The sequence below is a fragment of the Brucella rhizosphaerae genome (genome assembly GCF_002252475.1).
GTDB lineage: Bacteria > Pseudomonadota > Alphaproteobacteria > Rhizobiales > Rhizobiaceae > Brucella > Brucella rhizosphaerae.
Map to the genome: position 1 here is coordinate 57,672 of NZ_NNRK01000011.1, position 57,671 is coordinate 115,342.

Consider the following 57,671-nt stretch of genomic DNA (forward strand, 5'->3'; position numbering starts at 1 on the left):
CGTATGTTTTGACGGACACAGGAAGTGCGCTGAGGATGCCGGAATCGCTCTCCTCAAAAACGGCACCAATTGGCGGGCTTTCGAGGAAATGGCGAAATGTTTTTGCATCGTCTGCACTGACCGCCATTGGTACATGTCCGAAGAATGGATTGTTTTCCTGTTTCTCGCGCCTGCAGTTTTCCTACGGGCAGGGCGTTCCATTAAGTTTCAGGGAGCGCATTTGTTTTGGCAAGGTAGTAATCTCTACCACTAATTGCGTAGATATCTGAGCTTTTACTAAACCATATTTCCCACAACTGCTTAATCTAGGTTAATGACACTGTGATAAAAATGGGGCAATCTTCTAATCAATAAAAACAAGAATAAGAATTGATTACGGGGTTAGAAATATATCTCACTGAAATCAAAAAATAGGCGGCCGTTGCGCTTCAGTCATCGTGACATGAAAACGGTAGAATTGCGCGCATAATTCGGTTTTGAGGGCGAAAAAATGAACGTTTCTCCGCATTTTAATAGCGTAAACAGTGAAATAAGAAATAATAGTCACATTGTGACAAAAGATGCATCAAACAAGTCAGAAGATTCTTTCGACAGTTTGCTGCCGTTACTTGTCATTATCGACAACCGTGCGTTGGACCGAGAATGTCTGGCACATGGGTTGACCAACCACAGTATCGAAATGTCCATCGCGACATTCAGTTCCTTTGAACAATGGCAGCATCAACGTCGTGGACGTACAGTAAGCGCCGTGCTCTTTAATATAGGTGGTCAGAAAGTATCGGATCCCGCTGTAGGGAACTATCTCAACCGCATCGTCAGCGATTGTGCGCCTGCCCCGGTTATCATTCTGGCGGACAAAGAGGAAATCTCGCAAGTTCTCAAAGCACTTGATTATGGTGTTAGGGGATATATTCCAACATCTGTCAATGTAAACGTGTGTGTAGAAGCTTTGCGGCTAGCTATGGCTGGTGGAACCTTTGTTCCCGCAAGTAGTGTGCTTGCACTTCGTCACGCGACAGATCCCAATTCTCACCGGCTCCAGCCGTTGGGGGGCATGTTCACCCAACGCCAGGCTGAGGTAGTCAACGCATTGCGCCGGGGCAAGGCAAACAAGATTATTGCCTATGAACACAAACTTCGGGAAAGCACCGTTAAAGTTCATATTCGCAACATCATGAAGAAACTGAAGGCGTCTAATCGCACAGAAGTTGCCTGCATTATCAACGAGCTATTCCCATCGGAAACATCTTTTTCCGATATTCATTAAAGCCCTGTTGGGTTTGGAAAATAGCATCGTCACAACGCAGAGCCTTTTCTCATGAAGGAGACTTTTTGTGATTATCTCCGACGTTTCATCAGGAAACGCACGGCAGCCACTGGCTGACCTGTTCGAAACCATAAAACGCAGAAAAACGTTGCTTATTGTACCAGTGGTTGCGGGGGCCTGCATTGGATTTATAGGCTATCTCACCGCACCGGTCAGCTACGTTTCAGAATCCGTTCTGGTACTCGATATGCGTCGTGTGCAGGCGCTTCCTAACGAAAGTGCTATCACCCCCTTACCTCAGGATAGCCCGGTTCTGCGTTCTGAACTGGATATCATCAGTTCGCGCATGATGGCGCGTAAGGTCATAGATATTCTGCAAGCCGAGAATATTGTCGTACCGACCGGTTTCCGATCGCGAACCGTGCTTTCTTCTGCATCGGACAGTGGTATGCAGGAGCGTGAGGCACGCGATGTCGACCCGGCAGCCCGTGAACGTCAGCGGATCGACCTTTTGCTCTCGCGACTACGCGTCAGTAACGATGGTCGATCATATACAATCTTCATTTCATATCGGGCATCCGATCCCGTTTATGCGGCAAAAGTCGCCAATGCATTTGTAACAGCGTATCTTGATCATCAGATCGATGTGCAGCAGTCGGCTGCGCGTCGTATCAGCGAGTGGCTTGGTGAAAAGCTCGTTACGCTGCGTAGTAACCTTGAAGACGCTGAGCGTGCAGCGGAGGATTTCAGACAGAAATCGCGTCTTGCTGGAGATCCGGGACAGATTAGTTTCCAAGCTCAGCGTGTTGCGGCATTAAATACTGAGATTGTCGCGGCAACTGGTGCGGTATCGCTTGCGGAAGCACGGCTTCGCACTGCGGAATCTCTCAAAACAAACAATGAAGCGCCGGCCATGACAGAAGTGCTGGCCTCACCCGCGATCCAGTCGCTGCGCAATGAACAGGCGCGGGTCGAGCGCCAGCTTGATGAGTTGAGATCAAACGGTGCGTTGAAAAGTGCAGAAATTCCCGTCCTCACAGCGGAACGGGAGGCTCTCCAGCAGCAGATTTCCGCACAGGTTGATGAAATAACAAAGAGTCTCAGCAATGAAATCCAGATTGCCCGACAACGGCGCGTGGGACTTGAAGAGGCACTCAAAGTTGCGGAAACTGAACTTGGAGACGCTAACCAGGCGCAAGTCAAAGCTGTACAACTCGACCGCGAAGCCAATGCAAGCCGAACCGTCTATGAGAGTTATCTGACACGCTATAAGCAGCTCATTGAACAGGACGGGATTGCCGTACCTGAAGCTCAGATGATCTCTGCTGCTGAACCGGCAATGGCCAAGGCAGGCCCCAACCTCGCAAACTGGCTGTTACTTGGTTTGGGATTGGGCGGCATGGTAGCGCTTCTGGGCACAGTTTTGAGGGAAACCTTCGATAAAATTCGTCCTGCTCAGACAGCGTCGTTTATACTACCGGGAATTCCTGCCGCTACGCTGCTTCCTTTGACGCGTCAGTTGACTGTGCCAATGCTTGTCAATCGTGGGCTTGACCCAACCAGCGCTTTCGGGCGGGCGATCAAGTCTGTTCATGATCGTCTGCGGTTGCTGACGCGCGGGCGCGATTCACTTGCTCTTTCGGTCGTGTCTCTGACTGATAACGAAGGGAAAACGCTTCTTATTACCGCATTGGCACAACAGTTCGCTGCATCAGGAGTGGCTGTCGCTGTCATTGATGCGACAAACCGTCATTCGAGGCTTTCAGAAGCATTTGGGCTTCCTGAAAATGAATATGGCATTACGTCATTTGGTCGGGTTCTTCCGGGAGCAACTCTCATACACGATCACAGTTCGGGAATTGATATCATAACTCCTGGCAAGCAATTGCAGGAGGGCGAATGGCTCGCAGATCTGATCACTCAACTTCGCACTGATCATAAGATTATACTGGTGGACTTGCCGGCAGTGATGGAGGACAAGCGCTCGCTTCTATTATCCCGAGCCACAGATACTGCACTTCTGGTGGTCCAACCGGATCGTAAGGATCAGCATGCGAACCTCGCATTGATACAAACAATGGCGTCTCTGGGAAGGAAACCGGCACTTGCAGTCGTCAACCAGGTTTCAGCCTCTTACCGCAACTGGTTAAGTATTGCCGTGGGCTATTGTCGTCCGGGCGCAAGAAAAGCCGGTCAGTTTTTGCGGTCAGTAACGACGCGACGCAATCGTGTTGATGCTGACAAAATGCAAGATCAGGCGTGAGGCAATAAAATGGTTTACGGGCTTATTCACTTTCGAATGCAGGCACACTTTAAAGCGGCACTCTTGTCTGGATTTATCGCTATTGGGTTGAGTAACTGGACCTATGCGCAAGGTCAGTCCTATCTCGTTAGTCCCAATGATGTTTTGCAGGTAACTGTTTATGGCCAGCCCTCTCTGACGGGCCTTTATCCGGTCGATGTTGACGGCAATATTGGCTATCCGGTGGTTGGCAACATCAATGTCATAGGTCTGTCTACACCACAAATCAGTGAAAAGATTGCCAGTTCTCTGTCCGAACATATACCGGGACTGACTGTGACTGCCGCGATCAATCAATATGCGCCGGTGTTTGTTGTTGGCGATGTAAAGGCACCGGGTAAATATGAGTTTCGCCCGGGAATGGTTGCGCTGGAGCTTATGGCCCTGGGCGGAGGAGCGGGAAAAGGTGAAGCGCCGGCGGTTACTGCCGGTATGCAGCTGATCTCTGCACAACAAGAATATGCTGATCTGCAAATGCAGATTACAACGACGAATATTCGTAGGGGACGTCTCCAAGCTGAACTTAATGGGACAGAGTTCAAATATGAGCTGCCGGATTCCACACCGGCAAACAAGCAGGCTGCGGCGCTTAGCCAGCATATGCTCGAGGGCGAAAAGACGCTTTTCAATGTTCGCCGTAATAATCTCGCGGCCGAACGTCAGGCATTAGAAGCGCAATCGGCAAGTTATGGAGATGAGATCCAGACACTCCAGCAGAGCATCAAACTTCACGATGCCGAAATTCAGCTTCTGCAGGAAAATGTTGATTCAAGTAAATCTCTCGTTGACCGCGGTCTTGCTGCAAAATCCAATCTTCGTGACATGGAACGTGATCTTTCTGCAACCCGGCGCGATGCGCTGGAGTTAGGATCGTTTTTGGCGCGGGCAAGACAAAATCAACTCGCAGTACAGCAGCGGATTGCCAATCTTGAGGAAGTTCGAAAAAGCGAAGCGGCTGGCAGTATGCAGGAGCTGGATCTCAATATCGCTCGTATGGAATTGCGCAGCAATGCACAGCTCCAGACTATGGCCGAGATTGCCAAATCTTCGGGCAATATTTCTTCATCGGACATGCGCCAGAAACTGGTCTTTACGATCAGTCGAAACGTAAACGGTACATTTGAGGATATTGTCGGTAGCGAACGCACCGAGATCAAACCCGGAGATATTCTGCGTATCGAGTTGGATATGAGCAAACTGACGGGGTCACCTTCGTAACTATCGTCTAACAACAAGACACAATAAAAAGGGCGTCGCATGGAATGAGGCGCCCATAATTATTTCATATTCCAGAGAGCATTCAATAAGGCTATTTGGCGGCGCCGTTAGCAGGCAAGATGATTGCTTATGCTGCAACCGGCGTGGTAGCGTTTTGAACCCAGTTCCGATAAACGTCCCTGATACCGTCCTGAAGACGAATACGCGGCTTCCAGCCAATTGCATGCATCACAGACGTGTCGAGGAGCTTGCGCGGGGTTCCATCTGGCTTAGTAAGGTCATGTTCGAGCTTGCCTTCAAATCCGACCACATTCGCGATTGTCAGAGCAAGTTCTTTAATCGAAATCTCTTCACCAGTACCGATATTTACAGGCTCAACGCTGTCGCTGAACCTCAATAGGTGAACACAGGCATCGGCAAGATCATCGACATGTAAGAACTCGCGCAATGGCGTACCGCTGCCCCAAAGCGTGATATGATCACTACCGTTGATTTTTGCTTCGTGAACGCGGCGCATGAGGGCTGGCAGCACGTGCGATGTATGAGGATCAAAGTTGTCGTTTGGCCCATAGAGGTTTGTCGGCATTGCAGTCATGAATTGATTGCCAAACTGACGTGCACAGGCCTGAGCATATTTTAAAGCCGCAATTTTTGCGATCGCATAGGCTTCATTGGTGGGTTCTAATGAACCAGTCAGTAAAGCGTGTTCGTGCAAGGGTTGAGGAGCATCGCGGGGATATATACAGCTCGACCCCAGCCAAAGCAGACGCTCGACATTTGATAGATGGGCTGCACGAATAATATTCATGCCAATGGCGAGATTATCATAGAGATAGTCCGCCGGGTATTGTGAGTTGGCCAGAATTCCGCCAACGCGGGCAGCAGCTACGATAATGACATCGGGTTTATGATGCGCGACATATTGCTCTGTCGGACTTTGTCGTGTGAGATCAAGATCGCTATGGGAGACACTGATGACTTCACAGTCCACGGATTGAAGCCTTCGCAGCAGTGCTGATCCCACCATGCCAGTGTGACCGGCAACGAAAACTTTTTTTCCTGAAAGCGAATAGACGGGTCGAGGCGGTTTATCAGCCGTAGAAATCATTGCGTCCAGCCTCCCGCATAATATTGCGCATGTCCCAATCGACCATTTCGGTGACAAGATTTCCAAATCTCGTCGTATGTTCCCAGCCAAGACGGTTCTTCGCTTTGGATGCGTCACCCAACAGGAAATCAACCTCATTGGGACGAAAATAACGGGGATCTATCTCAATCAGACATTTGCCTGATTTCCGGTCGACACCAACTTCGTTGACCCCATCACCATCCCATTCGATTTGTTTGTCGACGGCGTTAAATGCGAGCTCGACAAACTCACGCACAGTGTGTGTTTCCCCTGTAGCAAGAACGTAGTCGTCGGCTGCATCTTCTTGCAAAATCCGCCACATTCCCTCGACGTAGTCGCGTGCATGGCCCCAGTCACGGCGGGCGTTAAGATTGCCTAACCGCAGCTTCTCCTGAAGTCCTCTTTCGATTGCTGCAACTGCCCGCGTGATCTTGCGCGTCACAAAGGTTTCACCGCGCAGCGGACTTTCGTGATTGAACAAAATGCCATTGGATGCGTGAAAGCCATAAGCCTGGCGATAGTTGACTGTTGTCCAGTAAGCGTAGAGCTTGGCCGTTGCATAGGGACTGCGAGGGGCGAATGGTGTTTGCTCACTCTGCGCGTGGGGTGAGCTGTTGCCAAATAGTTCTGATGTTGACGCCTGATAAAAGCGACATGTATTGCCAAGCCCCAGAATGCGCATGGATTCAAGCAGTCTCAATGTGCCTAACGCATCAGCATTCGCGGTATATTCAGGTGTTTCGAAACTAACCTGAACGTGGCTTTGTGCACCGAGATTATAGATCTCGTCGGGACGGACTTCCTGAATAACCCGGCAGAGATTGGTGGCGTCTGTCAAGTCACCAAAATGCAGGCGAAAGCGGATATCCTCTTCATGTGGGTCTTGATAAAGATGGTCGATGCGTGCGGTGTTGAACGACGAAGACCGTCGTTTGAGCCCATGCACTCGATATCCTTTGTTGAGCAGTAGCTCGCTTAAATAGGCGCCATCTTGTCCCGTGACGCCAATGATGAGAGCTGTCTTTTCCTGCAAGGTCTTCCCTCCGGCCAGAATTTGATACAGCCATGATAGCGATTTGGATGTCCAACTAAACGGCTTCAAAACGGTAATACAGCCGCCTGACATCCCACTAAGGATGAGCGTCGAGCCGCGCGGAGCGTCGCCTGTTTCCACCAAAGAGGTAGGCCTCTCGCCCGCTGTCTGTGTTCCCTATGCCATTGGGCTCCTTGCGACATTGGAGAGGGAGTTGCCATCTTGGTTCAAACGCGATCAAGCAGTGGGAAGTAACAGTCATGCGTGTCGTGCTAGCGAACAGGTATTTTTATCCCGATCAATCCGCGACGAGCCGGATGGTGACAAGCCTGGCTCATGAACTGGTGCGCGAGGGTGTTAAGACCACCGTAGTTGCGAGCCGCAACTATCATGAAAATGGCAAGCCTGCGCTTGCCCCTCGCGAGACGATCGGCGGCGTCGATGTACACCGAATATGGACGTCTGGTTTTGGTCGCAAGAAGCTGGTGGGACGAGCAATTGACTATGCAACGTTTCACCTCTCGGCGGCAGCATGGTTTGCTGCAAACGCAAAAAAGGATGATATTTGCGTGGTCTGCACAGACCCACCACTTCTCTCGGTTTCCGCTGCGTTGCCAGTCCGCTTCCGTCAGGCCCATCTCGTAAACTGGGTCATGGATTTGTTCCCCGAAACAGCCATCGAACTTGGGTTGATGAAACACCAGAACGTGTCGGGTAGACTGGCTGTCGCGTTACGCAACTGGTCGATGCGCCAATCAGCACTTACGATTTGCCCGATAGACAAGATGGCACGTTATCTGTCTGCAAATGGCATACCATCAGAAAATCTTGCAGTAGTGCATCACTGGGCAGACAAGAATGAGATTTTGCCCGTTGATCGTGAAGAAAACGCGCTGCGCCGCTTATGGGGTTTGGGCGAAAAATTTGTAATTGGCTACTCTGGTAATTTTGGTCGGGCGCACGAGTTCAGCACAGTGCTCGATGCTGCCGAGCAGCTTCAAACAAATTCAGATATCGTCTTTCTGATGATCGGCGAGGGACAACAGCACGCCTATGTAGAACAGGAAGTAAAGCGACGCCGGTTAAACAATGTCGTCATGATGCCTTTCCAGCCGGTGGAACAGCTTTCGGAAAGCCTGGGTGCTGCCGATGTGCATTTGGTATCACTGAAGCCTGAGCTTGAACACTGCATTGTGCCCAGCAAATTCTATGGTGTTCTTGCAGCTGCCCGCCCAACAATTTTCATTGGTGATCCCGATGGGGAGATAGCAACCGTGGTCCGCGACTTCCATTGTGGCTTGTCATTATGTCCCGGAGAGGTCGAGATGCTGATAAGCTCGATCTTACTCTTGCGCAACTCGCAGCTTAACCGCAGCACAATGGGAAATAACGCTCGCTATCTCATGGAAACCGCGTATTCGCGCGAATTTGGAGCCGCGGTCTGGCAATCGGCAGTTGGGCGAATAGTATCAAAGGGTCAGTTCTCAGCAATGCCGGTTCTTGACCGGCAGTTTCATGCGGAGAAAATGTGATGGAAGGCTCTTTCATCGTGAGCCAATTAGGCGCGCGAATGCATTATGCGGTGCCTCGTATATTTGCAGAGCATCAGAAGCTCGCACATTTTTATACCGATATCTGTGCTCTGCAAGGATGGCCACGACTGCTCAACTGGCTACCGTCAACGATGTTGCCGGCTTCGGTTCGACGACTGGTGGGACGTACTCCGCAGGATATTCCCAGCGAACGAATGACGACTTTTCCTGCGTTTGGCCTTCATTCGGCGGTGCGAAGACTGGCCAACCAGACAGGACCGCAGTCCACCGCGAACGCGATATGGGCAGGTGAGACTTTCGGCAAACTGGTTGCAGCACAGGGATTTCACGGTGCACGCGGTGTCTATACATTTAGTGGAGAAGCACTCGAACTTCTGAGCGCGGCAAAAAAACAGGGTCTCTGGACCGCAGTTGAGCAGATGATCGCACCCCGCACATTTGTCGAAGAGATAGCTTGTGAAGAGGAAATTCTTAATCCTGGCTGGCAACTATCTTCTGCTGAAGATGTGAACGCCGCGCTGTTTGCAGCAAGAGAACAAGCGGAGTGGGAGATCGCAGATGCTGTGATATGCCCATCAGATTTTGTGGCGCAACACGTTATTGAAGCGGGCTGTGCTATCGAAAAAGTGGTCGTAGTGCCTTATGGTGTGGATGATCGTTTTTTAATTGGCCGAGCCGCGCGTAAGCCGGGACCGCTGCGGGTTCTCACAGTCGGTGCTGTCGGCCTTAGAAAAGGCTCACCATATGTGGGTGAAGTGGCGCGAAGGCTGAAAGGCCAGGTAGAGTTCCGTATGGTTGGACCGATTGACATCCAGTCAGAAGTACGGGACCAGCTCGCAAAGAGTGTCGAGCTGACAGGTCCAATACCGCGCGGTGAAATGCGTGCCCAATTTGAGTGGGCAGATGTTTTCTACTTGCCTTCGTTGTGCGAAGGATCGGCAACAGCTTGCTATGAGGCGCTTGCCGCCGGCCTACCGGTTATCTGCACTGAAAACACGGGGAGCGTCGTTCGCCATGGAATAGATGGATATATTGTTTCTATCCGTGACATCGAAGATACCGTCGAAATCCTTCGCCATTTTTCGGGTAGCCCGGCGATGCTACTCAGAATGAGCGATAATGCTCGCGAAAGAGCGAGCGATTATACCGTTCAGCGCTACGGCGAGCGCCTGCTCAAAGCCTTATCAGAACTTTCGATGGGTGAAGCTTTATGAAAATCATTCACGTTATCGGATCTTTCGATCCGGCTAAAGGCGGGCCGCAAGCCGTTGTAGTGCGTCTTGCCGCAGCGCAGGCGTCACTTGGACATGAAGTGACTATCATTAGCTATAGTGACGACGAGATCAATCATCGCGCCGTTAAAGCCACCGCAGAAATACCCGATTTTGGTAAGGTCCGGACAGTCTTGCTCGCAATGCCAAATATGCGCGAGAAATTCCTGGCTAGTCGTGCAGCAAAAGTAATGGCTTCTCTCATACGCTCAGCAGATTTTGTACACATGCATGGTGTGTGGGAAACCAACTTGCTGAGAGCAGCAATGCTCTGTCGCCGCTATCATATTGCTTACTGCATATGCTGTTGCGGCATGCTCGATGTTTGGAGCATGCAACAAAAAGGATGGAAAAAGAAGCTCGCGTTAAAGCTCGGATTCCGCAGAATGCTTGACGGGGCAGCGTTTATTCAAGCGCTTAATCAAGACGAGATTGAGCTGATGCGACCGCTGGGCCTGAAGCCCCCATCTGTCATTATTCCAAACGGAATATTCCTCAATGAAATAGAGGGAAGCGATAGCAACAACGATGGATTGCCGGAACGTCCTTATGTACTTTTCTTGTCTCGCCTGCATTATAAAAAGGGCCTCGACATTCTGGCTGATGCGTTTCGTCAGATTGCACCGCACTTCCCGGAAATAGATCTCGTAGTTGCAGGCCCTGATGGCGGTGCAGAGGCAGATTTTCGTGAAAGTATTCGCGGGGCGGGTCTTGAAGAACGTGTGCACATGACAGGCGGACTATATGGTGCGGCCAAGATTGCAGCATTGAAGAACGCTGCCTGTTTCTGTCTTCCCAGCCGTCAGGAGGGCTTCAGTGTGGCAATTACTGAAGCGCTCGCCTGTGGTGTTCCGGTTGTCATTACGGACGCCTGTCATTTTCCTGAAGTCGCTGATGCCGATGCGGGTGTAGTATGTGCCTTGTCCCCAGAAGCGGTGGCTGCTGGCCTGGTGCATGTACTCGAAAATCCGCAGCGCGCCGTTCAGATGGGCGATGCCGGGCGCCGTTTGGTGCGTGAGAATTATACCTGGCCACGGATTGCACTTCAGACTGTTCATGCCTATCAGACGTGGCGTAGTCCCAAGCTTGGGATAATGTCTGGTCAGAGTGTGCCGGCAATGAGGACTTCTACGTAAGATCTATTTGTTCTTAAGATGATTTCCGTCTTGGGCGTATAGGTGCTGCCGGATTGCCAGCATAAACCATCCATGTTTCCATATTGCGGAAACTAACGGCTCTTGCTCCCAACACGGCACCTTCGCCAACATTTACCCCTGGCCCGACAAACGCTTCTGCTGCTATCCACGCACAAGGTCCGATGACTATGGGGGCTGCAGTGAGCGGAAAGTCATGCTGATCAATATTGTGACCTGCGGTACAAAGATGAGCGCGTTGCGAGACGATGGCATAAGGAGCGAGTGTCACTGGTGCAACATTATAACAAAGCACACCGGGTCCGAGTGAAGAATGGGCATCCATGACGAGATTTCCCGGCCACCATATCCGGGTGCTACCACGTATAATGGCGGTCTTGTGAATTTTGGCGCCGAATGTGCGCAGTATCATCCCTCGCCAGCGCCACAGGAAGGAAGGCGTCCATGCTGCCAGAGAAAGCCAGGTCAGCTGCCACAAAAGACGTTGAAGGCGATGCTTTAATGTGAAGGTTGCTCCACCCTCCATTGGATGAGAGGTTTCTTTCCGGCCATTTATGGTGAGGTGAGACTCTGATCGCGATGCAATGGACATTGTTCTCATCCTTTACATAAACTGCCGGACATGGGGGTTGCGTTGCAGCGGTGTTGGCAAGCCGACTGACTGGTTGCGTATGCGGCAAAGCGCTAAAACGGGTATCAAAAAAATGGCCATATGAATCCAGACTGGTATAACCCAGTCAGTCTGATGTGAAATTGCGTGCATTGCAGGCACGATCGACAGCATGTAGACGAGCTGCCCCAGCATTTCTCCAGCCATTGCAGTTTCCCAAAGCCTGCGCATTACCCATGCCAACAGCAGGAACTTGAAAGCGCCGAAGTACCAGAATGAGGCAAATGCATCGACCAGTCCGGTTTCAGTTGTGCCTGTAGAAGGGTTATAGTCACGGCTTGGTTTTGGCGTGTCGAATTGGAGTGAATCCTTCAGCTTCGAACCAACGAGTTGTGCAGGGACGAAAGTGAAGACCACACGGTTCCAGTGAAATTTGCCATAGTCGAATTCCAGTCGCCTGTCGATTTCATCGATGCGCTGCACGGCATTGCGCATTTCGAGGCCACCGCGTTCCAAGGTTTCGTTGAAGTTTTCTGCATAATCGATCTGCATGATGTCATCGAGAACAAAGCCTGATGCTGCGCGCGTGATCTGGCGATAGTCGCCCATGCTGGTCATCAAAAACGTTCCCGCAAGAATACCAAGTGACATCAGAATGCGCGGTACCACGAGGCGACGATAAAACCAGAATGCAAGCAATATCATGAGCACAAGCTGAATTGCCTCTGCGCGCTTGCCTGTCACAAGAATGCGGTCAAGATAGAAAACGAGATCAAATGAGATAATTGCCAATGCGGTCCATGACGGGCGGCGCGCAAAGCATAAAAGAGCAATTGCGAGACCATAGGGCATGAGTTGCGCAAAGAATAGATAGACAACAGGAATGCCTGTCATTTGCATTCCGATTGAAACATCACCGGGCAGGCGGCTTAAAAGGAAATAGAAGACTGCACCAAATGCTGATAACCCTGCTGAAGCCCAGATGAGGCGACGTTCACTAAAGCTCATGCTGAGAAAGCCGATAGGTTTTTTGGCTATACGCCAACCAAATGCCAGCATTGCAAGCGACAGAATACCCATAAACATTGTTTTGGTGTAAGCGCCTGATGGCAGGAACTGGTCATGCACCAAAGCTGGAATCTGTGGCAACAGGAAGCCAAATGTCATTACGCCTGCCAGAAATGGGAACTGGTACATCCGCTCTGCGCGAAACAGCAATCCGCCCGCCAGAAAGCAACCCACAAGACCGACAAAAATCCAGGTTAGGGATACATTCATAGGCCACTCCCATGGAGCGAGCAAACATTGGAAAGGGATGGGGAAGAATTGTCCGGAACCAGATCCCGTAGAAAAATACGACCAGAGGCCAGATACCAGCCAAGTTTCACATATTCTTTTGCCACAAGCTCGATATCCGCTGAAGTTGCTGGAAAGCCGGACTGTCTGTTATCGCCCCCAATGGGCGAAGAGCTGAAATGCATTTGAGGGCAAACCGCACGAAAGCTCGCTATTGCACGGCGTGAATGATACCAGTTGGTAACAATCAGCGCTTTTCTTGCCTGAATTTCGCGCATGACGGGTGCGGAGTAATACGCATTTTGCCAGGTGCTGCCTGATTGGCATTCTACGAGAATTGCAGATGGCTTTACGCCATCGCGCACCATTATCTGCTTATTGAAAAGGCAGTCCCCATCCCCGGTAATCAGAATGAGCGGCGAACGGCCTTCTTTCCAGAGGCGTGCCGCTTGTGCTGCGCGTGGTGGGCCATCGCCGCCCGGCACAACAATGACATCAGCTTTACTGCCATCATCCTGCAACGTCAGAACAGGTTCTGAATAAAACATTGCAGCGAGCCCGAAAAGAACGGCACAGGGCAGGAAAATCAGTAACATCATACCATGCGCCGTTCTGGTTCTGTGCCCTCCATATCATGGCGAACCGTTGTATTGCCCAGATTAATGGTTTGATGCCGACGCTGCTCTTCCATCTTGATAACGATCATGAATTCATAAGCGGCGAGAAGCCGGCAATAAAGATAACCGGGCTTTCCATCGAGGAAGCCTCGGCGCACCAGATACATGTAGAGAAAGCGTAACGATGGCCTGAATGGCATATGATAGGAGAGGGATTTTAGCGCCCGTCTGCGTCTTTCAGGAGTGGTTGATAGCATGCCGCCCCAGTCAATCTTTCGTTCAAGCAAGCGATTTGAGGAAAGATCGGCCTCAGCTGAAGAATAGCGATTGTGCTTGTCGTACCAGGCTTCAAGGCCTTTGTTAAAGCTGTAGTGAATGAAATGCGCTTGCAAAGCACCTTCTGGACCACCGCTTGCCCGCGAATGTACAGAGCGTTCAAAATGCACACGGTCCGGGCGCACCAGTCGGGTAATCCATGTGGGATAAAGGCTCGCATGTTTGATCCAGCGTCCCATGAACATGTTCTTGTAACGTGCTTTAAAGAACACTTCAGGCCGCTTCGGGTCCGCTGCTATCGCCAACATTTCATCACGCAAATCTGTAGGCGTTATTTCGTCGGCATCAGGCGTATAGACCCAGTCATGTTTAAAACTGATTTCGGTCAGCCCGTACATTCGCTGACGGTCTTCAGTGTCGTAGGTACGCTGAAACACACGTGCGCCTGCCGCTTTTGCGAGTTCAACTGTGCGATCGTCACTGAATGAATCGAGTATGACAACATCGTCGCACCAATCAAGCGAGGCCAGACAGGCTGGCAAATTGATCTCTTCATTCAATGTCATAATGAGAACTGAAATGCTCATGAAGTTGCCCCTGGTAAAGTCACATTTGCCTTTGATGTTTGTGCCGGCTCTCCAGCGGGTGCTGCCACGATAGGGCGCAAACCTCTGTTCGTGTGCAACACGAAGAGCGTGTGTGCAATCACTGGTATGATCAGCGCTATAAGCATGGGCCAGGCAGGTATTTCCATACGAATGGCTAGATAGGCTATAGCACCTGCCAAGAAGTTGAGTGCCATGACAGCGATGGCCGTCTGGCCGTGGGATAATCCGGCATCAATGAGCAGATGGTGTAAATGTTGTCGATCAGGAGAAAAAGGGCTTCTGCGGGCTGAAAGACGGCGCACGATGAGACTGAGCGTATCGATCACAGGCACGACGACGACCCACAGCACAATCGGAAAGGCGACTGCAGCATGTGCATTTGTGAGCATCAGGATGATCCCTGAAAGCGTCGCACCGAGAAAAGTGCTGCCGCCGTCGCCGAGAAAGAGACTGGCTTTTGCACGCCAGCGATGCCTCATGTTAAAGAACAGAAAACCAGTACAGGCTGCTGAAAGAGCTATCGTCTGTAAACCGAGACGGTTCTCATCGATCCAAAAGCAGATGGCTGCCAGCCAGAAAAAGGCCGCAGCGCTCGCTGAGCCCGCAAGACCATCAACACCGTCACTCATATTGACTGCGTTCACGAGACCTACCACGAAAGCCAGTGCGATAAGGAGGAACAGAGGCCCTTCCAAAATTGCGCCTGTAATTTCTGTTGCTGGGAGAGGTGTGCCTTGCGTGATACCTGTAACGAGGCCAAGATGGACTTGTGTTATTCCAGCAACCCCGATGATCAGGAACGCAGCAATCAACTGCATTGCAAGGCGTGGCGCGACGGGTAAGTTAAACCTATCGTCCATAACGCCGGTAACAAGGATCAGAAACAAGCCTGGCAGCAAAGCGATTGCATTCGCTGAACCCGCCAAAGATGGTGTCAGAAAAGCTGCCACAAAGAACGACAGAAAAACTGCTATTCCACCACAAAGCGGCACATTCCCGTCATGCCTTTTCCGTGCATCGGGGATGTCGATAAGATACCACTCGCGAGCAAGTCCGCGAAATCCCAAGCAGAATGCGACCGATAAGGTAAAAGCAAGAAGCGTGATGCAGAAAAGACTGATCATGTCTCCTCCCAGGCGCGGGTAAAAATTAAGACTGCGTAAATTTTTACTGGCTCATACGGGCGCCGACGACTTGGCTATAGAGCGTGCACCATACTCCTTTCAGGGCAGGACCTAACACCAACGGTGACATTTCCTGTTGGCTGCAAACCGTTATCCTCACCAGTCAGGGCAAAAGGCGGCCGTGGCCGTTCTTTTCAGTATGTCCGGGGGTAAATAATCTTGAGAAACACCATCGGTTTAAAAGCAGGCTCCCAAAGAGGAGCAGATGATGAGCGGTAGCCGACGAGCCATTCTCATGGCCGCGCTGGAGCAATATGCTGGCCTGTTGTTTAACTTTATGACAGTCATCGCAGTCTCACGTTTTCTAGGTCCTGCTGAAACCGGAGCGGGTGTAGTGGGACTGAGTATTGGCGCAATTGTTTTTTCCTTGCGTGAATTCGCTAGCCCAGAATTCCTGATCCGGATCGAAAAGGTTCAGGATCACGACATCAGAACTTCGATGACCTTTCTCATGATTGTCACACTGTTGCTCTCGGTGGGTCTTTATCTGGCGCGGGAATATTTTGCCGCTTCCTATCATGATCCGTCACTTTTGATGTTTCTCGATATAACCATCTTAGCGGCAATCGTCGAAAGCCTGTCATTGCCGGTAGTGGCGCTACTGCGACGTGAAATGGCATTCGGAATTCTTGCCCGAGTTCGCACCGCCGGGTCCGGTTTTGGAGCGTCCGTAACGATCGCAATGGCAATTTCTGGCTTCGGACATATGTGTTTTGCTTTCGGGTTGCTGGCCAGCGCATTGATGACAACAGGGTTGGCGATGGCAATCTATCCGCTTGGGCGCTTGTTACGCCCTTCATTTGCCAGCATTGATGTGGCCTGGAGATTTGGCATTTATCTTGGCGGTAACGCGGGTCTGAACAAGATATGCGAAACTTTCCCTCAATTGATGCTTGGACGCTTCATGCCAATAGCATCTGTCGGCATATATAATCGGGCCAATACTGTTAGCGGATTACCGGACCGGGTTTTCCTTTCTGCGGTCTTCACTGTGGCGTTTCCGATGCTATCGGCTCACGTTCGCGCAGGCGGTGATATCAGTCGGGCTTATGTTCGCGCTCTATCATATATTTCAGTTGTTTATTGGCCGGCGCAGGCGTTGCTGGCACTGTTAGCCTATCCTGCAGTGCATATAATTCTGGGTCCTGGATGGACTGAAGCGGCTTTAATTGTCGCTATCACGAGTCTCGCAAGCCTGTTCTGGTTTCCGGTCATTCTGACTTATCCTCTCCTCATGGCGCTTGGTGCAAACCGCGAGGCATTCGTCTCCAATTTCATTTCAAGGTCGGTCGCCACAGTTATCCTGTGTCTTGCCGCATTTCACGGATTGCTTGCAGTTGCGTTGAGCCAGTTCATCAGTCTGCCATTTCAAATGATTGTTGCCATCGTTTATGTGCGCAAGCACGTGAACTTTTCCTATCGGGTATTGGCCACAGAACTTATGAAAAGTGCACTTGTCACGACGCTTGCGCTTGCGGTCCCGCTTATAATCGTTGGAGCAGATGGGTTTAATCTGGATATGCACTGGACGCGGGCAGTTGTCGTAGGGTTGGTGGCGATCGTTAGTTGGCTGTTGGCGTTGTTTGTCACCCGCCATCCGTTCACTGAAGAACTGATCCCTGTTCTCAGATGGGTTTTTGGAAATTTCGCGCGCCGTTTCAAGTGGTTGAGACTCCGGCGTCAGAACGTATCCGAGCCGGCAGAATGAGGCCTGTTATGCAGACGTATGTCACAGACCAGCCAACAATCGACGTGGTGATACCAAACTATAATTATGGCCACTACCTGCTTGAATGCGCAGATAGTGTTCTATCGCAATCGGGTATCAATGTTCGATTACTCATCATTGACAACGCATCTGAAGACAATAGTGCATCTGTAGCCCGTGATCTTGCAGCACATGACAAGCGTGTCGAATTGTTGTTACGATCAAAAAATGCGGGGCCGCATGCCTCCTTCAACGCAGGGGTTGATTGGGCGCGATCAGAATATTTTCTAATTCTGTGCGCTGATGACCTGCTTGCGCATGGAGCATTATCGCGAGCCCTACATCTGCTTGAGCAGTGCCCCGATGTTCATCTCGCTTACGGGGCGATCCAGCAAATCTCAAAAGACGAAAAGCGGCCCCAAAGACCCACAATTGTAGGTGGAGGGCAATGGAATATCAGCTCTGGCACTGATTTTATTGGTCTGGCATGCAGACATGCTTTCAATCCTGTTTCGGGGCCAACAGCCGTCGTGCGAACATCAGTTCAAAAACAGGCTGGTTATTATCGTAAAACCCTTCCGCATACCGACGATCTTGAGATGTGGTTGCGTCTGGCGTTGTTCGGGAATGTTGCATCCACTGATAGCGTGCAAGCTTACGCGCGGGTTCATTCGAACAACCAGTCAGCAACGGTTGCAGGAATTATGCACTGGAATCGAGAGTTTGAAGCTGGGTTTCGCTCATTCTTTGAGAATGAAGGCCGCGATATGCCGCAAGCAAAAGACTATCTCGACGCAGCGTGTGATTGTCTTACTAAGCGCGCTTACTGGTCGGCATGGTCAAATCTCGTCAGGCGCGAAGAGGGATCTGCATCCCTGATGGCGTTTGCGCTCAAAAGGCATCCGCTGATGGCCTTGATACCGCCTTTCGATTATTTATTTCAGCGTCGCCAGCGAGTTTTCCGGTAAAGGGTTGGCGGGGTGTGGTATCATCTAATCTTCTGAAGCAGACTGTTGCGTAGTACCTCTTCTTGTTCCGCGAGCCGGTTGCGATAAACCCTGACACCATCTTCGACAGTTTTGATGAGTTCTTCTCTGCGAGAAAACATACTATCGATCTGAGCGAGCAAAGTTTTCGGGTCAAAACTCTCAATGTGATGACAAAAATCACTCAAGCCTGTGTCATGTAAAAGCGCATCGTTTTTACGCGCATAACCAATTGAAATCGCGGGTCTACCCATTGAGAGGGAGCAGACGATATTGTGATATCGGCTGGCAACAACGATATCCGTTTTTGCAATCTGCTGCATAAGCTCATAGAGGCATGTAACCGGTTCGAAAATGACATTTCTCACATTTGGCGTGCGAATACGTTTTTGCAGATCATAAACGGCCTCAAGATCCCCCTTGTCACCGGTAAGCAAGCGCACCTGCCGTCCATCCAGCAACAATTCGTCAATCAGTTCGGTCATCTTATCGAGATAATTGTCGTAAATCGCAGCGCCATCTGCTGTCTGCTTTTTCCAGCCCTTATATGTCATAATGCCCAGACCAACGCGTTGATCCCCGGTGTTCCGCAATTCGTCTTCGGCAGTGGTAAGCGCGAAGGCGATGTCGGCACTGACACTGTCTTTCGCAACATCTATGTTTAAAGACTTCATGAATTCGTAGGAAACCTGGTCGCGGTAGGAACGGTACGCAGCCATCATCGACGCTTTGCGCACGAAGAAGCGACTTAGAGGATGTGTGACAGGCCCCGCACCTATGGAAATGAAGGCGAAACGTGCACCCGCCAGTCTCGCAGCAACAGACCAACGCAAAACCGCGAACGGCCAGCCAAAAGGGTCCTCGTTGAAATCATCAAGAATACCGGTGCCGGGAACTATGATAAGATCGATACCTTGAGCGAGCGACAAGGCACCCAGAAAGCCGGAAATACGGCGTGGAAATTGCAAAAGAAGTTTATTCAGAAGCCTGATGAATGAATTGTCCGATGCTGGCTGACCCACTGGAACAGAATCTATGCCGAACTTCTCGCTGATGATTTCAGGTCTGGAACATATACAGATAAGCTGAGCACCAGGACATATGCGTTTCAACATTTGCAGCATCGCGTCAAGCGACCCGTCATTGCCGGTATTGCCAGAACCGAACTGACCGAAAAGACCTATTCTCATACAAGTGTCTCCAGCTGCTTTTACAAGCTAAGCCGGTATGCGGTTTTGTGAAAACTGGCAGAAGGGTGAACACCATCCTCTTATGTATGAAGCGATATACCCCTCATAGACAAAATGCGCTGCCCTGTAATTTCGCTACACTGTTCTGCGGTATATCAAACGCCCCCCGATATACCGGAGTAAGGCTTCGAGGGATTCTTCCCTCGAAGTCTTGGTCTCTGGGCAGCAGGGTTGTGATCATGAAATGTGCTTATTTCGTCCGTCCACATATTGGTGGGACCTACTCTGTATTTACGCGCCTGTGTTCGTCGCTTCGACAGTCGGGCATTGAATTACGATGGCTGGCCGCTGGGGCTGCAGGAGAAACGATCAGTTTTCCTCCTGTAGGTCAGGGATTGAGCGATGCATTGCGTAAAGGAGATGCAATCGACCAGATGGGTGTTCTGGACGAGGAAACCCGTGCCAGACGGATGATTGCTTTTTTACGCGAGCACAAATTCGAAGCGGTATTCGTGAACGTACTGTCCAGCCGCTTTGAAACCAATCTGGTGCGGTATCTGCCTGATGATATTTTACGCATCATGATCGTGCACAACATCACGCCGGGTACGTATGCAGCCGCCCGCGCTATCCGCGATCACGTTCATGCAACAGTAGGCGTCTCCAGACGCTGTAGGGACGATCTGGTCAACCATCATGGCTTCGATGCTGCGCGAACACTGGTTATTCCACATGGCCTGAATAAGGACATTCATACCCCGCAGACGATTGCGCAACGGGATGAAAATGCGCCTTTAAGGCTGCTTTATCTTGGGCGCATTGAGGATAACTCAAAGGGCGTGTTCTGGCTGCCCAATATTCTGCGTGGTCTGAAATGCGATTACCATTTAACCGTTGCAGGCGATGGCTCGGATTTGGCCGAGTTGCGTCATCGACTTGAAAGTTTCCATGAGAGGGTAAGTTTTACGAGCTGGGTCGCTCCATCAGATGTCCCGTGGCTCGTCAGTCAGCATGATGTTATGGTTATGCCATCCCGCTTTGAAGGGTTTGGCCTCACTTTGATTGAAGCGATGAGCCAGGGTTGTCCTGCAGTTGTTTCGAGAATTGCGGGTGTGACTGATCTGATCGTTACTCATGGTGAAGATGGTCTTTTGTTCCCTGTCGGAGATTTCAGACAGGCGGCTCGCCATATAGATTTTCTTGCAGATAATAAGCAGTTGAGGGCGGAAATGGCTCGGGCCGCTGTCCTTAAAGTTGCGGTGGCCTTCAACAATGATCAGGTGGGTCAGGCTTATGCCGGACTTCTTGAAAATCTTAAGACGAACCGACCAGCTATTGCACCGCCTTTAGCACTCTCGCAATGGACAATGCCGAACGCTTTACATTCAAGTTTGCGAAGCCGGTTGCCCAAACCTGTCAAGAACTGGCTTCGGCAGCTGAGAGAGCGCCTCAACACAGCCTGGTCCACAGTATGAGCGTTAAAACTGATATCTAGCAAAGGGACGAGGTCATGAACCTTTTCACATCCCGGTTTCGTAACTCGCAACTGCTCAGAAGCAAAGCACATACCCTTATACCGGGCGGATGCCACACCTATGCAAAAGGTGATGATCAGTATCCGGTACTGGCACCAGGTTTCATACAGCGTGGCTCCGGCTCGCATGTCTTCGATGTCGATGGAAACCAGTATATTGAGTATGGAATGGGAAATCGCGCCGTTGGGCTTGGACACGCCTACCCTCCGGTGCTGCATGCCGTGCGCGATGCGTTGCAGGATGGTTGCAACTTTACGCGACCCAGCGCGATTGAAATTGAATGCGCAGAAAGTTTCCTTGAATTAATCGAGGGAGCCGAAATGGTGAAATTCTGCAAGGACGGATCGGATGCCACATCTGCGGCTGTGCGTCTGGCGCGTGCCTATACCGGTCGCGATATGATCGCGTGTTGTGCCGATCATCCATTTTTCTCAACTGACGACTGGTTCATTGGAACGACAAAAATGAATGCAGGTATTCCTGCATCGGTGTCGGCTTTGACCACTAGTTTTCGCTATAACGACATTTCGAGCGTAAAGGCATTGTTCGAAAACTATCCGGGTATGATTGCAGCATTAATCCTTGAGCCGGCGCGTATGGAGGAACCTCAGGATAATTTTCTGCACGAAGCGAAACGGATTGCTCATGAAAATGGTGCCCTATTTATTCTTGATGAAATGATAACGGGTTTCCGCTGGCATATGCGCGGGGCTCAGAAGCTTTATGACATACAGCCCGATCTTTCATGCTTTGGGAAAGCTCTGGGCAATGGTTTTGCAATCTCTGCACTGGCGGGAAAAGCTGAGTATATGCAGCTTGGCGGACTAACTCAAACCGACTATGCCCGTGTATTCTTGCTTTCGACCACTCATGGAGCCGAAACTCACGCTATGGCAGCTGCAATCGCCACCATGAAGGTCTATCGGGACGAGCCGGTGATCGAAAGGCTTTATGAGCAGGGCAGTAGGCTTGAAGAAGGGGTCAATGCAGCGATTTCAACCCATGGACTTAAGAACCATGTTCGTTTGGTTGGGCGGCCTTGCTGTCTGGCATATGCTACTCTCGATGAGAATGGACAGTCCTCTCAGGCTCTTCGAACCCTTTTCCTGCAGGAGACTATCAGACGGGGCATTCTGATGCCGTCTCTGGTCGTAAGCTACACACATAGTGACACGGATATTGCACGCACAGTGGACGCAATTGATGGAGCGCTCGGCGTGTATGTTCGCGCCCTCAATGATGGTGTTGAGAATTATCTTACGGGGCGGCCGTCACAAGTTGTCTATCGCCGATTTAACGATGCACCATCATATCCGCCTGCAACGCGATGAGAGATTTTCGAGTAGGTTTCATTTTGGGTTGCCTGCTCCTTTTTACTGGTGCGACCCAAGCCGAAAGCGTGTTGCCGATCAGAGTGAGCCCGGATAATCGTACTTTTGAAGATGCTGCCGGCAGGTCGTTTTTGCTGCAAGGCGATACGGCATGGTCGTTAATCGCAGAATTGAAGCGAGACGACATCGATATTTATCTGGCAGATCGACGCAAGCATGGGTTTAATGCCATTCTGGTCAATCTGATCGAACATCAGTTTTCAAGCACCCCGCCAAGGAATGCGTATGGCGAATTGCCTTTCGCCAACGATGCTTTTGGAGCACTTAATCCAAAATATTTTGATCATGCCGGATGGGTAGTTGAACGGGCGGAAGCGCTGGGGCTGGTTGTTTTTCTCGCCCCTGCTTATCTCGGTGTAAATGGCGGTGATCAGGGCTGGTTCGCTGAAGCTGAGGTCGCTGGGCCTGATAAAATGGAAGCTTATGGTGAAGCCATTGCGCGGCGGTTCTCCAAATTCTCCAACATCGTTTGGGTGCTGGGTGGTGATTTTGATGCTCCAAACAGAGAGCTGGTGTCAAAGCTTGCAGAAGGGATTGCAACGATTTCTCCCCACGCGCTTCAGACGGTCCATTCGGGGCGCGATACAAATACGCGTGAGGTCTGGAAAGATCAGAGCTGGTTGGCGATCGATACGGTCTATACATATAATGATGTTCACAAAGCGCTTCTGGATCGAAGTAAATCCGGCAGCATGCCAGTAATATTTCTTGAGGGTGCCTACGAGTACGAGCGTGAAACAACCGCTCGTATGATACGTCGCAACACGTATGGTGCACTGTTGGGTGGCGCGGCAGGGCAATTCTTCGGGAACAACCCTATCTGGCATTTTACGGGTCCCGGTGTCTTTACATCGGACCAGAGCTGGCAAGCGGCATTGAATAGCCCCGGCGCACGCTCCATGGCGGTCATGAAAGCTCTGTTTGATAAGATACCGTGGTCGCAACTGCAGCCCGATCGCGATAACAGCATTTCGACGATTGATGAAAGCTATGCTGTAGCTCTTCCCGATCACGGTTTGATCATGATTTATGGTGATGCCAACAGCTTTAAAGTGAAGCGAAATGCTATGACCAATGGTCAGACGGCAATATGGGTCGATCCGACTTCTGGGAAATTCATATCTTCAACACCACCGGAAATTGATGGTGAGCTTAATATCTACACGGCACCGCAAGATCGCAAGAATGTAAATAACAGCGACTGGATTTTGTTGATCGGTAGTCCTGAACGGCTGGGGAGCATCCAAAAGAGGTAGCCTCCACGATCTTTCGTGTCTTATTTCAACGCTTGTCCGAAGCAAACATGCCTTCGGTCAACTCGTCGCTTCCGTTGCAGCCCGTTACCTTAGACGCATCGTTCAGCTGAGGAGCCGGATATGAAGGTACTTGTAACAGGGCATCAGGGTTATATCGGATCGGTTATGGTGCCGACATTGATCAATTCGGGACATGATGTTTCGGGCTATGACATAGGCCTATATCAGCATTGCCTTTTTGAAGAAGGAGGCTCAGTTATTGATGTGCCGACAATCCGCAAGGATGTCCGCGATGTGTCGCCACGCGATCTGGAAGGCTTCGACGCTGTTATTCATCTGGCAGCGCTGTCCAACGATCCGCTTGGCAATCTCAATGAAGAACTCACCTATGAAATCAATCATCATGCCAGTGTGGCGATGGCAAAGGCCGCAAAAGCAGCTGGCGTTGCCAGGTTTTTGTTTGCTTCATCATGCAGCAATTACGGTATCAGTGACGCAGATTTGATTGATGAAACCGGAGAGCTCAAACCGGTCACTGCTTATGGCCGTTCCAAAGTCAGAGCTGAGCAAGAAATACGCGGATTGGCAGATTCCAGTTTCTGCCCGGTATATCTCCGACCGGCAACTGCGTATGGTGTCTCGCCGTTTCTGCGTTTCGACATTGTGCTGAATAATCTGGTCGCATGGGCAGTTACCAAGGGGCTTATCTATCTTAAATCCGATGGAACACCCTGGCGACCGATAGTTCATATCAGGGATATCTCGCGCGCGTTCAATGCGGCAATGGAAGCTCCACGGGAGAAGGTTTTTAATGAATCCTTCAACGTAGGATCGACCGGGCATAATTATCGTATTCGCGATATCGCCAGCATTGTAGCTGAAAACATTCCTGATTGCCGGATCGAATACGCAGATGATGCCGGCCCGGACACCCGTTCTTATAGAGTCAGTTTTGAAAAGCTGGTGCGTGTTTTGCCGGACGCTAAGCCTCAATGGGATGCGGTTGCAGGGGCACGGGAGCTTCTTGCAGCTTATAGCCGTTCCTCCCTGACACTGGAAGAATTCGAAGGGCCGCGTTTTCAGCGCATTGCCCATATTCGAAAATTGATTGCTCAAGGTGTGCTTGATGCAAATCTGCGTCGAGCAGATGAGAAGACACAACTGCTTCGGGCAACGGCATAATGGATACTCGTATTGGCAATAGGCAAGTTGATGGTACTGAGATGCATTCTTCACATGGGGAATGCATCTATGAGCTTGCTGCGCGGCTTTTCCCAATTTGCCGTAGTCTCACTGGTGACGGTGTGCGCGAAACGCTCGCACTTATCAGTGAGTATTTGCCTTTGAATATTCATGAAATCCCTACCGGCACGCAGCTTTTTGATTGGCAGGCGCCGCAAGAGTGGATGATCCGGGATGCCTATATTATGGACCCCGAGGGATGTCGAATTGTTGATTTCGGTCAGCACAATCTACATGTAGTAAACTTCAGTATTCCTGTGCATACGAAGCTTACGCTAGGCGAGTTGAAAGACCACATACATACTCTACCTGACCAGCCCGATCTGATACCTTATCGTACGTGTTATCACACGGAATCCTGGGGCTTCTGCATGACATACAATGCCCTTATGCAGATGAAAGACCAAGTTTACGAGGTGGTGATTGATGCCGAGCGGCGCGATGGGTCTCTGATTTTCGGAGAGTTCATCCATCGAGGTGCAACTGATGAAACATTCCTGCTTTCTACACATCTTTGCCATCCATCACTTGCCAATGATAATTGTTCTGGAATAGCGCTGCTTGCCCGCCTTGGAGAAGCATTGAAATCGCGCAAAACACGTTTCACATACCGGCTTTTATTCGGCCCTGCGACTTTCGGGGCTCTTGCCTGGTTAAATCAGAATGAAGACATTCTGGATCGTGTGAAGCATGGAATGGTCCTGTCATGCGTTGGTGACGGCGGTGGCCCCAATTACAAGCGTAGCCGTCGCGGCAATTCGGAGATTGACCGCATTATGACGCAAATTTTGGAAGGGTCAGGCCTTCCGGAGGCGAAGGCGCATGATTTCTGGCCATACGGATATGATGAGCGTCAGTTTTGCTCGCCGGGGTTCAATTTGCCTGTTGGCCTGTTTCAACGAAGTCTTTATGGCGCTTTCCCGGAATATCATACCTCCGCCGATAATCTTGACTTCATTAAGCCGGAATATCTGGAGCAGTCTTATAATTTCATCATACAGGCGATTGAGATTGCCGAGCGTAACTGGACGCCGCTCAATCTGTCGCCAAAGGGTGAGCCCCAACTTGGGCGTCGGGGTCTTTACAGCAATACCGGAGGGGATCGCAATGCGGCCGAGAAAGCAATGACTTTGTTGTGGGTACTCAATCTGGCTGATGGGTATCATTCGATACTTGATATGTCTGAGCGTTCCCGTTTGCCTTTCACATATCTCGCAGATGCTGCGGATCGGCTCCGTGAAGTCGGTCTGCTGGCCGCATCCCAAACGCTAACATGCGCAAAGGCGCATAGCGATTTGGCATGAGATACTGTTCAATCTGGGGAAGAGGACTGCGAGGAGGTTCTGGTTGCGCGGACGCGTTTTAGAGTAGCGGCCAGCCCCGGTCTTTTTCGGACATGACGCTTGGCTTATCCGGCCACGGTATCCCAAGAGATGGGTCATCATACCGCAATCCTGTTGCGAAATCAGGGGCGTAGGGACGAGAGATCATGTAACGCAGAAGCACATCGTCTGTCAGTGTCTGGAAGCCGTGTGCGCAGCCCTCAGGAATATACAGCTGCACCCCATTTTCAAATGATAGCTCCAGTCCCGTCCATCGCCGATAGGTTGGCGAATTCGGTCGTAAATCGACCAGAACATCCCAGATTACACCGCGCAAGCACGTCACAAGTTTGGTCTCGGAGTGCGGTTCATTCTGATAGTGGAGCCCACGTAGAGTGCCTTTTTCCCTGGAGAAAGACAGACTGTGCTGAGGGAAATTCGTTTCCATTCCGCGTTCTGCAAATGCGTTGTCACAATAGACACGCGCGAACCACCCCCGCTCATCTTCGAGCTTCTCTGGTTCAACGGACCAAGCGCCATCGATATTAAGCGGGGTAAATCGCATTGTTTGCCTCGGACTGCCGCAATGGCTCATTCTGACAGCCCCATTCTGACAGCTTGATGTCTGGCGAATAGTATTATTTTCGGGTCAGCGGAGTGGCCCTAAGGATAAGGTCCAGTTACCTGATAGGCGTAGTTGTGTACCCCTTCATAGACATTGGTTGAAGTTAGGGGGATTGTCAGGGATCAATCGACGGGTGATGGACGCGCCCTATCGTATGTGCGGCTCGCCCCTCATTACAGTCTCGGAAATACCGAGGAAACTCAGTAATTTTGATTGTCCGGCATTGAACGGAATTCCAACCCACATACCCACAAGGGTCCGGGCAGGGCGAGGTATATCGTATGACCATCCAAACGCCGGGCATATCGCGGAGTGCAAGCATGGCTCGAGAGCAGACTGGTTGCCGCTTGTGCGGGACGCTTCTCAAGCACACATTTGTGGACCTTGGGATGTCTCCGCCGTGTGAGAGCTTTCTCACCGCAGATCAACTTGATCACATGGAGCCGTTTTATCCTCTGTATTCTTTCGTGTGCGACCACTGCTATTTGGTGCAGTTGAAAGAATATTTCAGTCCGGCTGATATTTTTACTGAATATGCCTATTTTTCTTCTTATGCGACCAGCTGGGTCGATCATGCCCGGGTTTATTGCGAGGAAATAACTGAAAAGCTGGGTCTTAATGACAATAGCTTTGTCGTCGAAATCGCAAGCAACGATGGCTATCTGCTCCAGCATTTTTTACCTAAGGGTATCCCAATCCTGGGAATTGAACCCGCTGCAAACGTGGCTAAAGCGGCGATTTCCAAAGGAGTGCCTACCCGTGTCGATTTCTTTGGTTCAGCACTTGCCGCGCAGATGGTGAGTGAGGGCGGAAAAGCAGATCTGATCATCGGAAACAATGTCCTGGCACAAGTGCCGGATCTCAATGACTTTGTTCGTGGCTTGCAACTGCTGTTAAAACCCGAAGGGGTTATTACTCTTGAGTTTCCACACCTGGCAAACCTGATCGAGCAAAACCAGTTCGATACGATTTATCATGAGCATTTTTCGTATTTCTCACTTCTTACAGTCCGTTACATGGCTCATCGGCATCATCTCAAAGTGATTGATGTCGAAGAATTGCCGACCCATGGCGGTTCGCTCCGTGTTTATCTCGCTCACAATGCCAGCAAGCGAAAGGCCGGGCCGCGTGTTGCAGCGCTCTTGAAACGTGAACAGACATTCGGGCTCAACGATATTGCCACATATGAACAGTTTTCCGAAAAGACACGTCGCACAAAACGTGATCTTCTTTCGTTTCTGATCGCCGCAAAAAATGCAGGTAAGCGTATTTGTGGTTACGGAGCACCCGGAAAAGGCAATACTTTGCTCAACTACTGTGGAATAGGAACCGATTTTCTCGATTTCACTGTCGACCGCAACCCCTACAAACACGGGCGGTTCACTCCGGGAATGCATATTCCGATCTGTGATACTTCAATGATCGACAGTTATAAGCCTGATTACATTCTGATCCTGCCGTGGAACTTCAAAGATGAAATTATTCGTCAGATGCAGCATGTGGTCGAATGGGGCGGCAAATTCATCATACCGATTCCGCATGTGACACTGATAGATCCGGCATTAATCACAGAGGAGCGCTAAGTTATGAAAGTCGTTCTTTTCTGCGGTGGTCTTGGCACCCGAATCAGGGAATATTCAGAGAATGTTCCCAAGCCGATGATCCCGCTCGGGCATCAGCCAATTCTCCATCACGTCATGGAGTATTATTCCGACTATGGTCACAACGACTTCATTTTGTGCCTCGGGTATAAGGCGAATGTGGTCAAGGACTTTTTCCTGAACATAAGACCACAAACATTTGCGGACTGTGTCGTATCTGATGGCGGGCGAAATGTTCGTTTGCTTGAAGAAGTGGATCGCGACTGGAGTGTGACTTTACTCGATACGGGCATTTGGCGAAACATCGGCGAAAGATTATGGAGTGCCCGGTCTCATGTTGAGGGCGAGGATATGTTTCTCGCAAACTACAGCGATGGTCTCAGTGATGTCGACCTTGACGATATGACTGATCGTTTTCAACAGAGCGGCAAGCTCGCATGTTTCCTGGCTGTACGTCCGCCTTTGACCTATCATCTGGCTGATATTGCAGATTGTGGCGATGTGCGCGCTTTCAGAACCTCCAATACCTCAGATATCTGGATAAATGGCGGGTACTTTCTGTTTCGCAAGGAGATTTTCGATTACATGCGCGAAGGCGAGGAACTTGTGCTGGAGCCCTTTACCCGCCTGATCGCCGATAATCAGCTTATGGCCTACAAATATGAAGGCTTCTGGCGTTCCATGGACACATTGCGAGACTGGCAGACACTCGAAGATATGGTCGAGAAAGGGGATATGCCCTGGAAAAAGCACAAGACAGAACTTAGAGCAGCCAACATCGCGATCGCACTATGATTGATCTGTTTTCCCTCACGCAGCTTAGCAGGCCGCTCAGACTGCTTTGCATAGGTGCGCATTCAGACGATATCGAAATCGGATGCGGGGGAACAATTCTGAGTCTTATCGAAGTGGGAATTCCTTTGGAGGTTGATTGGTGCGTTTTGTCAGGTGGAGGAGATCGGCGCGTGGAAGCAGAAGCTTCGGCGCGCGACTTTCTTTGTGGAGTGCAAAGTAATAAAATTCATGTACTCGATTTCGAGGACAGTTATTTCCCCGCTCAGAGCCGGGCCATCAAAGAATGGCTGATAGGACAGCGGAGCCGAAGCCAGCCGGATCTTGTCTTTACGCATAGTCGCGGTGATGCCCATCAGGATCACCGCACTATTCAAGAGCTCACATGGAATATCTTCCGCGATCAGTTAATTCTGGAATACGAAATTCCCAAGTGGGATGGCGATTTAGGGCGTCCGAACGCTTACGTAGCTCTACCAGTCGGAGTGTTGGAGAAGAAGATAGAGTTACTGATGAGAAATTTCAGCTCCCAACGATCCAAAGACTGGTTTGATAAGGAGACTTTTCGCGGCCTTGCGCGTTTGCGAGGCATGGAATGTCGCGCACCTGAAACATATGCTGAAGCATTTTACGCCTCCAAGATGAGAATCTTCTGAAATTCTGAAGATCGAACCAGCGCTTCTGTTAAAATGGCTAATGCTTCGATATTTCTAATCCTGCCCAGTCTTTAAACGTTGCAATATCAGTTCTCCGATAGGGATGGCTGATGTCGCGGCCGGCGAGGGTGCATTGCACACATGCAAGGCTCGCTTCGTTTGTAAAAACTTGAAGTCGTGAATAAGATTTCCGGTGTTAGAGACCGCCTGCGCCCTTATTCCTGCCCTGTAAGGGAGGAGGTCCTGCGCTTGAAGCGAGGGGCAGTATTTTCGACATTAATCAAGATAGCTGGATTTAAATACACTGTCCTTTACTTCCTGAATGCCGGATCGAAGGTTTTGCGAAATAACTTTCCAAAACCCGGGGAACCGAGCGTAAGTGACGATATCATTCAGATTGGTGGAAAATTTAGCATAACCTTCGCGCGAAAGCCCGAGTACAGCATTAGGTCCCACGGTCACGGTTCCGTCCATCATCGGCGTGAGATGAATCCCAAGAAATGGCATTGACGGATCTGGCACGGGATAGATCATCCGTTTAACCAGATTGTTCAGCTCCGGTTTGAGTGCGTAGTATTCGCCCCGAAACGGTACAATTTGAAAGTCGACCGGCAAACCGGAGCGCTGCGCCAGGCGGTCCGCCTGAAGTCCAGCGCATGCAACGACATAGCGGCTCTCCCAAACACCTTTATTGGTGTGAACGCGAATGCAATCGTTGCGCTCTTCGATGGAATTAACGTCTGCTCCCAGAATAATTGTAGCTCCGCGCGCCTTAATCAGTTCGCCCATTGCTCTTGAAATGGCCCGATAGTCAACGATCCCGCTGTGCTCAACGAGTAAGGCTTTTAGCCCCGTTATGGCAGGCTCCATTTCGATCAGCTCTGATTGATTGATCAGTCTGCAACTGATCTGATTGGCTCCGGCATTTGCCTCAAGCGCACTGAGGCGTTGCAACTCATTGTCATTGGTCGCGACAACCAATTTTCCGGGCGTGCGATATGGAATATCGTGTGTTTCGCAAAAGTGCTTTGTTGCTCGTTCTCCAGCGCGACATAGTTGGGCCTTCAGACTGCCGGGTTGGTAATAGATGCCGGCATGAATGACACCGCTATTATGTCCGGTTTGGTGAGCGGCAAGCGAGTCCTCTTTTTCAAGCAGAAGAATGCGCGCGTCTGGATCGCTCTTGGTTATTGCCAGAGCGGTTGCCAGACCAACAATCCCACCTCCAACAATACAGTAATCGAACATATTCAAGCTCAATATCGGTCACATGAAAACTACGTTATTAGTCACACACCCGATCCCAAGCGTCAACTTGACTTGGGTTTTCAATAATCCAGTCCGTGCCCGCTTTTGCAATTGCTTCAATGCTGGGCGCACGAATTCCGTTCGCAAGCTAAAAGTGCCTATCGCTCTTTCTCAGTTTCATCGGTAAGATTCAGGTTCTCCTGACGCTTGCGCCACTTAAAAACAGTTTCCATGCTTGATCGAAGTAGCGTTGTTGCTCGTCAAACGACGAGAATGTGCTTTCTCCCAACATCGTTGAAATCAGCGGCTTTATTGACGTTGCGTAAAGCAACTGGTCGGCTGTAAACAGAGGGTCCTCTTCGCTCAGCAAGCCGTCAGACTGGGCCTGTGCAACCAATGTTGTAAATCGTTTCATTATAGGATCTTGCGCGGAGGGAGTGGGTTTGATTGCCCCGGCAACGACTGCTTCGCTTAACGCTACACGATTAAGAGCGATCATTTGCGGTCTTAGGTTGATGGCCAATAATGCGAATGCGTAACGCCGCAGCCGTTCGAGCGACGTATCGGTAATCGCGAGCAGTCCATCCAGTTCGTTTATGACCTCAGATTGCAACCCTTGTATGAGATCTGCAAAGAGTGCGGCTTTGGAAGGATAACGGCGATAGATCGTATCCTTACCTGCACCACAGGATGCAGCGATCTGTTCCATTGACGTCGCGGCGAAGCCCTGCGCTGCGAATAGTCCGGCAGCGGTTTCAAGAATACGCCGATTAAGTTCTTCAACCGCTTGTTTGGATGGTCTTCCACCTCTGGATTTACCGATGTTGTCGCCGGCTTTCCCTTTCAGGGAGTTCGACGAAACAGATGCTTTTTCTAAAGCGCGCTGATGCTGGGCCATCATCCTGCCTTTTAAGGGTTGGTGATCTGCCTTACGGGCTAATCCATTGGAATACTTTATATCCATTGAAAAACCAAACGCAACCGTACCGTTGCTGCGGCGCAACAGGAACTTTAATATGAGTATAATAATCATAAATTATAACTGGACGATATCGTCCCGTTTTGATAGTTGGTGTTTGCACCTGCTAAACATGGGACTGGATTACGGGCGATGGCAACTAAGATACGGCACGTCTTTCTTTTGACGACAACCAGTTTTCTGGCTCTGTCGAGCTGGTCTCTGGCACAGGAGCCAGCGATCAAACTGGAAACAGTTGTTGTCGAGAGGGAGATCAACTCTCCAGACAGCGGCGAGCGTATCTTCGATCCAAAATCGCAGTCTGCGACAAAAACCAGCACTCCGGTTCTTGAAACTCCACAATCGGTGACGACGGTCACGCGCAAGCAGCTGGACGAGCAGAACCCGCAAACAGTTAGTGAGGCACTGCGTTATACAGCCGGTGTACTTTCTGACCGGGATTCCAATACGCGTTATGACTCGATCTTTCTGCGCGGATTTGGAGCTTTTGGCACAGCTACCAACTACGTCAACTATCTCGACGGACTGAAACTTCCGCGTGGTCAGGCCTTTGCCCAGACATCCATTGATCCTTATTTGCTTGATCGAGTTGATGTTATCAAGGGACCTTCGGCTTTGCTTTACGGTCAGATAAGCCCAGGTGGATTGGTCAATCAGGTCAGCCGGAAACCATCAGCAGAGCCATTCAACGAAGTTCGTATACAGGGTGGTACGAATAGTCGGATTCAAAGCGGGTTGACTTCGCGTGGACCTCTGACACAGGATGGCGCTTTGCAATATGGCATCAGCATGATTGGTCGCCACTCTGGAACAGCATATGATGATGTAGACGAAGAACGCTTCGGCATAGCACCTTCTTTAAACTGGCAACCCGATGCAGATACCACGTTCACAATTTCGGGATACTACCAGAAAGACCCGAAGGGTGGATATTTCAACTCGCTCTATCCGCGCTTTCTGGCACCCATCGCTTATCAAAATTATCTTGATCGTCACCTCAATATTGGTGATCCCGATTTCGATTCTTTTGAGCGTGAGCAATATGGTATTGGTTATAGTCTGGAGCATCGTTTCAATGATACGCTGACGGTAAGATCAAACCTGAGATACTCGCATGTAGAGACAGATTTTCGATCACTGCAAATGTCGGCACCTATCGATGCCAATGGTTTAATATCTCGACACGCCCTTCGTTCAATTGAAAGCGCAGGGGGTCTTTCTTTTGATAATCAAGCACAGTTTGATTTTAAGACTGGAGCTATTGAACACAAGCTTCTAACAGGAATCAATTATCAGAATTCCAAAAGCGACTGGGAATATCAGTTTGGATCAGCCCCACCGCTTGATGTTACAAATCCTGTGTATGGCTTGCCTATTGGACCACTTACTCCAATTATCAATAGCGGCCAGAAACTGCGACAAACCGGCATTTATGCGCAGGACCAGTTAAGCTTCGGTGGGTTCAGGGCTGTATTGGGCGTTCGCCATGACTGGACCGAGCAGAACACAGACAATCGCCTGGCGGCGACGACATCAGACCAGTCAAGTGAAGCTACGAGCTACAGAGCGGGCTTACTTTATTTGTTCGATAATGGCTTGGCACCTTATGCGAGTTACTCGACTTCATTTGAGCCGAATGTTGGTGTGGATTCGGGTGGAAATCCTTTTGTGCCGAGTAAGGCGCAGCAGTATGAGATTGGTTTGAAATATCAGCCTACAGGCTTCGACGCTCTTTTCACTGTTTCTGCATTTGATATCCGTCAGCAGGATGCTCTGGTGCCTGATACACTCGGCTTCAACGTGCAGGAAGGCGAGATCAGATCCCGTGGGTTGGAACTTGAAGCGCGAGGGAATTTGACGCCAGCTTTTGAGGTAGTTGGCGCTTTTACATTGCTCGATACAAAAGTCACAGAAACCATTGTTGCCGCCAATATAGACAAGCGACCACAAGCGGTGCCTGACTATTTTGGATCGGTATGGGGGAATTACACGTTTCTGGGTGGCGCACTTGAAGGATTGACTCTTGGTGGTGGCGTACGGTTTGTTGGCGCCAGTTATGCCGACAATGCCAATACAGTCAAAGCAGATGCATACACTCTCGTTGACGCCGCTTTACGATACGATTTCGGTGTAAAAACACCAAGTCTGAAAGGACTTGAAGGCACCCTCAACGTTACGAACTTGTTTGATAAGGATTACTATTCAAGTTGCAGTTCTAACTTCTATTGCCAGTTTGGCAATGGTCGACAGGTTTTGGCCGGGCTGAACTATAAATGGTAAAACCGACACGTATAGACAGGCGCACCTTTTGTGGTGCGCTTCTTTTGGGAGGGCTGATAGCCAGCTCGCCGACCTCGGCTACTATACAGCGGACCGTCACGGATATGGCTGGTCGCAAAGTGCAGCTATCCGGGGTTCCGAAGCGAATTATTCTGCTGGAAGCAAGAGACATTGTCAGCATGGCACTCATCCATCCTGATCCTGCATCGTTGGTTGTGGGATGGGCAGCTGTCGATCGTATCGATAGTGGTGCCTTGCAGCAGAGCTTTGAAAAAGGCAGACGGATCGAAATCGTGGGTAAACAGACCCCGGATACGATTTCAATTGAAGGCCTGATCAGCTTGTCCCCTGATCTTGTGGTTGCCACGTCGTTTATGGCACCTTTGGTGGATGATGATCTGCTGGTGCAACGTCTGGAACGTGCAGGGATACCCGTCATATTCAGTGATCTTTCCAGCAATACGACAACTGATAAGAACGCAAAGACCGACACAATTCTCGACATGCACAGACAAATGACGATGTGGGGAGAGGTGCTCAACGCAAACGAGAGAGTTTCAGCTTTTATAAGCTTCTTTGATGCACACCTGAAGGATGTCCTTAGGCGTTTAAACGGTGCTCAGTCGGTAACCACATATCTTGAAGTTCAGTCTACTGTTGATGATTGTTGCTGGGCGGCGGGAACAAAAATTTGGGGCGAGCTTTTAAAGCTTGCGGGTGGAAAGACTTTGCCTGACGTCACAGCACCCTGGTTTCAGAAACTTCAGCTCGAATACCTGCTATCTACACCCAATGACGTTTATATTGCTTCAGGTGGTGGCTGGGATGCTGGTGGGCGTCCGGCAATCGGGCCGGGCCTTGATAGTGCCAAGGGTCGTGAAGGTTTGCGTCGGCTCACCGAAAGAACGGGATTTGATCAGATTCCAAGCGTCAGGAATGGAAAGGTTCACGGCATCTGGACTGGTCTCATAGCCATATCACCGCTTAATATAGTCTTCATCGAGGTGGTTGCAAAGTGGCTGCATCCCGAACTCTGCGGAGACTTGGATCCTGCGGCCACGTTAGCCGAAATCAATCATAATTTTCTGAGCACTCCAATCGATGGGCCGCTTTGGGTCTCGTTGCAGGAGTGACAGATGATGCCCCAAAAGCCAACGAAGCGTACCTACTCGGCAGTTGCCGAAATCGATTTTCCAAAGATTGAGCAGTTTCTGACGCCGATCCTAACGTCGATTGCTACACATGATATGAATGTGGTTCCAGAGGCACAGGGCTACAAAGTGTCGTCGCCGTTTGGAAATGCGCGACTTTTTGTGGAGGATGGTCGTCTTAAGCTCGCTGTTGAGACCGAAACTTCGCAGGCGCTTAATCGACTGAAGCATGCTCTTGTCGGACCTATTTCATTTATCGCGGCCAGTGAAAGGCTTAAAATTGAATGGGTTGGAGATGAAACCGGTTACACTTTACTGGAAGACTTGCGTATTCTGCGAGTGAAAAGTGTCAGGCATCTGAACCCGAAAATGCTGCGAATTGTTTTTACTGGTGAGGGTCTGGAGCATTTTGATCGCAACGACCAAATTCACTGCAGGTTGATATTTCAACCGAAAGATGTCGTCTTGCCGGAATGGCCCGTACTAGATGATCGGGGCCATATCATCTGGCCTCAACAGCGGAAGCTGACCACACGCGTTTATACCATTCGTGCGATCGACAGCGTGCATGGTGAAATCACGATCGACTTCGCACTACATTGCAATGCAGGTCCTGCAACCCAATGGGCCATCGATGCTTCTGAGGGTGATATGGTGGGTATCGTGGGTCCCGCCGCCGATGGCTTCAAGTGGGCGCGATTTTATGTTCTGATGGGGGATGAAACGGGATTACCCGGCATCGCACGTATCCTTGAAACATTGGATGAGCATGCAACAGGTATAGGTTTTATTGAAATGGATGGGCCTTCCGGGATTCAGACATTAAAGAAGCCGTCTGGCTTTGAAGTGAATTGGCTTTTTCGCGGGGAGGCAGCGGCTGGGACAACAACACTCCTCCCTAAAGCATTGGCATCAGTCAATTGGCCAGCTGATCTCGATGAAGTGTTTTTCTGGGGTGGCTGTGAACACAGCGCCTTTCGAGCGATACATCAGTATTTACGCTATGAGTTGAAACTTCCCCGCGCTAATCAGGTGCTATACTCACACTGGCATCGTTCGCTGAACGAAGAACAGATCGTAGAAATTGGTGGCGAGGCATATCTTCCAGAGTGAGCACACCTTTTTGTATCCATTCGCCTCTGAGGGCGAATGGATATGTGTTTAGCCAAATCGATGCTTTGCTCTTACTTGTGCGCAGAAACGACGATCTCAATAAGTGTGTCACCCCCGAGATCAGCGACGCCAACCGTTGCACGGGTTGGGAGAGCTTCCGGACCAACCCATGCCTTCCAGACGGCGTCCATTTCGGGCTTCTTTTCGAGGTTTGTAACGAATACGGTCGCGGTCAAAAGTCTGGTTTTATCTGTCCCTGCTTCCGCCAGATATTGATCGATCTTTGTCAGTATCTCCCGGGTCTGCCCAGCCATATCGAGACTTTCGTCATCGCAGGTGGTGCCACCAACATAAACAATGCCATTGTGCTCGACAACGCGATGCATAATTGGTGTGCGTAGATAACGTTCAGTCATTTCCAGGTCCTTTCGTTGGAAGTTACAGTTCGCCCGGATTTTCACCGGTGACGGCAAAAATGGCGTCCTTGGTATGAGGAAGTGCAGCGATCTCATGCAGAGGCACAGGTTTGACCGGCATACGCAGGCGATATGTACCCACGGCCTCAGGAGCGCGCTGCTGAGTATCAGCCAGTATTTCAGTGATGGTTGAGGAACACATGCGGCCCTGACATGGCCCCATGCCGCACCGCAACATTGTTTTGAGCTGGTTGGGTCCGACGACATTAAGCGCTGCGGCATCACGAACTTGGCCTGCGGTTATTTCTTCGCAGCGGCAAACTACGGTAGCGCGGTTCGTCGGTGCCCGAAATGAAAGGCTCGGTTGATAAAGTGTATCAATGAAACTCCGCCCGCGCGTAAGCTTCCGTCGGTGGCGCTGTAGTGCGGAGAGGGTGAGGTCAATTTCTGCAGTTTTGTCAGTCAGAAGCTCACGACAAATGGTGAGAGCCGCAATGCGTCCCGAAACTTCAGCTACAAGTGCGCCTCCGATACCACTGCCATCACCCGCCACAAAAACTGCTTGAAGAGAAGAGCGGCCATACTGATCGATTTGGGGTTGAAAACATCTCTGCTGCTCATTCCATATCAGTTCACATCCGGTCGCATTGCTGAGATTGTTATTGGGAATGACGCCCTGATGGAGAAAGATGCTGTCGATATCGATCTCTTGTGTTGAACCTTTGGTGGTAAACCGAACAGTTCTCGCTTTATCGACACCCAGTATCTCAATTGTCTCTACACTCGAATGAATAGGGACGGAGCGTCGAACCTTGTTGAGCAGCGACAGACCCTTGATGGCATATGCTGACATCAGGAACGAAGGCAGATGAGAAATTGCCTTCATCCAGTTTGCACGCGGGGTGGTGTCGAGGATGGCCGCAATGGTCCCGCCAGCTTCAAGCACCTGAGCGGCGAAAAGATAAAGCAGGGGTCCTGTACCCGCTAAAACGACCCTGCCGTCAGGCACAAGTCCTGACGATTTTAGTGCAATCTGTGCAGCACCAATTGTCATAACGCCGGGGAGCGTCCATCCGGCAACAGGCATCGGACGTTCAATCGCGCCCGTAGCGAAGATCACGCGCCCGGCTCGGATAACACGACTTTTACCGGCCTTGGAGATGCGTAGTTCCACTGGTGCGGTCTTGTCTTGTTCCTGCTGTTCTACACTCCACACCAAGGCTTGCCCGACATAAGATGCATCGCTTGCCAGAAAGGCATTCAGAATGTCTGTGCCGTGCCAATAATCTTCGCCCAGAAATGCACGTTTTGAAGGTGTGTTTGTCTCAATCCCACGGTAGATCTGCCCACCTGCCGCAGGATTTTCGTCAAAGAGAATTGTTCGAACACCTCGAGCGGACGCTTCTGTAGCCGCTGCCATGCCCGCAGGTCCGGCGCCCACAATAGCCACATCGTAGAACGGATCAGTACCGTATATATCGGCAATTTTGTTGAGCGCCATCTTCAGAAGCCCTCATCAGTTTTGCGCGCGCCCGTCTGTGACGAGATACGCATGCCGTCACGGACCACAGTCATGCAGGCCTGTCGGTTTTCAACGCCGTCAACTTTCACCAAACACTCGAAACAGACGCCCATCAAGCAGTAGGGCGCCCGGGCCTGATTACCCACCACGCTTTTACGCAGGGTGTTAATTCCTTCTGCCAGAAGTGCCGCTGCTACCGTCTGTCCCGCACCGACCTCATAAGGCAATCCATCAAATATGATAGCAACTGTATCGACTGGCTTCTCAGTTTGTCTGAACATGAAACCTCCTCGCTGAAAAAGCATTGTCAGCCAGATTGCCTTTTTGAGCTGCGATTTGATCGGCAATGATGAGGGCATGGTTTGACGCAAGCGTCACGCCTGAGTGACACATGGAGACATAAGCACCAGGAAATTTTTCTGATTGTTGGTAGATAGGCAAACCATCGGGTGTCTTCACACGAAATCCTGCCCAACTCCGGATGACATTAACACTGCCAAGACATGGGAAAGTTCGTATCGCGCGGTCAGCCAGCACGGCGCTGATGTCCTGATTTGTTGTTATACTGTCAGTGTGGGTTTCCTGACTGTCGCCAATCATCACTCCTCCTTCGTCGGCCTGGCGGAGTGTGGCAGACGTATAAGGAAAGAATGGCGCACATTTTTCTGTAACGAGAATCTGGCCTTTGCTGCGGGTGGTTGGCGCGTTAATGCCGACCATTTGTGCGAGCCTGCTATTGCCTGTTCCGGCTGCCAGTATCGTACGTTGCGCGAATACTTCTCCCCAGGCACCTTTGATCAGAAAGCCGCTCGACTGCGGGATGATTTCAGTCACCTCACAATGTGGTTCATAAAGCGCACCCAGATTGATCATTCCGGTATGAAGGGCGCGCAACAGCCGAAGTGAATTCACATCACCATCTAACGGTGAATAGACGGAGCCGACCACTGCGCGTCCGATTGCGGGCACCATTTTTGCGGTTTCGCTGTGGCCTAACACGCTATGCGTTGCTGCATCCTTGCCCAATTCGTGCGCGACCGTCTCCGTGTCGGCTTTTGCATTTTCCAACTCGGTATCAGTAAGCGCAAATGTAAATGCACCACGCTGTCTCAGAGCTACATCAATGCCTGATGTTTCTTTGAGCTCTGCTGCAAACTGTGGCCAGAGCCGCGCGGCCTTCATCGTCCAGCGCGCGTAATGCGGTGCTCCAAGTCCTTTGCCCTGAACCCAGATCAACGCGAAATTGGCGCGAGAGGCACGCAGTGAGAGATCTTCGCCATCAAGTAACAACGGGCGTTGGCCTGAGCGAGCCAAACCCCATGCGAGAGCCGAGCCGACAAGGCCAGCTCCAATAATGACAAGATCCTGATCGGGGAGTCTGCGCATGTTTTCAGTCCATATGCCTGCAGATTGGCCCTTCCGGAACGGGGAAGGGCCAGATTGTAAAACTATTCCTGAGGGCTGACGTCGACCTTGAACCAGTTCTCGGAAAGCTTTTTCACGGTTCCATCAGCGACTGCTGCGTGAATGGCTTCATCGAAGCGCGCTTTAAGTTTGGTATCTTCTTTGCGTAAGCCGACGCCAATCATGCCAAATACTTTGCCTGAAAAGAGCGGACCGGCGAGCTTCGCACCCTTCATGTCTTCCTTTTCAAGGGCCGCTGCGAGTACAGTTGCATTGGCGAGCACAGCATCAAGTCGACCACTGGTCAGATCGAAATTGTGTTCTTCAGTGGTCTTGTACTCACGCACATCCACGCCTTTTGGAAAATACTGTTCCATGAATGCGGAAGCGGTCGTCGAGCCCTGTACGCCGACGGTCTTGCCCTCGATTTTTTTGGCAATTTCTTCGAGCACTGGCTTTGCTGCTTCAGAATCAACCGAAAGCGGTTTGCCAGTATCGGGCAGATCATCAAGACCGCTATCGCCCATGACGGTGAAGGAATTGATCGCCGCAGCATAAGGAGCAGAGAATGCGATCACTTCTTCACGTTTTGGCGTGATGCTCATCGCGGCCATGATAGCATCATACTTGCCCGCCGTGAGCGAAGGAATGATGCCGTCCCAGTTCTGCGCTACGATCTCGCATTTGGCTTTCATGCGCTCACAGAGTTCCTTGACGAGATCGACCTCGAAACCCTCCAGAACATTGTTTGGGCCGGAGAAGTTCCAGGGAGCGTAAGCACCCTCGGTTGCGATGCGAATGGTGTCCTCGGCATGCGTCATTTGGACAGATGCGAGAAGACCTGCGGCACATAGGATGGTTTTGAATTTCATGTGTTCACCTCTTTTGATTTTGATGTTTATTTTCAGTTTTGTTGTCGGGAAATAAACTGGCGGAACCGCTCGCTTTTTGGGTTCGTGAAAACCTCTTCCGGTTGCCCGTCCTCCTCAATCAGCCCCTGATGCAGAAACAGAATGCGGTTGGAGACATCACGAGCGAAGTCCATCTCATGCGTGACTACCAGCATTGTTCGGCCTTCGGCTGCCAGATCGCGCATGACTTTAAGAACCTCGGCGACAAGTTCTGGATCGAGCGCTGAAGTGGGTTCGTCGAAAAGCATGATTTTGGGTTTCATCGCGAGTGCACGTGCGATAGCTGCGCGCTGTTGCTGTCCACCTGACAGATGAGCCGGATAAAAGTTTCGCTTTTCAGCTATGCCCACGCGTTCAAGGAGTGCCTCTGCTTCAGCGACACATTCACGTCGATCACGCTTTTGCACATGGACTGGCGCTTCGATCAGATTTTCGAGGACTGTAAGATGAGACCAGAGGTTAAACGACTGGAAGACCATCGTTGCTTGTGAACGCAATTTCTGCAGCTGCTTCTGATCAGCTATACGGGAAGGTCCATTGGTTTGGTGGATCAACCGGTATGTTTCGCCGTGAATTGAAACGTCGCCAGCTTCGGGGACCTCAAGCATGTTGATGCAACGAAGCAAGGTCGACTTTCCTGACCCGGAAGCGCCGAGAATGGAAATAACTTCGCCTTGATGAGCCTTAAAGGAGATGGAATGCAGAACCTTGTGAGCCCCATAACTCTTCTCAAGCCCACTAATTTCCACGGCCGGTGCGGCAGAATTTTTGGTCATGCTTTTGCTCCTGCCGCGCGTAACGATTGCGGCTGACGTTGCGCGGCGGAAAGGCGGTATTCCATCAGCTTGAAAAGGCGACTGACGATAAAATTGAGCAGGAGATAAATGGCGCCAGCGGCAATAAACACTTCGACAGGCCGATAGGTGGACGAGATGAGTTTTGCTGCCAATCCTGTCACTTCCATCATCGTAATGGTTGAGGCAAGCGCCGTTGATTTGACCATCAGAATGATTTCGTTGGAATAAGCAGGGAGCATCTGCCGCAATGCCTGAGGTGCAACAACGCGCCGGATCAGCGTGAAACCATGCATTCCATAAGCACGCGCCGCCTCAACCTGCCCCGCCGCAACGGACAGAACACCACCACGGATGATCTCGGCACTGTAAGCGGCGGTGTTCAGTGCGAGCGCAAAGACCGCGCACCAATATGGTTCACGCAGAAATGGCCAGAGGAAGCTTCTGCGCAATTCAGGGAATTGGCTCAGGCCATAATAGATGATGTAAAGCTGGACGAGGAGCGGCGTGCCACGGAAAACAAAGATGTAGAAGCGCGCTATGATGTCGGGCAAGAACCAACCTGAAAGGCGCATGGCAGCAAGCGCTGTTGCCAGAATTGCTCCTGTGAGAACAGATAGGCCTGTGAGCTGTAAGGTCAGTGGTATTCCGCTGCATAGGCTCAGAAATGCGTCATATATGAACAAGAAATCGATCACGTCATACCGCCCTTCTGATGCCGCGCATCGCGCGTTTTTCAGCCAGCCGGAAAACATGCCCTGAGACAAAGCTGATCAGCAGATAGAAAACGGCGGCGGTCAGGAAAAAGGTAAAAGGCTGGCGGGTTGAACCGGCTCCGATCTGCGCCTGACGCATGAGTTCAATCAGTCCTACGACCGAAATGAGTGCGGATTCTTTGAGCACCAGTTGCCAGACATTACCAACGCCTGGAATGGCAAAGCGGGCGGCTTGTGGGAGAATGATGCGCCGAAACATCAGATGTGGGGGCATGCCGTAAGCTCGTGCAGCCTCAAGTTCCCCTTTCGACAAGGCTAAAACTGCGCCACGGTAGACCTCGGCCTGATACGCGCCTGAAACCACACCGATCGCAAGCGCTCCAATCAGGAAAACGGGGGCGCTGACAAAGCCCGTTGCCCCAAACATGGCCGAAAGCTTGCTCAGTACGGCACTGCTGCCAAAATAGAACAGATATATGATGAGGAGATCCGGAATGCCGCGAAGCAATGTGGTGTAGCCATCCGAAAGCCCACGCAGGACCCGCAAAGACGAGAAGGACGCGGCGGCCGCCAGACAGCCAAACACTGAACCGATAGCAAAACCACTCAACGCGACGGTGACTGTCACAAGCGTGGCTTTGAGCATGTCTTTGCCCCAGCCGCCATCTGTGAATCCCATCAGATCAAGATATGCGTTGACCGCACTCACCAGACTGTTCCCTTCCGTGCTTTTTGCTGAAACCAATCAGCGCACAGCTTATTTTTCTTAGGGTTTGACAGTCTGCTTCAATACAGTCAAATTCGAAAAACAGGGTCGAGAATAACTAAATGTTATGAGGAACGATGAACCTACGTCAGGTTGAAGCATTTCGGACTGTTATGTTGACAGGGAAGATGACTGCGGCTGCGGAACTTATGGCGATTACCCAACCAGCAGTCAGTCGGCTCATTCGTGATTTTGAATTCTCTACGAAACTCAAACTGTTTGACAGGCGGGGCAACCAACTCACGCCGACCCAGGAAGCCCTTACCCTGATGCAGGAAGTCGAGCGTGCCTTCATAGGTCTCTCGCGCATCAAAGCGTTTGCGGAAGAAGTGCGTCGTCAGAATGCTGGTATGTTGCGTATCGCGGCGATGCCAGCGCTCGCTAATGGGATTATGCCTCGCTTCCTCGCGCATTTTCTGCGAGATCATCCAAATATCCACGCGTCTTTAAATGGTATCTCATCGTCGCAGGTGATTGAAGCTGTGGCGTCGGGCAGTGTCGATATAGGTTTTGCGGATGGTCCTTTAGATCGACCGGGTTTCATAATCGAAACCCGTCCGGTCGCAGCTGTTGTCGCTATCCCGGAGGGGCACAGGCTCACAAATATTGATCAGGTTACGCCATCAGACCTTGTGAATGAGCGGATGATTACGCTGGAGCCCGGCACAGTCTTCGCCATGCGCGTTGAAGTGGCTTTGGCGGATATTGCGCGCTCTTCAACGATTGAAACGCGCCTTTCTCACACGGCTTTGACACTGGTTTCTGAAGGTGTTGGCATTGCTATCATTGATCCGTCATCCGCGACCGAGTTTCGTGGACGTGGTGTGATAATCAAGCCATTCAGCATGTTTCTGGATGCGGGTTTTCTTGCAATACAGCGTGGCAGTGGCGCCCCTAACGAGCTTGCGCGTCGCTACATTGAAGAGTTCTGGATCTATCATGCCGCTCTTTTAGAGAACCAATCTAATCCTTCATACTGAGAGTGAAATATAAGGTATTTCCAGATGGCAACGAACAGGAATGATCTTTCCGACCTCTCAGTTTTCCTTCTGATTGTTCGATATCGGAGCTTCCGTAAAGCTGCAGATCAACTGGATTTATCTGTGTCTGCTCTCAGCCATCGAATGAAGGCGCTTGAAACGCGTCTTGGAGTTCGTTTGCTTAATCGAACCAGCCGAAGTGTCGCTCCGACTGCGGCAGGTGCGGCGCTGGCCGACAAAGTTGCCGCCGGCCTTGATATCATAAACGGTGGTATTGAGGAATTGCAGGGACAATTCAACGGTATAGCCGGAAGTGTGCGTATCAATGTGCTTAAGGACGCGGTTCCATTGTTGCTTCAAGCTGTGCTGCCAGTTTTCCGCGAGCGTTATCCAAATATCGAGTTGGAAATCGCGGCTGATGACAACTTTCTTGATGTCACTGCGGAGGGTTTTGATGCCGGGCTCAGATATGCAGGTTCTATTCCCGAGGACATGATTGCGGTGGCTATCAGTGAACCGCTGAATTGGGTTGCAGTCGCTTCGCCCGCGTATTTAACGCGTGCTGGACATCCCAAACATCCAGCTGACCTGATGAGCCATAACTGTATCAGAATAAGGACAGGACGCGGTCAGCTTTTCCATTGGGAGTTTGATCGCGGGGATGAGCATTTGCAAATTGATGTTCCCGGCTCACTGATTTCCGGGTCGACAGATGTTTCGATGGCCGCTGCCCTATCCGGTACCGGTATTGCTTACTGTCTGGAGAAACTGGCGGAGCCGTATGTGAAAGCCGGGCAATTGCAAATTATTCTCCCGGAATGGGCGTCTCTCGGACCTCCGCTGGCATTCTACTATTCAAGTCGCCGTCAATTGCCTTATGGCCTTCAGATGCTGATCAAAACGATCCGGGAATTACGCCCCATTGATCGTTGAGCTGTTCTAAATGATCCATTGAATTGAAGCCAATTGATTCAACTATCAACAACCCGTACTTATGGTCACGGAAGACGGGCAGGTAAGCCCATATGAATTCCTATGGAGACGACATGTATATTCCAAATGCCGACCGATATGAAGGTGTCGACTATCGCCGCACGGGCCGTTCGGGCCTGAAGTTACCACCGATCTCACTTGGTCTGTGGCAAAATTTCGGTGGTGCCGATGTGTTTGAAACTGGTCGCGCCATCATTCGCAAGGCATTTGATCGCGGTGTAACGCATTTTGACCTCGCCAATAATTATGGCCCTCCTTATGGATCAGCAGAAGAGAACTTCGGCACAGTGCTGAAGAAAGATTTCCGCGATCACCGCGACGAGCTGGTTATTTCGACGAAAGCTGGTTGGGACATGTGGTCCGGGCCTTATGGCCTGGGTGGTTCGCGCAAACATGTGCTGGCTTCTCTTGATCAGAGCCTTCAGCGCATGGGGCTGGATTACGTCGATGTCTTCTATTCGCACCGCCCAACCAACGATGTGCCACTTGAAGAAACCGTCAGTGCACTTGTCCAGATGGTTCGTCAGGGCAAAGCGCTTTACATTGGCGTTTCCTCTTATAATCCGCAACGCACCCGCGAGACTGAAGCTCTCCTGAGAGCCGAGGGCATTCCGCTGTTGATCCATCAACCGTCCTATTCGATGCTCAATCGCTGGATTGAGGACGAACTTCTGGGAACGCTGGATGCAATAGGTACGGGTTGTATAGCATTCTCACCGTTGGCGCAGGGTCTTCTGACTTCGAAATATCTCGGTGGCGTGCCAAATGATGCGCGTGTAGCCAGAGGCGGTTCTTTCAACGAGCGACTGCTCAGCGAAGATAACCTTGCTCGCGTTCGTGCGCTGGATGCGATTGCAAAGAAGCGTGGGCAGTCATTGGCACAGATGGCGATCGCCTGGGTCTTGCGTGATCCTCGTGTGACGTCAGCACTCATCGGTGCACGCACAGTTGAGCAGCTTGACGATTCTCTGGATGCTCTCAAGAACCTGAGCTTCAGCAAAGAAGAACTCAAGGATATCGACACCCATGCAGGCGAAGGCAGTGTTGACCTCTGGCGCAATGTGATGCAGCAGAATTAAAGATCATCCCGAAAAAGCGCCGGTCCGGTTGAACTGGATCGGTGCTCTGCTTTCTTGCCTCCTTGATCAGATCAAAGAGGCATTTTTCAGTGCTTGCCGAAGTCGGTGTAGATATCGGCGCGTGTTTGCGGCACCGCCGAAATGCCACGTCTGCGCTTGGATGCGAGAGTCTGATTGATCTGAACGGTCCCACGTTCAAACGCAAGTGCACAACCTGCAAGATAAAGCACCCAAAGACGTGCCTTTGGATAGCCAATTTCCTCGATAGCCTTGTCGAAATTTGCGTAGAGCCGCTCACACCATAACCGACATGTGCGGCCATAGTGCTCGCGCAGGTTTTCCACGTCATGAACTTCAAAGCCGTGGCCTTCGAGATTTTCCACGGTCATGCCAAGATGATCCAGTTCTCCGCCTGGAAAAATATACTTCACCAAGGCAAGATGTTCCGCGCTTTTGCGGTTGAAAGCCTTCTTGTTCTTTTTCATGCGACGGGTGATTGCGTGATGCATGTAAAGGCCGCCCGGACGCAAAAGCCGGTTCACAGCACTGAAATAACTGTCGTAATTTTCAATGCCAACATGTTCGAACATACCCACAGACGATATCTTATCAAACTGACCGTCCAGCTCAGCGTAGGATTTAATATGAATTGTGATCTTATCTTCAAGACCCGCTGCCTTGATCCGCTCTCGCGCAAGCGCGGTCTGCGCTTCGGACAGTGAAACGCCCGTGCCGGTGATGCCAAAGTTCTTTGCAGCATAGATCAGCAGCGCTCCCCAGCCGCATCCGATATCTAAGAGACGATCTCCCGGTTGAAGGCGAAGCTTGCGACAGATCAATTCAAGCTTGTCTTGCTGGGCCTGATCGATGTCATTTGCCCAGTCTGTGAAATAGCCGCATGTGTAAACCATGCGCTCATCAAGAAACAGTTTGTAGAATTCGTTCGACACATCATAGTGGTGCGAAATTGCTTCTTTGTTCGATCCGCTGACAAAGGGAGCCTTGCCATCGACCGCGGCGCGCGCAGCCGACTTGCCTGCGAACACGAGTGCCGGAAGATCCTTTAATAGCTGCCATTTCGGCAGTTCTTTAAGTCTTTCTTTGAGCTTGCCGTCAATCTTTGCATTTGCGAGATCGAAGATCGTGCCATTTTTAATATCGACCCGACCCGATACCCATATATCGATCAATGAATCATAATTTGGCTTGAGGATGAGTTGGCGAACAATCGTCGGATCATTTATGACAAGTGAGGTACCCTCGAAGTTTCCTATCCGTGTACCATCCCAAAGCTCGACGTTGAACTGTGGACGAAGTGTTTCAATAACTGTCCGTATGATACGCACTGACTTGGTTTCAGCAGTCATTCAACGCCTCTCAATGGTTCACAGATAAACGCTTGTCAGACGAGCTTAGCCTAATGCGCTTATCGAGTGAATGGCCATAAATTACTACGACTTACTCTCAAGGTCTTGTAGCCGCGTTTCGACCAGGAATACGGTCAATTAAACCGAGTCTGGCTCAATTTTTCGCGAGCTTAGTCCGTTGGTTTCCTGTTGTGGCAGCATTCAGCAACGAGGTACCCTCGCCACCAAGCATTGAAATCGGAGTGTGCAATATTTGGTGAATGAAGTTTCGCGCTGATGGCGCGCTCTCTTCCGCCCGGAAAAGAACGGCAATTTCCGATGTAATTGGCTTTCCGGCAATGGAGCGGAATTCGATATTGGGCAGTCTGACAGCCTTTCTCACAGAACTTGGAATAACAGATACCCCTGCACCAAGCGAAACCTGTGTGAGAACGGAAAGAAGACTGCCGGGCTTGGCCACAATATCTGGAGGAAAGCGCCCTCGGCGGGCGACTTCATACGTACCCAGTTCCTGTTCGGGCATTACAAATTTTAATCCTGCGAGTTCGCGCGGTTGCAAGGGTGCATCTTGTTTCGCCTTTGGGTGACTGGAACAGAAGGCAACGCAGAATACATCCCTCAACAATATATGTGATCGAAGTGAAGAGGGGTAAGCCATTGGCAGCCGTACAAAGCCCAGGTCGAGCTGCCCCTCTTCAATGAGTGTTGGCAATTCCTCCATAGGATACTCCCGCGCGCGGATGTCTACACCCGGCCACTGCTGGGTGAATTGAGAGATTTGCTCTTGCAATACACCAGCATAGGCTGCGGATCCGACATAACCAATCTCGATCCGTCCGATTTCGCCACGTCCTGCTCGTCGTCCTGCGCTTTCTGCTTTTGCATACTGGTCCAGAACGAGGCGAGCCTCATCGAGAAAGACCTTGCCCGCGGATGTCAACATGACCGAGCGCTTGGTGCGCGTGAATAATCGCACGGAAAGAACGCGTTCGATTTCCTGGATCTGGACGGTCAGGGTTGGAGCGGCAATGTTCAGGCGCTCAGCTGCGCGGGCAAAATGCAATTCTTCAGCGACAGTAATGAAATAGCGAAGGTGTCGAAGTTCCATCTGCAGCTTTCTGGATAATTAGGAAAAACCTAATAAACATCGAAAACGACAAGAATGAAACAAATTAAAAATCAGCGTAGATGACATCGTAATTTTCAAAGGAGTCCTGAAATGTTATCACGTATTGTTCTGGCTTTCCTCATGAGTGTAAGCATGTCACCGGCCTTTGCAGTTGACCTTCCAACCAAGCCCTATCTGACACTGGAAGCAGCCCGCACCGTCTTGACTACCGCGCGGGAAAAGGCATCGGCTAATGATTGGCCTTGCGTGATTGCTGTGGTTGATGCCGAAGGACTTCCGATTGTCATGGAACGAATGGATAATGCTGCGGTTCTCGCAGGTGTGGATCTTGCTCCCGGCAAAGCGCGGACTGCTGCTCTGTTTCGCCGCGAAAGCGGCGCGCTGGAAGATGCAATCAATGGTCCACGTCCAGCGGCGGTGACGGCGCAGGGCTTTGTCATGATGCGAGGTGGCGTGCCTATTATAGTTGATGGCAAAGTTGTGGGTGCTATTGGCGTTTCGGCAGATACGCCAGACCATGACGAACAGATAGCGAAGGCCGGCGTCGCCGCGTTGATAAAATGACCTTGGACATCGCAGTTGCTCGTCGAAAAGCAAATGTTACCCTGACACTTCTGACCGCCTCAATCGGTTGCGCCATGACGGTGCTGGATACGAATGTTGTTGCAATAGTTTTGCCAACAATAGCGCGTGATTTCGGGGCATCCTTCGCAGATGTTGAATGGGTCATCAGCACCTATGTGTTGTGTTTTGCATCATTGCTTCTGCCGGCAGGGGCAATCGCCGACCGTTTCGGTCGTCGTTTGGTCTTTCTGATCGGCATAGGAGCATTTGCGCTGTCCTCTTGGTTATGTGGCGTTGCTCCCACGGCTGCAGCGCTTTATCTTGCACGTGCAGCTCAGGGCATGAGTGCGGCCTTCATGCTCGCGCCCGCACTTGCTATCATCGGGCACACCTTCCATCTGGAAGAGGAACGAAACCGTGCGTGGGCGATGTGGGGCGCAATTATGGGCCTCACGATGGTCCTGTCACCAATTCTGGGTGGAGTGATCGCTCATACTTTGGGATGGCGGTGGGCCTTTTACATCAATGTGCCGATCTGTATCGCTCTGGCACTTGCCGCCCTGCGGCTAATCGAAGAATCGCGAGACGACAACGCCCGGAGGCTTGATCCTTTTGGATTTGTTTCTTTCTCTGCTGCCATGTTTGGAATTACCTGGGGGCTGATTAATGGTCAGGCCCATGGGTGGTTTTCTGGCGTTGCACTACTAGGATTTGCTGCAGGTAGCGTTGCGCTAGCTATCTTTGTCTTTGCTGAGACTGTCCAGAAGCGTCCAATGCTGGACTTAAGTCTGTTTCGTAATCCGCGATTTGTTGGTGGTGTATGGGCGATGTTTGCCTATGCAGCTTGCGCTCAGGTTATGGCTTCCATGCTGCCACTGTTTCTTCAGAACGGCCTTGGTCGAACGGCTTTGCAAGCTGGGTTTGCAATGTTTCCGTTTGCCGTCGCTATGCTGATTTTCCCCAATGTTGGGCGTCTGCTTAGCAGAAAGTTTGGCTCGCGAGAGATACTTTCACTGGGTCTTTTGATTGTTGGTTTGGGAAGCCTGCTGACCGCATGGGGTGCGCGGGATGGAATGTGGTCCACTGTTATGTGCGGTATGCTTGTGCTGGGTAGCGGAGGCGGTCTGCTCAATGGCGAGACACAAAAGGCTATCATGTCAGTGGTTCCCAGAGAAAGAGCAGGCATGGCGTCGGGCATCAGCACAACATCCCGATTTTCCGGAATACTCTTAGGTTTTGCGGTGCTGAGCGGAATACTCGCAAGTGTCGTACGGCGCGCGCTCACTCATACCAACTGTTCAGATCCAACTTGCACGCCTGCTTTCGCTGAGGCCATTGTCGCAGGCGATTTACCGACAGCACTTGCTGGAATTGGTCCTTCTGCACGTGAAGCAGCAACTGCGATTGCAATGAAGGGATACTCAACCGGGTTTTCAGCGGCCCTTACATTTTCGGCCATCATGGCTATTGCGTCTGCGCTGCTGGTTTACGTCCTTATGCGCCGTGGAAAGCCGTTGCCGAAGGCTTAGATGGGAGCAGTTGCGCCGGGATTTGACGCTTCGTTTGATTGAAGCGTTCAAACGGTCCTCCGTGACGAAAATTTGTCAATAAATCCCTCTTAGTTTCAGGCGCATAATCCTATTGATCAACGCCTGAAACTAAGAGTTGTCCGTTCAACTACCGACCATCAGTTCGTTTGGAAAAACGCAGAATAATGAAGCCCGCAGTACCTGCGATAAGCGAACCAATCAGAATACCAATTTTGGCTTCGTCCTGAAGCAGAGCGTCATTGAACGCAAGAAGCGAGATGAACAGGCTCATTGTGAAGCCTATGCCGCATAAAAGGGTGGTTCCGAGCATTTGTGACCAGCTCGCACCTGCTGGCAGGCCGACAATGCCTGTTTTCACCAATAGCAAGACTGCACCGAAAATTCCCAGAAGTTTACCAAGGGCCAATCCGCCCGCGACGCCCAGCGTGACCGGAGCAAAGAGCGCATCTACGCCCAACCCTGAGAAGCTCACACCAGCATTGGCGAAACCGAATATTGGCACGATGAAGAATGCGACCGGTTTGATCAGGCTATGTTCAAGCAGATGCAGCGGGCTTTCTGAGCGACTCGCTTCAGGCTTCGCCGGTGTGCGGGTAATCGGAATAGTCAGCGCTAACAGAACACCCGCAATCGTTGCGTGAACACCGGAACGATAGGTGAAAAACCAGAGCAACGTGCCAATCAACAGATAAGGCGTCAGGCGTTTGACACCCATAAGGTTGAAAGCCAGAAGAATCGCGAATACGCCTCCGGCGAGGGCCAGATCGATGACTGAAACGCCAGACGTATAGAAAATTCCAATGATGATTACGGCACCCAGATCATCAATGATCGCAAGGGCTGCTAGAAACACCTTCAGTGACGTTGGAACCCGAGAACCGAGCAACGAAATCACACCAAGTGCAAAGGCAATATCGGTTGCGGCGGGGATTGCCCAGCCGTGTGCGGCACCGTTGTTAAGATTGAATGCAAGATAGACCATTGCAGGAACGGCCATTCCAGCGGCCGCCGCAGCCCCGGGCAAAATGCGGCGTGGCCACGACGAAAGATGGCCGTCGACCATCTCACGTTTTATTTCCAGACCGACCATCAGAAAGAAGATGGCCATCAGCGCATCATTCACCCAATGCTGGATAGAAAGCGGTCCCAGATAGACATGTAGAGTACGGAAATAAGTCTCTGCGAGTGGAGAGTTTGCGACGAGCAATGCCGCAATTGCCGATGCTATCAGCAATAGGCCACCCGAAGATTCACTGTCCAGAAAATTGCGAATAGTACTTTGTATGCGACCAGCCATGGCAGCTCCTGACAGAAACGGTTAAACACAGTCTCCGTATTCAGGGCAGTCCCTGGGCGCACGCAGCACACGCCTTGGGTAAACATAGCAATTAACGCTGAGAATTCAAGCGACACTCGCCCGTATTATTTATGAACGATCGGTTGTAGGCCTCCTTCCTTCCAGCGACATTGCGGCAATCTTAGCTTGACGGGAGAGTTGGTGTCGTAAGAAAAGAAGACGAATGTGTATCTGAGCACGATGATTACGATGCAGCGCCCGATACGAAATACGACATAAGAGAGATGAAGCAGCTATGAGCCACGAGCTCCACGATCCGGGCGGCAAAGTTCGCCTCAAAGTTAAATCGGAAATCAGGGGCGATGCTCTTTTTTCGGAATGTGGTCGCTATCGACGCCTCCTCACGCGGGAGTGGGATGGAGCGGATAAGGACGGTTATGTCCTTTGGATCGGAATGAACCCGAGCACGGCCGCGTTCAATGTCGATGATCCCACAGTGTTTAAAGAACAGAAATTTACCCGCCGCTGGGGTTATGGCCGTTATGTGAAATGCAATGTCATGGATTACCGTGCGACCAATCCAAAGATGTTGCTTGAACAAGGTGTTGAGCCTTGCACTCAGGAGAACCTGCAAACGATCGTCGAACAGGCATTAGGCGCCGAGATCGTCGTCATGGCCTACGGTTCTCTTCACAAGAAACTGGCACATCATGGACAGGCAGTTACCGATGCTTTGCGCGCAGCAAAGGTCACACTGCACGCGCTGAAAATTACGAACAACGGTTCACCAGGGCACCCGTTGTATCTTAAGGATACAAGCGAGCTGATCCCCTATTAATTTTCGTAACGGCAGGCGAAAACCCGAAATAAACTTGAACTGCCAATCACTGAGCAGAAGATTTAATAGCTGTGCTGAAACGAGTATCACACGGCGGCATCACACGGCGGAAAGACAGAAACGTGACGAACAAGCTTCTTCGCAATCAAGCAGGATTTGCAACTCGAGCCATTCACGTTGGACAAGAGCCGGATCCGCTGACCGGCGCAGTTATTCCTCCGATCTACCATGCCACAACCTATGTGCAGGATGGCATCGGCTCAAGCAAAGGCTATGATTACAGCCGAAGCGGTAATCCGACGCGCAATGCGCTTGAACGCTGTTTGGCTGACCTTGAAGGCGCGGAAGTAGCCTTTGCATTTCCGAGTGGCCTCGCAGCCGCTGCAACTTTGCTGGAGACACTCCCGGCAGGTTCGTCGATACTGGCGCATAATGATCTTTACGGTGGTGTCTACCGACTCCTTGCCGATGTTCGCCCACTGACTGCAGGCCACGAGGTCAATTTTGTGGACTTCTCCAACGAAATGGCACTCAGACAGGCAGTTTTGGATTTCAAACCGAGCTTGCTCTGGTTTGAAACACCGTCCAATCCCACTCTTAGAATTGTTGATCTGTCTCTGGTTGCAAAGCTGGGAACTGAGGCTGGTGCGATTACCGTTTGCGACAGCACCTTCTCATCGCCTGCCGGACAGCGTCCGATAGAGCATGGAATCCATGTTGTTGTGCACTCTGCCACTAAAATGCTGAACGGACATTCAGACCTTCTGGGCGGTGTTGTCGCTGTTTCCGCCCATGCTCCGGCGAAGCTTGGCGAACGGATCAAGTATTTACAGAATGCGTTGGGGTCTGTGATGTCTCCCACGGATTGCGCATTATTGCACCGCTCCCTCAAAACACTGGAGATCAGGAGCGCCAGACAGTCGGAAACGGCACTCAGGCTGGCCAACAGTCTGGAGAATAAAGCCGCAGAACTAGGATTGATCAGGGTTGTTTACCCCGGCCTTTCTAGCCATCCACAACATGCGATGGCTTCGCGACAGATGATCAATTTCGGCTGCGTCGTGTCCGTTGAAGTCACCGGTGATCTTGCACGGGTAGAGCGTATCTTAACGTCGACGCACTATTTCCACTTTGCGGTTAGCTTGGGCAGTGTGGAAAGCCTCATTCAACATCCATTTTCTCTCACGCACGCTGTTGTGCCCGAAGATCAGAAAAATGATCTCGGAATTGGCCCTCAACTGACCCGCATTTCTGTTGGTCTTGAAGATCCAGAAGATCTGGAAGCCGACCTTATGGAGGCATTGATCAAGAGCCTGTAGTTCCAGGCTATCATACCTCGGCTTGGACTTTTCCGCGCTTGAACAGCTTTATGTTGGCCAGACGGTCAATTTCCACAAAGATGACCGGGGTAATGAAAAGCGTCAGGACTTGGCTGAGCAACAAGCCGCCAACTACTGCTACGCCCAGTGGTTGGCGCAGTTCTGAACCCTGACCGTGACCAAGAGCAACTGGAACTGCCGCGAGTAGGGCACAGAACGTCGTCATCATGATTGGTCGAAATCGCATAATAGCTGCTTGATGGATGGCTTCTTCGGCCGGATGGTTATCTTCCCGCTTCAGAACAAGCGCTACGTCTACCATCATAATGGCGTTCTTTTTGACAATGCCGATCAGCATCAAAAGACCAATAAGCGCAATGATCGAAAGATCAAAGCCGAAGAGTTGCAGTGTCAGCAGAGCACCAAAGGCTGCCGATGGAAGACCTGACAGAATGGTGAATGGATGAGCGAAGCTTTCATACAAGACGCCCAGAACGATATAAATCGTTGCAATCGCTGCTAGGATGAGCAACCCCATATTGCCGGTCGATTGCGCGAAGACCTGTGCTGCGCCAGCTGGATGCACCGCGACCGAAGCTGGCATGCCTATCTGATTGCGTAAGCTGTCCACCCGATCAGTTGCCGTACCAAGTGATACCCCTCCCGGAAGATTGAATGACAAGGTCACTGAAGCCAACTGACCGGACTGATTAACCGTAACAGGACCATTGGTGCGTGTGATTGAAGCAAAGCTCGCCAAAGGAACCAATGTTCCTGATGAAGATGGTACACGAAGTGTACCCAATTGGGTCTCATCCCATTGACGATTGCGATCCAGTTCTATGATGACGTCGTAATTATTGCCCGTGGTCTGGATTTGCGAAGCTGTCAGCGTGCCATAGGCTGCTTCCAGCGTTTTGCGAATGGCTTCGGACGTTATTCCAAGGCTGCCAGCTTTGTCATTGTCGATTTCTATACGCGCTTGCAGGGCGTTATTCTGCAGATCAGATGCAACATCGACAAACATGCCGGTTTCAGCCTTCATGGCATCTTCAAGTTTTGTCGACCATTGCCGCGCCTCGTCGGCATCCAGAGATTGAAGAACAATCTGATATTGGCTCTGGGTGCTTCGACCCCCAAAGCGCAAGCTTTGTACCGGCGTTATATAAGCCGTAAGGCCGGCAAGTTGATTGAGCGACTTTCGCAGGTTGCTCAATGTTTGATCAAGCGCTGGCCGTTGGTCCCGCGCCTTGAGCTGCACGAAGAAGGAACCTGTATTGAAGGTCGAGCCGCCCGGTCCGCTTCCCAAAGACGAGGTGACATGTTCGACAGCCGGATCTTTGGAAATAATTGCGGAGGCCTGTTGCTGCAAACTGCTCATGGCTTCGTAGGAAATATCCTGCCGCGCCTGTGTAGAGATTGTCAGCAGGCCTATATCTTCCTGCGGGAAGAAACTTCTGGGCAAGGTCATAAACGACCAGACAGATCCGGCAAGGCTGAGAAAAAACAAGACGAGCACAATGGACCGGTGATTGAGGCACCAGCCGACAGCACGTCCATATTTTTGCGTCACAGTGTTGAAAATGTGTGTGAAGCGGCCCGGCTGTTCAGGCGTGTGCGGCAGTCGGGCGGCAAGCATCGGTGTCACAGTCAGAGAGACAAGCGCTGAAGACAAAATGGCTAAAGTCACGACCATGCCAAACTCGTTTAACACGCGCCCGACGATGCCGCCCATCAGCAAAATCGGAAGAAACACTGCGACCAGGGAGAGTGACATGGAGACAATCGTTCCCGTCACTTCCTGGCTACCTTCTATGGCTGCCTGAAAAGGCGAAAGCCCTTCTTCGGTCCGCCGTACTATGTTTTCCAGCATCACGATAGCATCATCGACAACCAATCCGACGGCTAGCGTTAGTGCAAGCAGAGAAATGTTATCGATGGAGAATCCAAAGGCATACATGCCAGCGAATGTTGCAACCAATGACAATGGAACAGCAAGCCCGGGGATCATGGTCGCCCAGAATCGTCCTAAAAACAGGTATATTACAAGGATGACGAGGCCTATCGTTATCGCCAACGTCTTTTGAACGTCGGAAATCGCAGCACGTATGGACGCCGAGGCGTCGTTAACGACGGAAATATGCATCTGCGCTGGGAGGGCACCCTCGATATCGGGTAATTTCGCTCTGATCGCATCGACAACGGCTACGGTATTTGACCCGGGCTGCCGCTGTACAGCAAGGGCAATTGTTTGTTTTCCGTCAAGCCAGCTCCCCTGATTGATATTCTCGACGCTATCAAGAACGGTCGCTACATCTGACAGGCGAACAATTCTGTTGCCGCTTCCGGCAATGATCAGGTCTTTGAACTCATCGGCATTGGTTCGCTGCGTTTTAGCATCAACCGTTAACGCCTGCGTTCCGTTTTGCAGGGTTCCCACGGGTGTTTGATCGTTTGCAGCAGCGATTGTGTCACGCAAGCCTGAGAGCGATAAGTTGCGGCTTTCCAGTTTGTCTGGGTCCACTTCAACGCGTACAGCGTAGGTCTTTGAACCAAATACCTGTGCCTGTGCGACGCCCGATATCGTAGATAGCGCTGGAGAAATGATGTTCTGGGCAATATCATCCATCTGCGTCAGACGCGCGCCATCTCCAGTGAGTGCCAGGATAAGTACCGGCGCGTCCGCAGGGTTGGATTTACGATAGCTGGGCGGTGTTGTCAGGTTATCCGGCAGTTGTCTTTGGGCGCGGGTGATCGCCGCCTGTACGTCGGCTGCTGCTGAATCGATATCGCGCGACAAATCGAATTGCAGCGTAATAGATGTGTTGCCGAGCGAAGAGGTCGCACTGATTGTATCAATGCCGGCAATCGTTTCAAACTGCTTGATAAGCGGCGTTGAAACAGAAGACGCCATGGTGTCAGGTGAGGCACCCGCCAGCTGTGCGGACACATTGATTGTCGGAAAATCAGCCTCTGGAAGTGCCGCAACCGGAAGCTGGAAATAAGCCGAGACACCGCCAATCAACAATCCCGCAATTAACAGGACAGTTGCAACGGGGCGGCGGATGAACAGCTCGGAAATATTCATGGCGTTATTGCCCTTATTTCCATTAATCGGAGGATGTCCCAGTTCCGGTCCCTGCGGCCGCAACCTTCACCTTACTGCCATCGACAAGCGTTGCCTGGCCTTCCGTCACAACGCTCTCTCCTGATTGAAGACCCTTACTGATCCCTGCCATGCCATTTGCACGCAAAGCGACGGTTACGGGACGGACCTCAATTGTGTTATCGGCTTTAACGACATAGCTTATTGAGCCATTTTCCTGCGGTTGCACAGCTACGCCGGGAACCAGCACCAGATTATTGATCTGGCCCGTCGCGATTGAAACGCGCAAGGATTGGCCCGGCCAGAAGTTGCCAGATTGATTGTCCA

General features: G+C 51.0%; 50 protein-coding genes and 1 pseudogene (2 of these 51 cut by a window edge). 26 read left to right on the top strand and 25 right to left on the bottom strand.

Annotated elements, in window-relative coordinates; translation table 11 throughout:
* On the bottom strand, positions 1-127 hold the 5' end (the start) of the coding sequence (locus CEV32_RS00595) for a Crp/Fnr family transcriptional regulator (protein ID WP_094573501.1). It extends 632 nt beyond the left edge of the window; 127 of the gene's 759 nt are visible here — the first part of the coding sequence; it begins with the start codon at positions 125-127; its stop codon lies beyond the left edge, outside the window.
* A gap of 363 nt (positions 128-490) precedes the next feature.
* On the opposite strand from CEV32_RS00595, the gene CEV32_RS00600 reads away from it, so the two are divergent.
* From CEV32_RS00600 to CEV32_RS00610, 3 genes are all read left to right on the top strand, one after another.
* Positions 491-1,267: a response regulator transcription factor gene (locus CEV32_RS00600; RefSeq protein ID WP_094573502.1), complete on the top strand. Its 777-nt coding sequence runs from the start codon at positions 491-493 to the stop codon at positions 1,265-1,267.
* Positions 1,268-1,334: 67 nt separating this feature from the next.
* Positions 1,335-3,530 carry a GumC family protein gene (locus tag CEV32_RS00605; protein WP_094573503.1) on the top strand — a complete coding sequence of 732 codons (2,196 nt, stop codon included), beginning with the start codon at positions 1,335-1,337 and terminating at the stop codon, positions 3,528-3,530.
* Positions 3,531-3,539: 9 nt separating this feature from the next.
* Positions 3,540-4,787 carry a polysaccharide biosynthesis/export family protein gene (locus tag CEV32_RS00610; RefSeq protein ID WP_094573504.1) on the top strand — a complete coding sequence of 416 codons (1,248 nt, stop codon included), beginning with the start codon at positions 3,540-3,542 and terminating at the stop codon, positions 4,785-4,787.
* A 127-nt stretch (positions 4,788-4,914) separates the two neighbouring features.
* On the opposite strand, the gene CEV32_RS00615 is transcribed toward CEV32_RS00610, so the two are convergent.
* Together CEV32_RS00615 and gmd are read right to left on the bottom strand one after the other, a co-directional pair.
* Entirely contained in the window at positions 4,915-5,895 is a 981-nt protein-coding gene (locus tag CEV32_RS00615; RefSeq protein WP_094573505.1) for a GDP-L-fucose synthase family protein, read from the bottom strand.
* Positions 5,879-6,949: a GDP-mannose 4,6-dehydratase gene (gene gmd / locus CEV32_RS00620; RefSeq protein WP_094573506.1), complete on the bottom strand. Its 1,071-nt coding sequence runs from the start codon at positions 6,947-6,949 to the stop codon at positions 5,879-5,881. The genes CEV32_RS00615 and gmd overlap by 17 nt, the downstream gene beginning before the upstream one ends.
* Before the next feature lie 260 nt (positions 6,950-7,209).
* Here gmd and CEV32_RS00625 point away from each other — a divergent pair, with 260 nt between their 5' ends.
* Genes CEV32_RS00625 through CEV32_RS00635 form a run of 3 tightly spaced genes read left to right on the top strand, consistent with a single transcriptional unit; the run spans position 7,210 to position 10,909 of the window.
* Positions 7,210-8,481 carry a glycosyltransferase family 4 protein gene (locus CEV32_RS00625; protein WP_094573507.1) on the top strand — a complete coding sequence of 424 codons (1,272 nt, stop codon included), beginning with the start codon at positions 7,210-7,212 and terminating at the stop codon, positions 8,479-8,481.
* Positions 8,481-9,716, top strand: coding sequence for a glycosyltransferase family 4 protein (locus CEV32_RS00630; protein ID WP_094573508.1), 1,236 nt, complete (start codon positions 8,481-8,483; stop codon positions 9,714-9,716). Before CEV32_RS00625 ends, CEV32_RS00630 begins: the two co-directional genes overlap by 1 nt.
* The gene (locus CEV32_RS00635; protein ID WP_094573509.1) at positions 9,713-10,909 is read left to right on the top strand and encodes a glycosyltransferase; all 1,197 of its coding nucleotides are present in this window, start codon (positions 9,713-9,715) and stop codon (positions 10,907-10,909) included. The genes CEV32_RS00630 and CEV32_RS00635 overlap by 4 nt, the downstream gene beginning before the upstream one ends.
* Positions 10,910-10,922: 13 nt before the next feature.
* Here CEV32_RS00635 and CEV32_RS00640 read toward each other — a convergent pair whose 3' ends face one another.
* The 5 genes from CEV32_RS00640 to CEV32_RS00660 are packed head-to-tail and all read right to left on the bottom strand — an operon-like array spanning position 10,923 to position 15,458.
* Positions 10,923-11,519 carry an LbetaH domain-containing protein gene (locus tag CEV32_RS00640; RefSeq protein ID WP_094573510.1) on the bottom strand — a complete coding sequence of 199 codons (597 nt, stop codon included), beginning with the start codon at positions 11,517-11,519 and terminating at the stop codon, positions 10,923-10,925.
* A gap of 12 nt (positions 11,520-11,531) precedes the next feature.
* Positions 11,532-12,815 carry a hypothetical protein gene (locus tag CEV32_RS00645; protein ID WP_094573511.1) on the bottom strand — a complete coding sequence of 428 codons (1,284 nt, stop codon included), beginning with the start codon at positions 12,813-12,815 and terminating at the stop codon, positions 11,532-11,534.
* On the bottom strand, positions 12,812-13,429 hold the full coding sequence (locus CEV32_RS00650) for a YdcF family protein (RefSeq protein ID WP_374883431.1): 618 nt from the start codon (positions 13,427-13,429) through the stop codon (positions 12,812-12,814). Before CEV32_RS00650 ends, CEV32_RS00645 begins: the two co-directional genes overlap by 4 nt.
* A complete protein-coding gene (locus tag CEV32_RS00655) occupies positions 13,429-14,313 on the bottom strand; it encodes a glycosyltransferase family 2 protein (protein ID WP_094573513.1) in 885 nt (294 codons plus the stop codon). The genes CEV32_RS00650 and CEV32_RS00655 overlap by 1 nt, the downstream gene beginning before the upstream one ends.
* Positions 14,310-15,458 (bottom strand): MraY family glycosyltransferase, encoded by a 1,149-nt coding sequence (locus CEV32_RS00660; RefSeq protein ID WP_094573514.1) that lies wholly within the window; start codon positions 15,456-15,458, stop codon positions 14,310-14,312. The genes CEV32_RS00655 and CEV32_RS00660 overlap by 4 nt, the downstream gene beginning before the upstream one ends.
* 268 nt (positions 15,459-15,726) lie before the next feature.
* Between CEV32_RS00660 and CEV32_RS00665 the strand changes: the two genes are divergently transcribed.
* Both CEV32_RS00665 and CEV32_RS00670 read left to right on the top strand, forming a co-directional pair.
* Complete coding sequence (locus CEV32_RS00665; protein ID WP_094573515.1) at positions 15,727-17,226, top strand: oligosaccharide flippase family protein; 1,500 nt, start codon at positions 15,727-15,729, stop codon at positions 17,224-17,226.
* Between the two features lie 8 nt (positions 17,227-17,234).
* Entirely contained in the window at positions 17,235-18,194 is a 960-nt protein-coding gene (locus tag CEV32_RS00670) for a glycosyltransferase family 2 protein (protein ID WP_094573516.1), read from the top strand.
* A gap of 20 nt (positions 18,195-18,214) precedes the next feature.
* On the opposite strand, the gene CEV32_RS00675 is transcribed toward CEV32_RS00670, so the two are convergent.
* Entirely contained in the window at positions 18,215-19,402 is a 1,188-nt protein-coding gene (locus CEV32_RS00675) for a polysaccharide pyruvyl transferase family protein (RefSeq protein WP_094573517.1), read from the bottom strand.
* 239 nt (positions 19,403-19,641) lie between these two features.
* Here CEV32_RS00675 and CEV32_RS00680 point away from each other — a divergent pair, with 239 nt between their 5' ends.
* The 5 genes from CEV32_RS00680 (at position 19,642) to CEV32_RS00700 (ending at position 26,130) form a co-directional block, all read left to right on the top strand.
* The gene (locus CEV32_RS00680) at positions 19,642-20,877 is read left to right on the top strand and encodes a glycosyltransferase family 4 protein (RefSeq protein WP_094573518.1); all 1,236 of its coding nucleotides are present in this window, start codon (positions 19,642-19,644) and stop codon (positions 20,875-20,877) included.
* A 35-nt stretch (positions 20,878-20,912) separates the two neighbouring features.
* On the top strand, positions 20,913-22,268 hold the full coding sequence (locus CEV32_RS00685; protein WP_094573519.1) for a glutamate-1-semialdehyde 2,1-aminomutase: 1,356 nt from the start codon (positions 20,913-20,915) through the stop codon (positions 22,266-22,268).
* Between the two features lie 68 nt (positions 22,269-22,336).
* Positions 22,337-23,584, top strand: a complete 1,248-nt coding sequence (locus CEV32_RS00690) for an apiosidase-like domain-containing protein (RefSeq protein ID WP_235818673.1) — start codon at positions 22,337-22,339, stop codon at positions 23,582-23,584.
* A 120-nt stretch (positions 23,585-23,704) separates the two neighbouring features.
* Positions 23,705-24,766, top strand: a complete 1,062-nt coding sequence (locus tag CEV32_RS00695; protein WP_094573521.1) for an NAD-dependent epimerase/dehydratase family protein — start codon at positions 23,705-23,707, stop codon at positions 24,764-24,766.
* Positions 24,766-26,130 (top strand): DUF4910 domain-containing protein, encoded by a 1,365-nt coding sequence (locus CEV32_RS00700; protein WP_094573522.1) that lies wholly within the window; start codon positions 24,766-24,768, stop codon positions 26,128-26,130. Before CEV32_RS00695 ends, CEV32_RS00700 begins: the two co-directional genes overlap by 1 nt.
* Before the next feature lie 58 nt (positions 26,131-26,188).
* On the opposite strand, the gene rfbC is transcribed toward CEV32_RS00700, so the two are convergent.
* Positions 26,189-26,713 carry a dTDP-4-dehydrorhamnose 3,5-epimerase gene (rfbC, locus tag CEV32_RS00705; RefSeq protein ID WP_094573523.1) on the bottom strand — a complete coding sequence of 175 codons (525 nt, stop codon included), beginning with the start codon at positions 26,711-26,713 and terminating at the stop codon, positions 26,189-26,191.
* Positions 26,714-27,054: 341 nt separating this feature from the next.
* On the opposite strand from rfbC, the gene CEV32_RS00710 reads away from it, so the two are divergent.
* Genes CEV32_RS00710 through CEV32_RS00720 form a run of 3 tightly spaced genes read left to right on the top strand, consistent with a single transcriptional unit; the run spans position 27,055 to position 29,822 of the window.
* A complete protein-coding gene (locus CEV32_RS00710) occupies positions 27,055-28,356 on the top strand; it encodes a class I SAM-dependent methyltransferase (protein ID WP_094573524.1) in 1,302 nt (433 codons plus the stop codon).
* Positions 28,357-28,359: 3 nt separating this feature from the next.
* On the top strand, positions 28,360-29,169 hold the full coding sequence (locus CEV32_RS00715; protein ID WP_094573525.1) for a sugar phosphate nucleotidyltransferase: 810 nt from the start codon (positions 28,360-28,362) through the stop codon (positions 29,167-29,169).
* Positions 29,166-29,822, top strand: coding sequence for a PIG-L deacetylase family protein (locus CEV32_RS00720; protein WP_094573526.1), 657 nt, complete (start codon positions 29,166-29,168; stop codon positions 29,820-29,822). The genes CEV32_RS00715 and CEV32_RS00720 overlap by 4 nt, the downstream gene beginning before the upstream one ends.
* A 54-nt stretch (positions 29,823-29,876) precedes the next feature.
* On the opposite strand, the pseudogene lhgO reads toward CEV32_RS00720, so the two are convergent.
* Positions 29,877-31,070 (bottom strand): annotated as a pseudogene (gene lhgO / locus CEV32_RS00725) (L-2-hydroxyglutarate oxidase).
* Between the two features lie 190 nt (positions 31,071-31,260).
* Positions 31,261-32,103 carry a TetR/AcrR family transcriptional regulator gene (locus tag CEV32_RS00730; protein WP_235818674.1) on the bottom strand — a complete coding sequence of 281 codons (843 nt, stop codon included), beginning with the start codon at positions 32,101-32,103 and terminating at the stop codon, positions 31,261-31,263.
* A 78-nt stretch (positions 32,104-32,181) separates the two neighbouring features.
* On the opposite strand from CEV32_RS00730, the gene CEV32_RS00735 reads away from it, so the two are divergent.
* Genes CEV32_RS00735 through CEV32_RS00745 form a run of 3 tightly spaced genes read left to right on the top strand, consistent with a single transcriptional unit; the run spans position 32,182 to position 36,593 of the window.
* Positions 32,182-34,329, top strand: a complete 2,148-nt coding sequence (locus CEV32_RS00735) for a TonB-dependent siderophore receptor (protein ID WP_094573527.1) — start codon at positions 32,182-32,184, stop codon at positions 34,327-34,329.
* Positions 34,323-35,462: an ABC transporter substrate-binding protein gene (locus tag CEV32_RS00740; protein ID WP_094573528.1), complete on the top strand. Its 1,140-nt coding sequence runs from the start codon at positions 34,323-34,325 to the stop codon at positions 35,460-35,462. Before CEV32_RS00735 ends, CEV32_RS00740 begins: the two co-directional genes overlap by 7 nt.
* Positions 35,463-35,465: 3 nt before the next feature.
* On the top strand, positions 35,466-36,593 hold the full coding sequence (locus CEV32_RS00745; RefSeq protein WP_235818675.1) for a siderophore-interacting protein: 1,128 nt from the start codon (positions 35,466-35,468) through the stop codon (positions 36,591-36,593).
* 71 nt (positions 36,594-36,664) lie between these two features.
* On the opposite strand, the gene CEV32_RS00750 is transcribed toward CEV32_RS00745, so the two are convergent.
* The 8 genes from CEV32_RS00750 to CEV32_RS00785 all read right to left on the bottom strand — a co-directional run bounded on the left by CEV32_RS00750 (position 36,665) and on the right by CEV32_RS00785 (position 43,035).
* Complete coding sequence (locus tag CEV32_RS00750) at positions 36,665-37,009, bottom strand: RidA family protein (protein WP_094573529.1); 345 nt, start codon at positions 37,007-37,009, stop codon at positions 36,665-36,667.
* A gap of 22 nt (positions 37,010-37,031) precedes the next feature.
* On the bottom strand, positions 37,032-38,510 hold the full coding sequence (locus tag CEV32_RS00755) for an FAD/NAD(P)-dependent oxidoreductase (protein WP_235818676.1): 1,479 nt from the start codon (positions 38,508-38,510) through the stop codon (positions 37,032-37,034).
* 2 nt (positions 38,511-38,512) lie between these two features.
* The gene (locus tag CEV32_RS00760) at positions 38,513-38,812 is read right to left on the bottom strand and encodes a (2Fe-2S)-binding protein (protein WP_094573531.1); all 300 of its coding nucleotides are present in this window, start codon (positions 38,810-38,812) and stop codon (positions 38,513-38,515) included.
* Positions 38,796-39,917 carry an NAD(P)/FAD-dependent oxidoreductase gene (locus CEV32_RS00765; protein ID WP_094573532.1) on the bottom strand — a complete coding sequence of 374 codons (1,122 nt, stop codon included), beginning with the start codon at positions 39,915-39,917 and terminating at the stop codon, positions 38,796-38,798. The genes CEV32_RS00760 and CEV32_RS00765 overlap by 17 nt, the downstream gene beginning before the upstream one ends.
* 62 nt (positions 39,918-39,979) lie before the next feature.
* Positions 39,980-40,807, bottom strand: coding sequence for a lysine/arginine/ornithine ABC transporter substrate-binding protein (locus CEV32_RS00770; RefSeq protein WP_094573533.1), 828 nt, complete (start codon positions 40,805-40,807; stop codon positions 39,980-39,982).
* Positions 40,808-40,839: 32 nt separating this feature from the next.
* Positions 40,840-41,622 (bottom strand): ABC transporter ATP-binding protein, encoded by a 783-nt coding sequence (locus CEV32_RS00775; RefSeq protein ID WP_094573534.1) that lies wholly within the window; start codon positions 41,620-41,622, stop codon positions 40,840-40,842.
* Positions 41,619-42,335, bottom strand: a complete 717-nt coding sequence (locus CEV32_RS00780; protein ID WP_208620773.1) for an ABC transporter permease — start codon at positions 42,333-42,335, stop codon at positions 41,619-41,621. Before CEV32_RS00780 ends, CEV32_RS00775 begins: the two co-directional genes overlap by 4 nt.
* A gap of 4 nt (positions 42,336-42,339) precedes the next feature.
* Positions 42,340-43,035, bottom strand: a complete 696-nt coding sequence (locus CEV32_RS00785; protein WP_094573580.1) for an ABC transporter permease — start codon at positions 43,033-43,035, stop codon at positions 42,340-42,342.
* 164 nt (positions 43,036-43,199) lie between these two features.
* Here CEV32_RS00785 and CEV32_RS00790 point away from each other — a divergent pair, with 164 nt between their 5' ends.
* From CEV32_RS00790 to mgrA, 3 genes are all read left to right on the top strand, one after another.
* Positions 43,200-44,102, top strand: a complete 903-nt coding sequence (locus CEV32_RS00790) for a LysR substrate-binding domain-containing protein (RefSeq protein ID WP_094573536.1) — start codon at positions 43,200-43,202, stop codon at positions 44,100-44,102.
* A gap of 24 nt (positions 44,103-44,126) precedes the next feature.
* The gene (locus tag CEV32_RS00795) at positions 44,127-45,035 is read left to right on the top strand and encodes a LysR family transcriptional regulator (RefSeq protein WP_094573537.1); all 909 of its coding nucleotides are present in this window, start codon (positions 44,127-44,129) and stop codon (positions 45,033-45,035) included.
* Positions 45,036-45,127: 92 nt separating this feature from the next.
* Positions 45,128-46,174 (top strand): L-glyceraldehyde 3-phosphate reductase, encoded by a 1,047-nt coding sequence (gene mgrA, locus CEV32_RS00800; protein WP_328587902.1) that lies wholly within the window; start codon positions 45,128-45,130, stop codon positions 46,172-46,174.
* Between the two features lie 86 nt (positions 46,175-46,260).
* Here mgrA and CEV32_RS00805 read toward each other — a convergent pair whose 3' ends face one another.
* Complete coding sequence (locus tag CEV32_RS00805; RefSeq protein WP_094573539.1) at positions 46,261-47,541, bottom strand: SAM-dependent methyltransferase; 1,281 nt, start codon at positions 47,539-47,541, stop codon at positions 46,261-46,263.
* A 154-nt stretch (positions 47,542-47,695) separates the two neighbouring features.
* Entirely contained in the window at positions 47,696-48,649 is a 954-nt protein-coding gene (locus CEV32_RS00810) for a LysR family transcriptional regulator (RefSeq protein WP_094573540.1), read from the bottom strand.
* A gap of 111 nt (positions 48,650-48,760) precedes the next feature.
* Between CEV32_RS00810 and CEV32_RS00815 the strand changes: the two genes are divergently transcribed.
* Positions 48,761-49,234, top strand: coding sequence for a GlcG/HbpS family heme-binding protein (locus CEV32_RS00815; protein WP_094573541.1), 474 nt, complete (start codon positions 48,761-48,763; stop codon positions 49,232-49,234).
* Complete coding sequence (locus CEV32_RS00820; RefSeq protein ID WP_094573542.1) at positions 49,231-50,763, top strand: MFS transporter; 1,533 nt, start codon at positions 49,231-49,233, stop codon at positions 50,761-50,763. The genes CEV32_RS00815 and CEV32_RS00820 overlap by 4 nt, the downstream gene beginning before the upstream one ends.
* 148 nt (positions 50,764-50,911) lie before the next feature.
* Here the strand turns inward: CEV32_RS00820 and nhaA are convergent, their stop codons facing one another.
* On the bottom strand, positions 50,912-52,081 hold the full coding sequence (nhaA, locus tag CEV32_RS00825) for a Na+/H+ antiporter NhaA (protein ID WP_094573543.1): 1,170 nt from the start codon (positions 52,079-52,081) through the stop codon (positions 50,912-50,914).
* Between the two features lie 295 nt (positions 52,082-52,376).
* On the opposite strand from nhaA, the gene CEV32_RS00830 reads away from it, so the two are divergent.
* The gene (locus tag CEV32_RS00830) at positions 52,377-52,919 is read left to right on the top strand and encodes a DUF1643 domain-containing protein (protein ID WP_094573544.1); all 543 of its coding nucleotides are present in this window, start codon (positions 52,377-52,379) and stop codon (positions 52,917-52,919) included.
* Positions 52,920-53,041: 122 nt separating this feature from the next.
* Positions 53,042-54,238, top strand: a complete 1,197-nt coding sequence (locus CEV32_RS00835) for a trans-sulfuration enzyme family protein (RefSeq protein WP_094573545.1) — start codon at positions 53,042-53,044, stop codon at positions 54,236-54,238.
* Positions 54,239-54,248: 10 nt separating this feature from the next.
* Here CEV32_RS00835 and CEV32_RS00840 read toward each other — a convergent pair whose 3' ends face one another.
* Together CEV32_RS00840 and CEV32_RS00845 are read right to left on the bottom strand one after the other, a co-directional pair.
* Entirely contained in the window at positions 54,249-57,326 is a 3,078-nt protein-coding gene (locus CEV32_RS00840) for an efflux RND transporter permease subunit (protein ID WP_094573546.1), read from the bottom strand.
* Between the two features lie 22 nt (positions 57,327-57,348).
* Positions 57,349-57,671, bottom strand: the 3' portion of a protein-coding gene (locus CEV32_RS00845; RefSeq protein WP_235818680.1) for an efflux RND transporter periplasmic adaptor subunit. It continues 664 nt past the right edge of the window; the window shows 323 of its 987 coding nt (coding positions 665-987); the start codon falls outside the window, past its right edge; the stop codon is at positions 57,349-57,351.

Coding starts and splice junctions, on each gene's coding strand:
- CEV32_RS00795 (WP_094573537.1), top strand. CDS start 44,127: ATGGCAACGAACAGGAATGATCTTTCCGACCTCTCAGTTTTCCTTCTG.
- CEV32_RS00820 (WP_094573542.1), top strand. CDS start 49,231: ATGACCTTGGACATCGCAGTTGCTCGTCGAAAAGCAAATGTTACCCTG.
- CEV32_RS00630 (WP_094573508.1), top strand. CDS start 8,481: ATGGAAGGCTCTTTCATCGTGAGCCAATTAGGCGCGCGAATGCATTAT.
- CEV32_RS00625 (WP_094573507.1), top strand. CDS start 7,210: ATGCGTGTCGTGCTAGCGAACAGGTATTTTTATCCCGATCAATCCGCG.
- CEV32_RS00610 (WP_094573504.1), top strand. CDS start 3,540: ATGGTTTACGGGCTTATTCACTTTCGAATGCAGGCACACTTTAAAGCG.
- CEV32_RS00750 (WP_094573529.1), bottom strand. CDS start 37,009: ATGACTGAACGTTATCTACGCACACCAATTATGCATCGCGTTGTCGAG.
- CEV32_RS00710 (WP_094573524.1), top strand. CDS start 27,055: ATGACCATCCAAACGCCGGGCATATCGCGGAGTGCAAGCATGGCTCGA.
- CEV32_RS00790 (WP_094573536.1), top strand. CDS start 43,200: ATGAACCTACGTCAGGTTGAAGCATTTCGGACTGTTATGTTGACAGGG.
- CEV32_RS00760 (WP_094573531.1), bottom strand. CDS start 38,812: ATGTTCAGACAAACTGAGAAGCCAGTCGATACAGTTGCTATCATATTT.
- CEV32_RS00745 (WP_235818675.1), top strand. CDS start 35,466: ATGATGCCCCAAAAGCCAACGAAGCGTACCTACTCGGCAGTTGCCGAA.
- CEV32_RS00715 (WP_094573525.1), top strand. CDS start 28,360: ATGAAAGTCGTTCTTTTCTGCGGTGGTCTTGGCACCCGAATCAGGGAA.
- CEV32_RS00680 (WP_094573518.1), top strand. CDS start 19,642: ATGAAATGTGCTTATTTCGTCCGTCCACATATTGGTGGGACCTACTCT.
- nhaA (WP_094573543.1), bottom strand. CDS start 52,081: ATGGCTGGTCGCATACAAAGTACTATTCGCAATTTTCTGGACAGTGAA.
- CEV32_RS00765 (WP_094573532.1), bottom strand. CDS start 39,917: ATGCGCAGACTCCCCGATCAGGATCTTGTCATTATTGGAGCTGGCCTT.
- CEV32_RS00650 (WP_374883431.1), bottom strand. CDS start 13,429: ATGTTACTGATTTTCCTGCCCTGTGCCGTTCTTTTCGGGCTCGCTGCA.
- CEV32_RS00810 (WP_094573540.1), bottom strand. CDS start 48,649: ATGGAACTTCGACACCTTCGCTATTTCATTACTGTCGCTGAAGAATTG.
- CEV32_RS00655 (WP_094573513.1), bottom strand. CDS start 14,313: ATGAGCATTTCAGTTCTCATTATGACATTGAATGAAGAGATCAATTTG.
- CEV32_RS00700 (WP_094573522.1), top strand. CDS start 24,766: ATGGATACTCGTATTGGCAATAGGCAAGTTGATGGTACTGAGATGCAT.
- CEV32_RS00640 (WP_094573510.1), bottom strand. CDS start 11,519: ATGTCCATTGCATCGCGATCAGAGTCTCACCTCACCATAAATGGCCGG.
- CEV32_RS00735 (WP_094573527.1), top strand. CDS start 32,182: ATGGCAACTAAGATACGGCACGTCTTTCTTTTGACGACAACCAGTTTT.
- CEV32_RS00840 (WP_094573546.1), bottom strand. CDS start 57,326: ATGAATATTTCCGAGCTGTTCATCCGCCGCCCCGTTGCAACTGTCCTG.
- mgrA (WP_328587902.1), top strand. CDS start 45,128: ATGAATTCCTATGGAGACGACATGTATATTCCAAATGCCGACCGATAT.
- CEV32_RS00775 (WP_094573534.1), bottom strand. CDS start 41,622: ATGACCAAAAATTCTGCCGCACCGGCCGTGGAAATTAGTGGGCTTGAG.
- CEV32_RS00830 (WP_094573544.1), top strand. CDS start 52,377: ATGAGCCACGAGCTCCACGATCCGGGCGGCAAAGTTCGCCTCAAAGTT.
- CEV32_RS00785 (WP_094573580.1), bottom strand. CDS start 43,035: ATGGGATTCACAGATGGCGGCTGGGGCAAAGACATGCTCAAAGCCACG.
- CEV32_RS00815 (WP_094573541.1), top strand. CDS start 48,761: ATGTTATCACGTATTGTTCTGGCTTTCCTCATGAGTGTAAGCATGTCA.
- CEV32_RS00755 (WP_235818676.1), bottom strand. CDS start 38,510: ATGGCGCTCAACAAAATTGCCGATATATACGGTACTGATCCGTTCTAC.
- CEV32_RS00805 (WP_094573539.1), bottom strand. CDS start 47,541: ATGACTGCTGAAACCAAGTCAGTGCGTATCATACGGACAGTTATTGAA.
- CEV32_RS00600 (WP_094573502.1), top strand. CDS start 491: ATGAACGTTTCTCCGCATTTTAATAGCGTAAACAGTGAAATAAGAAAT.
- CEV32_RS00730 (WP_235818674.1), bottom strand. CDS start 32,103: ATGATTATTATACTCATATTAAAGTTCCTGTTGCGCCGCAGCAACGGT.
- CEV32_RS00720 (WP_094573526.1), top strand. CDS start 29,166: ATGATTGATCTGTTTTCCCTCACGCAGCTTAGCAGGCCGCTCAGACTG.
- CEV32_RS00665 (WP_094573515.1), top strand. CDS start 15,727: ATGAGCGGTAGCCGACGAGCCATTCTCATGGCCGCGCTGGAGCAATAT.
- CEV32_RS00670 (WP_094573516.1), top strand. CDS start 17,235: ATGCAGACGTATGTCACAGACCAGCCAACAATCGACGTGGTGATACCA.
- rfbC (WP_094573523.1), bottom strand. CDS start 26,713: ATGCGATTTACCCCGCTTAATATCGATGGCGCTTGGTCCGTTGAACCA.
- CEV32_RS00740 (WP_094573528.1), top strand. CDS start 34,323: ATGGTAAAACCGACACGTATAGACAGGCGCACCTTTTGTGGTGCGCTT.
- CEV32_RS00615 (WP_094573505.1), bottom strand. CDS start 5,895: ATGATTTCTACGGCTGATAAACCGCCTCGACCCGTCTATTCGCTTTCA.
- CEV32_RS00635 (WP_094573509.1), top strand. CDS start 9,713: ATGAAAATCATTCACGTTATCGGATCTTTCGATCCGGCTAAAGGCGGG.
- CEV32_RS00660 (WP_094573514.1), bottom strand. CDS start 15,458: ATGATCAGTCTTTTCTGCATCACGCTTCTTGCTTTTACCTTATCGGTC.
- CEV32_RS00770 (WP_094573533.1), bottom strand. CDS start 40,807: ATGAAATTCAAAACCATCCTATGTGCCGCAGGTCTTCTCGCATCTGTC.
- CEV32_RS00695 (WP_094573521.1), top strand. CDS start 23,705: ATGAAGGTACTTGTAACAGGGCATCAGGGTTATATCGGATCGGTTATG.
- CEV32_RS00645 (WP_094573511.1), bottom strand. CDS start 12,815: ATGAATGTATCCCTAACCTGGATTTTTGTCGGTCTTGTGGGTTGCTTT.
- CEV32_RS00675 (WP_094573517.1), bottom strand. CDS start 19,402: ATGAGAATAGGTCTTTTCGGTCAGTTCGGTTCTGGCAATACCGGCAAT.
- CEV32_RS00685 (WP_094573519.1), top strand. CDS start 20,913: ATGAACCTTTTCACATCCCGGTTTCGTAACTCGCAACTGCTCAGAAGC.